Consider the following 57,671-nt stretch of genomic DNA (forward strand, 5'->3'; position numbering starts at 1 on the left):
GTGATTTAGTGATTTAGTGATTTAGTGATTTAGTGATTTAGTGATTTAGTGATTTAGTGATTTAGTGATTTAGTGATTTAGTGATTTAGTGATTTAGTGATTTAGTGATTTAGTGATTTGAAAGCCCATTCATGCTAAATGAGTTCCCCAAAAATCATTTTATTTTAACTTTTTCGAAAAAAAATCACTCAATCACTCAATCACAACTAAAATAAATCACTAAATCACAACTCACTCATTCACAATTAAATCTACCCCACTCTCGGGCAACGTTTAAATTCTTTTGTTCTGTCAAACAGGTAACGGTAAGTAATATATTCTTTATCTCTCGTTGTTCCTAGTTGTGAAACAAAACGATTCATTTTAGGATTAAAATCTCCTACCCAATTCATATCAATCGTTTCATACTGATAATGTGGGTTATCTCTACCAGCCTGACGGAAACGCAAAGCAATGGCAGACTCAACTCCTTTGCCTTGATAGTCTGGCACTACGCCAAAAATTACGCCACATGTACGAGTAATGACTCCACGCATTAGCAAAAGCATAAATTTCGCTTTTTCCCATACGCCAAATTTCCCGTTCAGGTGTTTTACAATCTGGTTAATATCTGGAATCACGATAAAAAAAGCAATCGGGCGTTCGCCAGCATAAGCAAACCACGTTAGCTCCTCGTCGATGATAGGCTTCATTTGTTTTACAAGGTTGCTCGCTTGCTCTTCCGTCATGGCTTTTACACCCGGGAATTTTGCCCAGCCTTCATTAAAGATTGTCCTGAAATCTTCTCCGTATTTTGCTAATTTACTCTTTTCGATATGACGGAAAGTATAATCAGGGTTCTCATAAATACGCCTAGCTTTTTCCTCTACCGTTGGAGCAACCGTAGCCGCACGAATCGGCGTGACATATACATATTGTTGGAAATAGTCTTTAAAACCATATTTTTCAAAAAACTGAATATAATAGGCCTTTGTCCAAGGCATTTTATAAGTAGGCTCAAATTGCCATCCTTTGGTCATCAATCCCCAAAAAGAATCTCTTTCTCCAAAATTAATTGGGCCATCCATTGCCTCCATGCCTTTGCCAGCCAACCAATTTTTACATGTATCAAACAACAAAAAAGCGGCAGATTCATCCTCAATACATTCAAAAAAGCCCATTCCTCCTGTCGGTTGTTCTTCCTTATTAGCAGTCTCCTGATTAATAAAAGCGGCTACTCTACCGATGGTTTTACCTGAGGTATCCTGCAAAATCCATCTGATGGCTTCACCATGCTTAAAGTATTTATTTTTTTCAGGATTAAAGGTATTTTCAATATCTTGGTCGAGCGGACGAATCCAATTTTTATCATACTCATACAAGCGAACGGGTAATAAAAGAAATTCTTGTTGGAGATGTTTATGATTAGCTACTTCTAAAATGGTCATTGTTGTTCGGTTGAATTATTTTTTTTCAAAGATAGAGGATTTTGTTATGAGATTTGCGTTATGAAATAAGACGCTCTATTAGCTTTCAAAAATATTAAGTACGAAATGGGAATTCCTTCATTACTATTTTTGACCTATAGTAGTTTACAAGGAAGACTTTTATTGATATTGAACTCTTGATGAAATTCTTTACTTTTACAACAAAAAACATCATTCCTAATGTCAAAATTTAATTATCCAGTTAGCGATCCTTTCGAAGCAAGAGCCGTAACTGAGCCTACTTTTGAGGAAAATATTTTTGAAAGCAACCTGTATGTAAATCTTGATCAGGTGCGAGGAAATGAATATCTTAATGATATAAAGTTTGACTTAGGTATTGGCGATGATGGTTCTTTTCATTTGACAAAAGAATATGTTAAACTGATTTTTTCTGGTCATATTGGTTCTGGTAAAACCATTGAGCTTAAACGTTTGCACCATGAGCTTAATCAACCAAGCCAGTATTTTTCAGTCTTTATAAGCATAGAAGAAGAATTAGAGATTTCAAGGTTTGAACCTGAAGACTTTTACGTTTTACTCATTACAAAACTGATTACACAACTTCAAGAAAATGGAATTAGTCGAAATACGGAATCGCTCAAAGAGTTAGCGAAAATGTTTTTTAGTGATACAGAAGTTAAAAAAGAAATTAGTGAAAGTATCAAAGATGAAATTGGCGTAAATGTAGAAGCAAGCATCGGCTTTCTTGATTTTTTTAAAATTGGTGGTTCATTAAAAAACCTTTTGGCAGGAGAGACTAAAACAGCTAAGGTAGTCCGTGAAGTAACTCGCAAAAACTTATTGCATTTGACTCAGCTACTTAACGATTATCTTTCAGATATTAGAACAGATATACAAAATAAAGACTTAGGACAAGATATCTTATTTATTATAGATGGTACTGAAAAAATCATGTTTGAGAAATATGAAACCCTTTTTGTACGAGATGCTAACGTGCTAATAGGTATTAATGCAAACATGATTGTAACTGTACGAATAGATGGTTTTTATCAAGTAGAAAAATCGCCTACTCAGTTTACTAATCGTTATGTGGTACCTATGATTCGTACTGATACCCCTGAAAATGGCAAAGCTCTTTGTAAAATCATTGAAAAACGAATTAATACTAATATCTTTTTTGAAGACACACAAGCACTTGATAAATGCATTTACTATTCTGGCGGATGTATTAGGCAATTATTCAGAATAGTTAGTGCTGCGATTCGTAGAACCAGAGGCAATAGTAAAATAAATATAGCCATCGTGGAAAGTGTAGTTGACGAAATTGGTAATACAATGCGTGAGGGTATTGATAAAAGCTATATAAAAATACTACAAGATGGTGATTTTGAACCCGCAGAAATAAAGGTAAAAGCAATGCTATATAGTACGCTATTATTGAAATACAATGGAAAAAGCTCTATTAAAATAAATCCTATCCTTGAAAAATACCTGAGAAATGCCAACGAACTTTCAGCTTGAGAAAGCCTATAATGATAATTTACTTGAAGAAATACAGTTTACATTACAAGACCGTAAAGAACCGACCATTGTAATGATAAGCGTACCAGATTATGATTTACAAGCAAGGATTTCATCAAGCCTCAAAGAAAGACTTTCTCAATACCAATTTTATGATATAGACCTTACTCCCTTTCACGTTATCTCTTTACATCAAATTCTTCAAGAAAAATTGCCCAAATCTATTATTGATTCTGAACGCATAAGTTATTGCGTCAATGTTTTTGGTTTAGAAAATAGCCGACTAAGCTCTAAAGATGGACAAATCGTTGATTCAGGTATGATTGCTCAACTGAATTTTGAAAGAGAAATTATTTTCCGAAAGCCCAACTATCTTACCATTCTGTGGGGTGACCATGATTTTTTTATCCAACTACAACGCAAAGCTCCAGACCTTTGGAGCTGGGTAACTAATTTCTTCGTCTTTAAACAAGACGAAGCATATCAAGAAAAAGCCCTTAGTCCTACCCCCAATAATATCCCTGCTAAACTACCCATCCGTGAAGAATATATCAAAAGTTTAAAAGATAAATTAGAGCACTTACCTCTTAATGACTCTGATAAGGGAAGAGCCATGCGAGAAAGACTGAATCTTTATAGTCTTTTAGCTAATGAATATGCTAAATATTTTGACTACGAAAATGCTAAAAAATATTATGAAAATGCAATTGGAATTGCGGAGAAGTTGAAGATTAATGGCTATCAACTTTTCAGGCTACTTTATAATTATGCTACCTTAAATTTGGATTTTAGAAGATTTGAATTGGCGCTAACATTTTATAAAAAAGGGATAAAAAAAGCTATTCAGACGAATGATTTAAATAATGTAGAAGGTAGCTATCATCAAATTGGGATAGTTTATCAAAGACAAAGGATTTGGGATAAAGCTTTAGAGAATTTTCAAAAAGTTATTGATTTACAAAAAAAAAATGTACCTAATAAACAATTAGGAAATACATATCATCAAATTGGAAGAGTATATGAAGAACAAAGGATTTGGGATAAAGCTTTAAGTAATTTTCAAAAAGCTATTGATTTACAGAAAAAAAATGGACAACAACATCAATTAGGAAGTACTTATCATCAAATAGGAAGAATTTATCAAGAGCAAAAAAATTGGGAAAAAGCCTTAGAAAACTATCAAAATACTATTGATTTACACCAAAAACAAGAACATTTATTAGGGGGTACTTATCTTCAAATTGGGATAGTTTATCAAGAACAAAAAATTTGGGATAAAGCTTTAGAAAATTATCTAAAAGCTATCTATTGGGATGAAAGAACTGGACAAGAACATCTATTAGGGATGACTTATCATATAATTGGAATATTCCATGAAGAGCAAAAAAACTGGAAAGACGCATTAGAAAATTTTTACAACGCTATCAATTGGAAAGAAAAAACTGGACAAAACTATCAATTAGGGATTACTTATCATCAAATAGGAAGAGTTTATGAAAATCAAGGCAATGATAACTTAGCTTTAAAAGAATATGAAAAAGCATTATCACTCACCCCTGAATATTTTGAAGAAGAAAAAGAAATCATAAAAGAATCTATCGAAAGAGCTAAAAATAAGTTGTCAGAGAAGTCTTAATGCATTTTGAACTCAAAAGCCTCTCAATCCATTATACTTTTATTAGTTTTGTAAAAGAAATCAATTTAGTCCACAAGAATAATCAAACTGAATGCAACCCCTAAAGATATACAATACCCTCAGCAGAGAAAAAGAACTTTTTACGCCCATCAACGCTCCACATGTGGGAATGTATGTTTGTGGACCAACTGTTTATAATTACGTTCACCTAGGAAATGTTCGTACGTTCTTAACTTTCGATATTCTCAATCGTTATCTAACTCATATTGGCTATAAAGTACGTTATGTAAGAAACATTACGGACGTTGGTCACTTAGTGGGCGATGGTGACGAAGGTGAAGACAAAATTGGTAAAATGGCGAAGCTCGAAAAGCTTGAGCCGATGGAAATTGTACAACGCTATACCAACGATTTCCATAAGGTATTGCTACAATTCAACTTATTACCACCTAGTATCGAGCCATCTGCCACGGGGCATATCGTAGAACAAATAGAAACTACTAAATCTTTAATCGACAAAGGTTTGGCTTATGAATCGCAAGGTTCCGTATATTTCGATATTGCTCGCTACAATGCTGAAGGTGGAAATTACGGTAAACTTTCGGGAAGGGTATTAGATGATTTATTAACGGAAACGCGTGATTTAGATGGCGTTGGCGAAAAGCGTAATCCACTGGATTTTGCCCTTTGGAAAAAAGCAGCACCAGAGCATTTAATGCGTTGGACTTCTCCTTGGGGCGATGGTTTCCCAGGTTGGCACTTAGAATGTACTTGTATGAGTACTAAATATTTAGGGGATACGTTCGATATTCATGGGGGTGGAATGGATTTAAAATTCCCACACCACGAATGCGAAATTGCCCAAGCCAAAGGAGTTAATGGCGTTGAACCTGTTCGCTATTGGATGCACGCTAATATGCTTACGGTGAACGGACAAAAAATGTCTAAATCACTTGGCAATTCATTTTTACCTAGTGAATTGGTTACAGGTTCGCATCCATTATTAGACCAAGCCTATAGCCCAATGACAGTCCGTTTCTTTATGTTGCAGTCGCAATATAGAAGCACGCTTGATTTTTCAAACGAAGCCCTAAAGGCTGCTCAGAAAGGCTACAAGCGTTTAATTAATGGTTTAAGAATTATAAAAAATATCGAATATTTAGCTGATGATTCAATCGCAGTTGATGAAAAACACGTATTAGAAGTAGAGAAAGGTATTCAGGCTTGTTACGATGGGTTGAATGACGATTTAAATACAGCAGTTGCCATTGCAGGTTTATTTAATTTGGTAAAGAAAATAAACCAAATTTACATGGGGCAACTACAAACTGCACAGTTAGGAGAACAAGTGTTTACATCCTTAAAAGAAAGTTTTATCGCCATTATTGAAAACGTATTGGGTCTTATTGAAGAGCCTAACGAAAACATTGAGGCTTTTGCCAAAGGAATGCTTTCGTTATATCGTGAATACAAAGAGGCTAAACAATACGATAAGGTAGATGAAATAAGAGGTTACTTTAAAGCTAATGGGCTCGTTATCAAGGACATGAAAACTAAAATTGATTGGGCATACGAAGAATAGTCGTAAACTTAATTTCGCTTAATCTATAAACAATAAAAATGAGAACTCCGGGTTTAACGCCTATTGTTAGGGCATTGATGGCTATCAATATCATCGTATTTGGTGTTGAATATTTTGGTCATAAAGAGATGATTGTGTCGGTAATGGGGCTTCATTACTTTACTTCTGAGAAGTTTTTACCCTTTCAGTTTTTAACATCTATTTTTGTTCATGCCGACCTTCGACATCTTTTCAACAATATGCTCGGATTGTTTTTCTTAGGGCCAATGTTGGAAATGTATTGGGGAGAAAAACGTTTTTTAACGTTCTTTTTAATAACAGGAATGGGGTCTGGCTTGTTATATATGGGATTGAAATATTATGATTATTCAACACTTGAAGCAGCCACAAGGGCATACATTGAACATCCAGATTTAAATCAGTTCAGTAAATTTCTGTATCAGTATTTTCCAGACGGAATACCTCATAATGCTTATGCACTAATTGAAGGGAATCCAAACAATATTACCGTACAGAATTCTGTTCTAATTGCACAGGAATGTTTGAGGTCTGTGTTGGATACTCCACTAATCGGAGCCTCTGGAGCAGTGTTTGGGGTGATGGCTGGCTTTGCTTTGCTTTTCCCTAATACAGAACTTATGCTTTTTTTACTTCCAATCCCAATAAAAGCAAAATATTTTGTAGCTTTATTGGGTCTATACGAGCTATATGTTGGTATGAACAAAATGCCTGGCGATAATGTAGCACATTTTGCCCATATCGGTGGAATGATTTTTGCCTTTATACTAATTAAAATCTGGGGCAAAAATAGAAACTCCTTCTATTAAAAATAATAACATTTTGTTTTTCAATCTGTTATATTGAAACATTGATAATTTTTGAGTAATATTAAAGTTTATAAAGGAATATAAAAATGAGTGGGATTTTAGATGACTTTAAAGATGCTTTTTCCAAGCGAAATAATGGTTTAATTCAGCTGATATGGTTGAATGTAGCTGTATATGTGGTGATGTTGCTGGTATTGATAAGTCTTACAATTTTCTTCAAAAAAGCTGAATTGTTCGACAATGCTTTGTCATACCTAAGCCTCACGCCGTCGTTAGGTACTTTTTTGTACCGCCCGTGGACGATTCTGACTTACTCATTTTTCCACTCTGTCAATCCCATTGCCCATCTATTACCTAATATGCTAATGCTCTATTGGTTTGGAGCAATCATTCAGGAATTTTTGGGAAGCCGCAGGCTAATCAATCTATACATTCTGGGGGCAATCTTCGGAGGTATCTTTGCATTACTTACGTTTAACTTTATTCCTTATTACCAAACAGGCATCAATACTACTATCATTGGGGCTTCTGGCAGTGTAATGGCAATTATGTTTGCCGCCGCTACTCTTGCACCCGATTATACGTTCTTCCTGTTTTTAATTGGCCCTGTTAAAATAAAATATATTGCCTTCTTCTTCTTTTTGATTTCATTGGCAGGTGCTATTGGTATCAACGCTGGCGGAGGTATTGTGCATTTGGGTGGAGCTTTGCTAGGTTATTTATATGTAAAACAATTGCAGGCAGGCAACGATTGGGGAACACCTATAGATGCTACGGTAGATTTTTTCAAAAGAATTGTGAATCGTACCGAAAAACCTAAAATCAAAGTGGCTTATCGCCAAAAAGAAACATCTTATAATAGCTCAAGTGTAGGTGTGGGCGTGGGCTATCCAGATGAAGACGAGGTAGATGCTATTCTAGATAAAATCTCACGTTCTGGCTACGAAAGTCTGACAAAAGAAGAAAAACAAAAGCTTTTTAAAGCTTCACAGAAGTAAAAATATAACCATTTTCATTAAAAAGGTCAAGTAGAAAATCTGCTTGACTTTTTTAATTAATACTAAGCTTAAAATATTTCCGTAAATTTGTTAGCTTGTTGCTAAGTTTCACCTTAGATTCTTTCTATATTTAACTTTCAGTCAAACATTTTAAGGATAAACAGGGTTATCTACTTACAATTTTCACTCGAAAAAACCCATGCAAATTATACCCGGAAAAATATTAGCCCAAATTAACACTCCTGAAGATTTGAGGAGGCGTAATCGCTCAGAATTGTTACAAATTTGTGACGAACTACGTCAGTACATTATTGATGATGTATCGGTGTATGGCGGACATTTTGGGGCTTCACTTGGTGTGGTTGAGTTATCAGTAGCACTTCACTATGTCTTTAATACCCCTAACGACCAGTTAATATGGGATGTAGGGCATCAGGCTTATGGGCATAAAATTCTGACGGGTCGTAGAGATAAATTCCATACTAATCGTCTTTATGGTGGTATTTCGGGTTTTCCGAAACGCAAAGAAAGTAAATATGATGCCTTCGGCGTAGGGCACTCTTCTACTTCTATTTCGGCAGCCTTGGGGATGTCTGTAGCTTCTAATTACAAAGGAGAAACAGACCGCCAGCACATTGCCGTAATTGGTGATGGTTCAATGACAGGAGGAATGGCTTTTGAAGCGATGAACCATGCGGGAGATATTCCAAATAATATGATTATCATTCTGAATGATAATTGCATGGCTATTGACCCTAACGTAGGGGCTTTGAAAGAATATCTTACAGATATTACTACTTCGCATACTTATAACAGAGTAAAAGATGAAGTGTGGAACCTGTTAGGCAAGATGTCAAAATTTGGCAAATCTGCTCAAGATATTGTTTCTAAAATAGAGAACGGACTGAAAGCTACTTTGCTGAAACAAAGCAATTTATTTGAGTCTTTGAATTTACGATATTTCGGTCCTATTGATGGGCATGATGTAGAATATATGGTAACGGTGCTGAATGATTTGAAAAACATTCCTGGACCAAAAATATTACACTGTATTACCACAAAAGGCAAAGGCTATGCCTTGGCTGAAAAAGACCAAACCCTATGGCATGCCCCTGGTAAGTTTGATAAGATTACGGGCGAAATCAAAAAGAAGTATTATTCTACGCCCCAGCCTCCTAAATATCAGGATGTTTTTGGGCATACCATTGTAGAATTAGCAGAGAAAAATCCGAAAATTATGGGTGTAACACCTGCAATGCCTTCGGGAAGCTCGCTGAATTTGATGATGAAGGTAATGCCAAACCGTGCGTTTGATGTAGGAATTGCCGAACAACATGCCGTTACTTTCTCGGCAGGAATGGCATCTCAAGGTCTTACTGTTTTCTGTAATATCTATTCAACGTTTATGCAGCGTGCTTACGACCAAGTAATTCACGATGTAGCCATTCAGGAATTACCCGTTATTTTCTGTTTAGACCGTGCTGGTTTTGCTGGTGCCGACGGCCCAACGCATCATGGTGCTTATGATATTGCCTATATGCGTTGTATTCCGAACATGATAGTGTTTGCTCCGATGAATGAAAAAGAATTGAGAGACATTATGTTTACCGTTTCTGATGATGAGTTTAAACAACTGAAAAGCTGTATTTCTATCCGTTACCCGCGTGGCGAAGGGATGATGCCAGTGTGGAGAACTGACTTTGAAAAAATTGAAATCGGTAAAGGACGAAAAATAAAAGATGGAGAAAAAGTAGCGATTCTTACGCTAGGTCATATTGGTAACTATGCAGTACAAGCTTGTGAAGTATTAGAAAAAGAAGGACTCAATCCAGCACATTATGATATGCGTTTTGTAAAACCTCTGGATGAAGAGATGCTCCACGAGATTTTCCAACATTTCGACAAAGTAATCACGGTTGAAGATGGTTGTATTCAAGGTGGCTTTGGTACAGCAGTTGCTGAATTTATGTTGGATAATAACTATTCAGCACAAATTAAGCGATTGGGTATTCCAGACAGAGTAGTTGAGCATGGTGAACAAATAGAGTTGCATCATGAATGTGGCTTTGACCCTGATGGAATTGCTGAAGCTGTTAGAAGTATTCTTGGTACAGAAAAGAACTATCAGAAAACAGATAATATTAAGGTAATTTTAAATTAGAACATTATAAGGAATAAACCAAAGGCGAATTAATTTTTCGCCTTTTTTATTTTCGCATTATTGACTACATTTGCTCAATGAAACAATTTACAGCCATATTGCTAAGTTTTGTCATCTTTGTAGGGAGTTTGTTCCCCAAAGCTGATGCTTTGCAGTTAGCCAAAGTTGGAGAATTAGTAAAACATTACAATCAACACAAAAACAGTTGGAATGAAAATATTAGCTTTCTAGAGTTTTTGGCAATGCACTATTCTGCTACGTCTAAACACTTCAAAACAGCTAAACATTCTCATTCAAATTTACCAAACCTGAATTCACATAACACTACAACGCTATGTGAACCTACGTTTGATAAAAAAATTGTCCTCCCCTTTGTTGCTATCTTCAAAGTTTTTTCTGAACCAAACTTCGTTTGGAAAAATTTCTATCGTTTCTCTATAGTGCAGACACTATTCAACCCTCCTCGATTCTAATTTCCTTAAGCAAAATCCGCTTTGCTATTTCTTATCATTCTTTCCTCACGAAGTTTCCTTCGTGAAAATACCTTTATTTACAATAATGAGCTTTTCCCTTAACGGGATTACAAATTTTGATGTCTTAAAATTTGGGCTCTTCTTCTTGACATACATACAATGATAGATTCAATCATTCGATTCAGCATATACAATAAGCTGACAATCGGCTTATTGGTATTGGCATTGGTGACGTGGGGTGGGATTTCCTTAACCCAGTTGACCATTGATGCCCTACCAGATATTACTTCAAATCAGGTACAAGTAATCACTCAATCGCCTGCTTTACCCGCATCAGAAGTAGAAAAATTCATTACTTATCCACTAGAAATCTCGTTAAGAACCGTTCCGAATACCAAAGAAATTCGTTCTATATCAAGAATGGGCTTATCGGTCATCACAGTCGTTTTTGATGATGATGTGCCTACTGAAAAAGCCAGACAACAAGTTTCTGAAAAACTCAGAGAAGCCGAACCAAATTTAATTCCTGGGGCTGGTCGCCCAGAGATGGCTCCTATTACAACAGGTCTTGGCGAATTTTATCAATACACCTTAGTGGTTGACCCCAAATTTAAAGATAAGTATTCGTTAGCCGACTTACGAACGCTTCAAGATTGGGTAGTTAAAAGACAGCTATTGGGCATAAAAGGAGTAGTTGAGGTAAGTTCTTTCGGCGGACATTTAAAGCAATACGAAGTCGCCATTAATCCAGAAAGGCTACGAGCAATGAACCTCAGTATTGCAGAAGTATTTCAGGCCTTACAAGATAACAATGCCAACTCGGGCGGTAGTTATATCGAAAAAGGAACAGATGCATACTTTATTCGTTCGGAAGGGCGAGTAAATAGCTTACAAGACATCGAAAATGTTGTGATTACTACCCGTGCAGGTATTCCCGTATTGATTAGTGATGTTGCCAAAGTTCAATTCGGTCATGCTGTTCGTTATGGAGCGATGACTCGTAATGGCGAAGGCGAAGCGGTTGGAGCCGTTGTCCTATTACTAAAAGGAGAATCTGCTGAAAAAGTGGTTGTTAGTGTTAAAAAACGAGTTGAAGAAATTCAAAAGTCTTTACCAGAAGGCGTAAAAGTAGTATCATTTATTGATAGAAGTAAGCTTATCGACAAGTCTATTGGTACTGTACAGAAAAATTTGATTGAAGGAGGTTTAATTGTAGTATTCATTTTGGTTTTACTCTTAGGCAACCTTAGGGCAGGTTTAGTGGTAGCATCGGTAATTCCTCTCTGCTTGCTATTTTCTTTCGCACTTATGAACCTGTTTGGCGTTTCAGCCAATTTGATGTCGTTGGGTGCTATTGACTTTGGGTTGATTGTAGATGGGGCGGTTATCATTGTAGAAGCCGTTGTACATAGATTACATACACGCACAATTCCAGAAAATCATAATGGAGAAGCATACGTACTCACCCAGAACGAGATGAATGAGTCAGTGTATGACTCAGCAGTAACCATCCGAAAATCTGCTGCCTTTGGTGAAATCATCATCTTAATTGTTTATTTTCCAATTCTTGCTCTCACGGGTATTGAAGGTAAAATGTTTAGACCAATGGCCGAAACTGTAAGTTTTGCTATTGTCGGAGCATTGATTTTATCGTTGACGTATGTGCCTATGATGTCGTCATTGTGTTTAAGCAAAAAGATTGACCATTCTGAAACGATTGCTGACAAAATTATCAACTTTTTGTACAGATTCTATCAACCAATCATCACTTGGGCATTAAATAAGAAAACGATTATTTTAAGTACTTCGCTGGCATTTTTTGTAGCAAGTTTATTCCTATTTGGTACTTTGGGAGGTGAATTTATTCCAGAATTAAACGAAGGTGATTTTGCAGTAGAAACAATACTGCATAGCAATGCTTCCTTAACACAGAGTGTGAATTCGAATACCGAAGCACAAAAACTTCTACTTCGTGAATTTCCCGACGAAATCGAGCAAGTAGTATCCAGAATTGGGTCATCGGAAATTCCTACAGATCCAATGGGTATTAATGCCTGCGACTTAATTATCGATTTGAAAGACGCTAAAGTGTGGAAAAAGGCTGAAACGATGGAAGAGCTTGCTCAGAAAATGGATGATGCTTTGAAAGATATTCCGGGTGTAACTTTTGAATTTACACAGCCCATCCAAATGCGTTTCAATGAATTGATTGCAGGAACAAAATCGGATGTGGCGATTAAAGTTTTTGGAGAAGACCTTGATATTTTGTTCCAGAAAGCGCAAGAAATTGCCCAAAAGGTACATCAAGTACAAGGTATTGCAGATTTAAAGGTACAACAAATAGATGGCGTACCACAGATGGTAGTGACTTACGACCGCCAGAAAATTGCCCAGTACGGTTTAAAAATCAGTACCCTGAATACGCTACTGAAATCAGCTTTTGCTGGTGAAGAAGCGGGCGTTGTTTATGAAGGCGAAAAACGCTTTAGCTTAGTTATCCGTTTGGATTCATCGTATCGCAAAGACATCCAAAACATCAGAGATTTATATTTGGATTTACCCAACGGTGGAAAAGTTCCATTCGCGGAAGTAGCCAAAATTGATTATAAAGATGCCCCCTCTGAAATTACTAGAGACAATGCGCGTCGTAGAATTTCAATAGGGATTAACGTTCGTAACCGTGATGTAGAAAGTTTGGTGAAAGAGGTGCAAAGCATTATAGACAAAAAAGTAAAACTGCCCGTTGGATATACTATAGAATATGGAGGTGCTTTCGAAAACCTACAAGCAGCTAAAAGTCGCTTGTTTATAGCTGTGCCTGTGGCACTTTTCTTGATTTTTGCACTTTTATACTTCACTTTCAATTCTTTTGTAGAAGCCCTGATTGTATTTGTAGCCATTCCACTTTCAGCAATTGGTGGTATTTTATCACTTTGGCTTCGTGATATGCCTTTCTCGGTTTCAGCAGGCATTGGTTTTATAGCACTTTTTGGGGTAGCAGTTTTAAACGGTATCGTACTGATTTCATACTTCAAAATTTTAGAAAAAGAAGGCATAAAAGACATCAACAAAAGGATTTTAGAAGGAACCAAAACTCGTTTTAGACCAGTCATGATGACAGCAGCAGTAGCTTCTATGGGCTTTTTACCAATGGCGCTGAGCCATTCGCCCGGTGCGGAAGTACAAAGACCTTTGGCAACTGTAGTAATTGGTGGTTTGATTACAGCTACTATTCTGACTTTAGTAGTACTCCCTGTGATTTATAGTCTGGTTTTTAATAGAATACCTAAAACGCCCAAAGGCATAGCCACTGTTATTGTGCTATTATTGATAAGTACTACCACTTTTGCACAAAACAATACGCCACAATCATTACAAATGTGTATTGATAAGGCTATTCAGCAGAACCAAAACTTAAAGATTTCTACCCTAGAAATCAAAGGAAATCAGACATTGGTAAAAACTGCTCGGGAATTACCTAAAACAAGTTTTGATGCGCAGTACGGTCGTACACAAGTGTTTGATGGCAATGATGTCACCTTTTCAGTAGGACAAGCTTTCGCTTTGCCTAGTTTATATAAAGCCCAAGAAAACCTGTTAAAAGGTAATGTTTTAACGGCTGAAAAGCGTGCTAGATTAACTAAAACACAATTGATTGGTGAGGTTAAAAGCATTTACTTTCAGATTCTATATACTAATCAATTCATCAAATTGCTTCAGCAACAAGACAGCCTTTATCAAAGTGCATTCAAAGCAGCCTCTGTACGTTATAAAACTGGTGAAACGGATTTGTTGGAGAAAGTATCTTCAGAAACACGATTAAGAGAAATACAAAATCGTATTCAGCAGGTACAAGCTGATGAGAAAAATCTGTATCAAACCTTACAATTTTTGATGAATACTCGTGAAAACTTCGTGATTGATTATAGCATTGATACGCAAAAAACGCTTTTGTTGAGTAATGCGCAGTTGGCTTCAAATCCTTTCTTAGAAATCATCAAACAGCAAAGCGAAGTAAGCAAATTACAAACCAATTTGGAACAACAACGGTTGAAGCCAGATGTAAGAGTAGCATTGACCAACCAAAGTATTGAAAAACATTTCAATCAAAATTATGTACAAGTGGGCATCAATGTACCGATATTCACGAAGGCTCAGCAAGCAAGAATCAGTGCTTCTAAAATCAACGAAGAGGTAATAAATCAGCAATATCAGTATGCTGAAAATCAACTACAAAGTCAGCTAAATTCCTTGAAAATTCAGTTCGAAAAAGCGGATAAGTCTTTGAATTATTATAAAAATTCAGCGATTCCACAAGCCGATTTAATAGCCAAAACGGCCGCTAAAAGCTATCAGGCTGGTGAGATAGAATATGTAGAATTTGTGCAGAATATCACACAAGCTTGGCAAATCAAAGAAAAGCATCTAGCTGAATTGCAAAATTTCAACCAAATTATTATCAACATCGAAACATTAATCGGAAATGAATAATTCTCAAAAATATTATATCAATACACTTCAAAAGTGTGTTGTGATTGCCTTTATTTTTTTAATAAATGTATCTTGTTCTAAACCAAAAGAAGAAGAACAGGAGAATAGTGATCAAAAAACAGACATCTTAACATTATCTGCTGAACAGGTAAAAAATGCTCATTTAGTGTTGGGAGCTTTTGATAAAACCACTATTTCAGATGAAGTAAAAGCCAATGGTATAGTAGATGTACCACCTATGAATATGGCATCGGTAAGTATTCCTATTAGTGGTTATGTAAAAAGCACCAATACTCTTCCGGGATCTCCTATTAAAAAAGGAGGAGTTTTAGCCACTATTTACAGCATGGATTATATCCAATTGCAACAAGATTATTTACAGGCTGTAAGTCGCCTAAAATTCTTAGAACAGGAATTAGAGCGCCAGAATGTTCTGAGTAAGGAAGATATTGGTGCTAAAAAGAAATTGCAACAAGCTGATTCAGAGGTGTCTTCTATGAAAGCTCAGACCAAAGCTTTGGAGTTAAAGCTTGAATTGATAGGTTGTTCGATAGAAAAACTAAAAAAAGGGCAACTTTCGTCTTCTATCAATATTACTTCACCCATCGAAGGTTATATCAAAACAGCCAATGTATCTATTGGTAAAAATGTTGCTCCTACTGATGTATTATTTGAAATCGTAGGAAATACGCATAAGCACATAGAGCTAAAAGTTTTTGAAAATGACATCAATAAAATAAAAATAGGACAAAAAATAGTAATCGAACATCCTACTTTTTCTGAAAAGCCTATGATGGCTACTGTATTTCTGGTAGGTAAGAACGTAGAAGCCGACAGCAAAACCATTAATATTCACGGGCATATTGATGATGAAGTAATGGAAAGCAAACTTACTGTGGGGCAATATGTAAATACTAAAATTTTTACAGGAAAGCGAATTGTGAATACATTACCCGAAACTGCCGTTGTAATTCATAATAATGATGGCTTTATTTTTATACAAACCAAAGAAAATACTTTTCAACAAATTCCTGTCAAAATTGGAACTACTGAAAAAGGAAATATTGAAATATTTACTAAAAGGAATATTGATAATCAACAAATTGTAAAACAAGGTGCTTCTATTTTACAAGCGATGTTAGCTAGTTCAGAATAAAGTAAAAATTAATTAATTCTATTGGACGCAACCATTTAGAACGAAGTCCTGTATATCTCAATATATGATAAAAATCATTTAAACATTCTTATTAAGATTATATATTTAACAGATTCTAATCGTTGTACCAAAGTGAACTTTTTCAATTAATTATTACAAATTATGAATACAATAGAAGAAAAAATGAATCGCCTTACTTTTCTAAAACAATTAGGTTTAACAGGAGCAAGCTTAATGGCCGTTTACTGCGGAGTAACCATGACTTCCTGTACTAATGAAGGAGATATAGCAGGGCCACTACCTACTGGCGGAATAACCTTTGATTTATCGACAACTGCTAATGCAGCTTTGCGTACAAAGGGAGGATACGTTGTGGATAGAACCAATAATATCGTTGTGGCTTATACTAATGTAGGTACTTACGTTGCTGTAACCCTTATTTGTAGCCATGAAGGACAAAAGAAAATTACCTATGCAACTGATAAATTCTACTGTACTGAACACGGAGCAACTTTCGATAACAGCGGCAAAGGCACAAATAGCAATGGTAGTGGTGGCTTAAAAACTTATACTGTCACTCAAAGCGGGACAATTTTAACGGTAAGCTAGAGACCCTACTACCAAAAATTACGTATGTCTTTAATGACAGTAAACTACGAAATGGCTTCATGATGTATTGAAAGCCATTTCGTTTAAAAAAATCAGCATTATGAAAAAATATCTATTAGTATTCAGTTTCTTATTGAGTTTCCAAAGCTTTTGCCAAGACGACCTTATGGATATGCTTAACAAGCAAAATGAAACAAAAACTGAATATACTACCGCAACTTTTAAAGCTACGCGCTTAATCAATGGACAGACTATTGAAACTGTTAATAAGAAACACCTTAATTTCTGGATTTCTCATAGATTTGGAGCAGTCAATTCAGGATTTATTGATAATTTCTTTGGACTAGACGAAGCAAAAATCAGACTAGGCTTAGAATATGGTTTGACCGATAACCTAACGGTTGGTGTGGGTAGAAGTTCGCAAGAAAAAACTTACGACTATTACTTAAAATACAAAGCTATTCGCCAGTCAACTAATGTACCTGTTACTGTTACGGGGTATGTGAGCGGAGCAGCCAATACGATGATTACAGGTTATACCCTTGAATCAGGCTCAACATTGAAGTTTAATGATAACCTTGAGCGTCAAACTTATTGCGCACAAATCTTGATTGCTCGTAAATTCAGTGAGAAACTGTCGTTACAAGTCATGCCCACCATTATTCATTTCAATAAAACAGAGGTTGCAGATATGAAAAGCGAAGTGTTGTCATTAGGTTTTGGGGGAAGATACAAACTTTCTAAAAGACTGAGCTTAAATGCCGAATATTACCTCACCGACCATGGTACTAGCAGTGTTTCTAGCAAATATCACAATTCTTTAGCCATCGGTTTTGACATTGAAACAGGCGGACACGTATTCCAGTTGCATTTCACGAATTCAAAAGGAATGATTGAGCGTCATTTTATTGCACAAACCCTAGGACAGTGGAGTAATGCTGATATTTTTTATGGATTCAATATCTCCAGAACATTTAGTTTTGATGGAAAATCAAACAAAAAAAAGAATTAATATGAAAAACTACTTCCTTACTTTTATTGGTACTTTGTTGATAAGTCAAGCGAGTTACGCACAGTTATTTTATACACAAACAGGCAAAACTAGCTTTTTTTCTAAAACGCCTTTAGAGGATATTTCAGCAGTAAACGGTGCGGTTTCATCTATTTTGAACACGACTACCAACGATATTGCTGTCAGAATGAACATTAATCAATTCAAATTTCCGAACAGATTGATGGAAGAACACTTTAATGAAAACTATTTAGAATCTGAAAAGTATCCAGCAGCCACCTTTAAAGGTAAAATCGCCGAGAAGATAGATTTCACCAAAGAGGGCAGCTATGACGTATCGGTAAAGGGCTTCATGATGATTCATGGAGTAACCAAAGAAAAAACCATTACTGGAAAACTAACAGTTGGAAAAGAAGGTATTACTGTAGATTCAAATTTTGAAATTGCTTTAGTTGATTACAAAATAGACGTTCCTAAATTAGTATGGGAAAAAATTGCGGAGAAAATAGCAGTGAAAAACAATTTTAGCTTGATAAAAAAGTAAGATATTTCATAAAATGAAGCTTTTGAATCAGCTTTTGAGTTAAGAATAACACCATGTTCTTAATTCAAAAGCTGATTTTTTTTATTGTTAAAAAACATCGCATATCATTTTCACTAAATACCGCTAACCGCTATTGATTAATTAAGCTAATCCTTCTTGTTTTTAAAGCTATATTATCCTTCTTATCCTTTGTTCATTTCCGAACAAAAAGTGTATCATTTTCGAACACTTTTTAATAAAAACACAAAACAACATGCTCATTATCAATAATTTACATATTTGGCATTATCTTCTCAATAAATTGTTCAAACAGAATGATTAAATGATGAAACACATCTAATCTTATTAATTAATTTCAATACAATGGATAGAGTAATCGAAAAAAACAAATGGTCGGCAAAACGCATTCTTCCTTGGGTAGGGGGTGTGGCAATAGTTGGCCTGATTGCAGCAAGTTATTTCAATACCACAGGTAAAAGTAAATTGAATGTGGATGAAGGCAAAATTATGATTTCGGAAGTAAGCAAAGGAAGCTTCCAAGAGATTATTCCTATCAATGGTATTGTTTTACCTATTCAAACTATCTATTTGGATGCTAGTGAAGGCGGTAGAGTAGAAGAACTTTTTGTGGAAGATGGTGCTATCGTGAAAAAAGACCAGCCTTTATTAAAATTATCTAACACCGACCTTGAGCTAGACCTTGCCAATCGTGAAACTTCTGTTTTTCAGTTGATTACTCAAATGCAGTACACTCAAAATTTGGCTCGTGAAAACACCATTCGTCAGCAAGCTAATTTAGCCGATATTGATAATGCATTGTTAGAAGCCAAAAGAGTATATGATTTGAACAACCGTTTACATAAAGAGAAAGTAATTTCTGAACAAGATTATAAATCATCTCTAAACCTATATAACTATAATGTTCGCCGTAAAGCTTTGATTGAAAAAACGTTGAAGCAAGATTCAATCACAACGGCAACTCAGCTAACACAAATGAAAGAGACGGTGGCTCGTACACAAGAAACATTGAAGTTAATGCGTAAAAAAGCTTCTGATTTAGTAGTAAAAGCTCCTGTGGCTGGTCAGCTTACTTCAAGAAATGCGGAGGTTGGGGAAAATAAAGTACGTGGTGTAAGGTTAGGACAAATCGATGTGTTAAGTGGCTTTAAAGTGCGTGCTGATATTGACGAACACTATATTTCAAGAGTATTCATTGGTTTAACAGGCGAGTTTACCATTTCAGACAAAACGTATAAGCTACGCGTTAAGAAAGTTTATTCACAAGTAACCAATGGACGTTTTCAAGTGGATATGGAATTTATAGGAACACCACCAAGCGATATACGTCGTGGACAAACTTTACAAGTACGTTTATCTTTAAGTGACCAAACGCAGGCTGTGTTATTAGCAAAAGGTGGGTTCTATCAACAAACTGGCGGAAACTGGATTTTCAAAGTGGGTGAAAACGGAGAAAAAGCGTATAAAGTAGATATCCAATTAGGTCGTCAAAACCCTGAATATTATGAAGTTCTGGAAGGCTTAAAACCAGGTGATAAAGTAGTAACGTCTAGTTATGAAAACTATGGGGATATGCAGGAATTGGTTATAAAGAAGGAGAGTAAGCAGTAAGTTTTGAGCTATAAGCTGTGAGCTATATAGATTTTAGAGTTTCATATAAATTCTTATTTATCAAATTCTCAAGGCTGAAAGCTAATAACATAAATACATTAAAAACTAAATAGTACGCTAAAACTCATTGCTCAAAGCTCAAGGCTGAAAGCTAATTGAAATCAAAAACTAAAAGTACATAGCTAAAACTCACTGCTTAAAGCTCAAGGCTCATGGCTCACAGCTCAAAGCTAAAAATCTAAAACCATGTTAAAAATTACAGACTTAGAAAAGATTTACCGTACTGAAGACATCGAAACGGTTGCTTTAAATAAACTTTCATTAGAAGTAAAGAAAGGTGAATTTGTAGCCATCATGGGCCCTTCGGGTTGTGGTAAATCCACTTTATTAAATATCATTGGTATGTTGGACGATGCCGAGAAAGGTAGCTTTATGTTCAATGGCGAAGAAATCATTCATTTCAACGAGCGCCGCCGTGCAGACCTCCGCAAACGTAATATTGGTTTCGTGTTCCAGTCCTTCAACTTGATTGACGAACTAACAGTGTATGAAAATGTAGAATTACCGCTTTTATACTTGGGTGTGGATGCCGCCGAACGCAAACAAAAAGTAGAAGCAGTATTAGAGAAAGTACAAATTATGCACCGTAGAAACCACTTTCCACAACAATTATCGGGTGGTCAGCAACAGCGTTGTGCTGTAGCACGTGCCGTGGTAAATACGCCTAAATTAATCTTAGCCGATGAACCTACAGGTAACTTGGACTCTACGAATGGTAATGAAGTGATGCAGTTATTAACTGAACTAAACGAAGCTGGTACAACTGTCATCATGGTGACTCACTCTGAACACGATGCTCGTTATGCGCACCGTATCATACGTTTGTTAGATGGTAAAGTTGTAATGGAGAATATTTTGGGGTAACATCATTAAGTGATTTAGTGAATTGTGAATGAGTGATTTTACCATCATTTAATCACTAATTCACTCATTTACAATTCACTAAATATTAATTGCAAAAAACCTTTAAAACCATGCTAAAGAATTATATAAAAATAGCTTTTCGCAATCTTTTGAGAAACAAAAGTTATGCTTTTATCAACATTGCGGGTTTGTCTTTAGGACTTACTTGTGCAATGTTGATTTTCGCCTTAGTTCGCTACCATTTCAGTATTGATAAACATCACAGCAAATATGAAAATACTTACAGAATCGTAAGTGAATTTGTTTCGAGAGAGGGGGGTGAGAACTTCCATTCTCCGGGTGTTCCTTATCCATTAGGAAAAGCCGTTTTAACAGATTTTCCTGACATAGAAAACCTTTCAATGACAGAACTACAAGAAAATTTTTTTGTAGCTATTTCATCTAAAAATGGCGAAGACAAAAAATTTAAAGAAACAGGCGAAGGTGCTTTTGTTGAACCTTCTTTCTTTAAAATTTTTGATTATGAATGGATTCAGGGTGGTTTTGAAGAGCTAAAAAATCCTAATACGGTTGTTATCAGCGAAAAAAATGCTTTGAAATACTTCGGCTCAACGGATGTTATTGGCAAAATCATCAAACACAATGGTCGTTTGAGCCTTAAAATCGTTGGCGTTTTCAAAGATTATAAAGACAATACCGATTTTGCCTACGAAGTAATGCCCTCTTATGCAAGTTTGAAAGAATATTATGGTTCTATCAACGATAATTTTGGAAGTACAAATAGCAGTACTCGTTGTGTCGTTTCATTAAATGAAAAATTTACAAAAGCCAATTGGGATAAACAAATGCCTGCTTTTGTGAAAAAATATAATCCTTACGAAGTAAAATACACTCACTATGTAATGCAACCTTTGAAAGAAATTCACTTTTCAGAAGACTATGGTGGCATCAACAAAAACCTTATTTTATCACTCTTTGCGATTGGTATTTTCTTGATTATCACTGCAAGTATCAACTTCGTCAATTTAGCAACGGCTCAAGCTTTGAAACGTTCTAAAGAAGTAGGTGTACGCAAAGTTTTGGGAAGTTCAAAGGCACAATTGTTTTGGCAATTTATGGCAGAAACAGCCATGATTACGATTGCCTCTGTGTTGATTTCAATTGTATTATTTCAATTTGGAGAGAAAATCGCTCGTGAGTACTTAGATGGAGCATTCAAATTCACTTTCTACTTCGATGCCTCTGTTATCCTGTATGTTACGCTTATTATTCTTGCCGTTATTGTACTTTCTGGAGCGTACCCAGCTTTGGTATTGGCAGGTTTTCAGCCCGTAATGGCTTTGAAAGGTAAAATTTCAACGCAACAAGTAGGTGGTTTTTCTGTAAGAAGAAGTTTGGTAGTAGTTCAGTTTGCCATTTCTCAAATGCTAATTATTGGCATGGCAGTAGTGACAAGCCAATTATCGTATTTCCAAAATAAAGATATAGGTTTCAAAAAAGAATCTATTCTAACTATTAGTCTTCCTTTTATGCCGAAGCAAGATGTTGTCAAAATGAATACCTTCAAGAATTTGGTTTCGGCTGTTCCTGATGTAGAAAAAATCAGTTTTTCAATGTCGGGGGCTCCACAATCTGGTTGGGTAAATAGTACAAGTTTAAGATTTGATAATCGTGGAGAAGACGAAAAATGGAGTACTCATGTCAAAAGCATTGACGCTAATTATTTAGATTTATACGGTATAAAATTAGTAGCTGGGCGTAACCTTTACCCTTCTGATTCTATCAGAGAAGTAGTAGTAAATGAAGCTTTTGCGAAAAAGCTTAACTTCAAAGACCCAGCAAAAATTATCGGTAAAAAAATAGAAGCAAGAGGGCGAAATGTAGAAATCGTGGGCGTAGTAAAAGACTTTCACCAACAGTCGCTCGCCCAAACGATTGAACCTTTATACATGACTACCTTGGCTACCAATTACTATTTTGTTAATGTTAAATTGCGTTCGGCTAATTTTCAAAAAGCAATAAAATCTTTAGAAAAAACCTTTAATCAAGTATATCCAGAAAGTTACTTCAATCATCAATTTGTAGATGAAGCCATTCAAAGAGCCTATCAGGAAGAAGAAACCATGGGCAAACTGATTAATTTCTTTGCTTTAGTGGCTATCCTAATTGGTTGTTTAGGGCTTTATGGATTGGTATCGTTCATGGCTACTCAGAAAACCAAAGAAATCGGTATCAGAAAAGTGTTAGGCGCAAGTGTTGGAAATATCTTGGCACTATTCGGAAAAGAATTTGCACAGTTAATCATCATCGCATTTGTCATCGCCGCTCCTGCTGCTTGGTGGATAATGAATGGTTGGTTACAGAACTACGAATACAGAATTAGCATAGGCGCAGGTATATTCTTGCTTTCAATAGGCACTACTATCCTAATCGCCAGTATTACAGTCGGTTATCGCTCTATTCGTGCATCGTTGGCAAACCCTGTAAAAAGTTTAAGAACGGAATAGTTTTGAATTTGGCGTTTTGAATGCGACGTGAAGCGTATTTCTTTACCGAAATTCAAACCCCAAATCCTTTAGTCCTTTAGTCATTAATCCCTAAAACTATGTTACAAAATTATTTAAAAATAGCTTTAAGAACTTTGCTGAGAAACAAAGCATATTCTGCCATTAATATCATTGGGCTTTCTGTAGGGATGGCCGTAGCGATGTTGATTGGTCTGTGGATTTATGATGAGATTTCTTTTAATAAATACCACGAAAAATACGATCGCCTAGCACAGGTAATGCAAAACCAAACTTGGAACGGTGTGACGGGTTCGCAAACGGCTATGCCTTTGCCATTAGCTCCTGAATTAAGAGCCAAATATGCTGGCGATTTCAAAAATGTGGTATTGTCATCTTGGACTTTTGAGCACGTTATTGCTGTTGGTGATAAGAAATTCACCAAAACAGGGAATTTTGTAGAACCAAAATTCCCTGAAATGTTTACCTTGAAAATGTTGAAAGGTACACAGCAGGGATTGAAAGACCCATATAATATTCTTATTTCTGAATCAGTAGCTACTGCTTTGTTTGGTAGTACTGACCCTATCAACAAAGTAGTGAAGATTGATAACAAGACTGATGTAAAAGTAACGGGGGTTTATGAAGACTTACCACATAATACTAGCTTAAATGATGTTACTTTCTTATTACCTTGGAGTTTATACTTGGCTACTACCGACTGGGTAAGAAACTCGCAAGACCAATGGAATAACAACTCATTCCAAACATTTGCAGAGTTAAATCCAAAAGCTGATTTCGATAAAGTTTCTGCTAAAATAAAATATGTAAAGTTCAATCACGACAAGCAAGATGCGGCTAAGCCAATGGTTTTCTTACACCCATTAAGTAAATGGCACTTATATTCAGAATTCAAAGATGGTAAAATTGTAGGTGGACGTATTCAGTTTGTATGGTTATTTGGTATTATTGGTGTGTTTGTACTTTTATTGGCTTGTATCAATTTCATGAATTTGAGTACCGCTCGTTCAGAAAAACGTGCTAAAGAAGTTGGGGTGCGTAAAGCTATTGGGTCTATGCGCTCACAATTAATTACTCAGTTCTTGAGTGAATCATTATTGATTGTTGTTTTTGCTTTTCTTCTTACTATTATTTTAGTACAACTTACGCTTCCTTGGTTCAATGAGTTATCGGATAAAAAGATGAATATATTATGGGGAAATCCATATTTCTGGATACTCAGTATTTCATTTTCACTGATTACAGGATTGGTTTCGGGCAGTTACCCAGCATTTTATCTATCATCTTTTGACCCTATTCATGTATTAAAAGGAACATTTCGTGTTGGTCGTTTTGCGGCTATTCCTCGTAAAGTATTGGTTGTTATTCAGTTTACAGTTTCCGTTACTTTAATCATCGGAACCATTATTGTCTATCGCCAAATTCAACATGCTAAAAATCGCCCAGTTGGTTATAGTCGCGATGGGCTTATTGCTATCAATATTAATACCCCTGAATTAGTAGGACATTATGATGCTTTAAGGAACGATTTATTAAAAACAGGTGCTGTTTACGAAATGGCTCAATCGTCTAGTCCGACCACTGGCGTATATTCTAATCAGATAGGTTTTGACTGGGAGAAAAAAGACCCTAATCTTCAAGCACTTTTTGGAGTGATTGCTGTCTCTCACGACTATGGTAAAACAGTAGGCTGGCAATTTGTAGATGGAAGAGATTTTTCAAGAAATTTCGCTACAGACACCTCTGCAATGGTTTTGAATGAAGCAGCAGCGAAATTCATTGGTTTTAAAGAACCTGTTGGGAAAAATATCAAATGGAACGGTAAAAATTATAGAATAACAGGTGTTATAAAAGATATGGTAATGGAATCACCTTACGAGCCTATTAAACCAACCATATTCTTTGTCAATTACGAGTGGGCTATTTTTTTCAATGTCAAGCTAAACCCTAAAATGAGTGCTACAGCATCATTAGACAAGGTAGGTGATGTATTCAGAAGATATAATCCGGGTAGTCCGTTTGATTACAAATTTGCCGACGAACAATATGCAAAGAAATTCAGTAGCGAGGAACGCATTGGTAAATTAGCGACTTTCTTTGCTTGTTTAGCCATCTTTATCAGTTGTTTAGGCATATTCGGACTAGCTTCATTTACAGCAGAACAACGTACTAAGGAGATTGGCGTACGAAAAGTATTGGGTGCTTCGATATTCAATTTATGGCAATTGCTTTCTAAAGACTTCGTGATTTTGGTGATGATTTCTTTCTTAATAGCTACCCCAATTGCTTATTATTTCATGGATGGATGGTTGAAAAACTATGAATACCGTTCAGATATTTCATGGTGGATTTTCGGAATTTCAGGTTTAGGTGCTTTGGTGATTACGCTATTAACCGTAAGTTATCAAGCTGTAAAAGCCGCTTCGGCTAATCCTGTTAAGAGTTTGAGAACAGAGTAGAATAATACTGATTTTTGAGTTTTACCCGCTGATATTACAGATTAATATCGCTGATTTTCGCTGACAAATAGTATCTGTGAAAATCTGCGAAAAAAATCTCTGAAAATCTGCGGGTAAAAACGCTATTTCTAAATCTTAAAACTTTCAGCATCTTTCAATGATATTACCAACCTAAAACTTTGAAAATCATGTTCAGAAATTATCTAACAATAGCCTTCCGAAACCTTACTCGCAACAAGGTTTATTCGTTCATTAATATTGGTGGACTAGCAGTTGGTATGGCAGTAGCTATGCTAATTGGGCTTTGGATATGGGATGAACTAAGCTTTAATCAATACCATAAAAACCATGACCGCATTGCTAAGGTGATGCAACACATCAGCAATAATGGGGAAGTACAAACCAGAGAGAGCGTACCATATCCTTTAGCAGAAGAGCTTAGGAAAAACTATGGAAGCGACTTTAAGCATGTTCTCCTCACGATGAACGATGTATGGAATGTATTAAGCTATAGCAATAACAAATTTTTAAAAATAGGTTCATATATAGAACCTGAAGGCATAGAAATGCTAGGGGTGAATATGTTAAAAGGTTCTCGTGAGTGCCTGAATGACCCTTATTCTGTCATTTTATCCGCTTCGGTAGCTCGTGCACTTTTTGGTAATACAGACCCACTAGAGAAAGTCATTAAAATGGACAACAAGTATGCTGTAAAAGTTACGGGCGTTTATGAAGACTTCCCTATCAATTCTACTTTCCATACAGTTTCTTTTATAGCTCCTTATAAATTATTTAGTACTCGTTACGAATGGGTCAGAACAATGGGCGACCCTTGGCGAGCAAACGCATTCCAAGTGTATGTTCAACTTTCAGAAAATGCCGATTTCGATAAAGTATCCTTTAAAATAAAGGATGCAAAGTTGAAAAAGGTTAATGCAGAATTGGCTAAATTAAAACCTACGCTATTTCTACAACCGATGAGTAAATGGCATTTATATTCTGAGTTTAAAGACGGTTTTAACATCGGCGGACGGATTCAATACGTTTGGCTTTTCGGTATCATCGGCATATTTGTATTGCTTTTGGCGTGTATCAATTTTATGAATTTAAGTACTGCGAGAAGTGAGAAAAGAGCTAAAGAAGTAGGCGTTCGCAAAGCTATTGGGTCGGCTCGTAGCCAATTAATTTCACAGTTTTTTAGTGAATCTTTTTTAGTAGTTACCTTAGCATTTATTCTATGTTTGTTTTTAGTACAATTATGCTTGCCATTCTTCAATGAATTGGCTGATAAAAATATCAATATCCTCTGGTCAAATCCTTTGTTTTGGCTAGTAGGTATAAGTTTTAGCTTATTTACAGGACTAATAGCGGGTACTTATCCAGCCTTTTATTTATCATCATTTCAGCCCGTTAAAGTACTGAAAGGTTCTTTCAGAGTAGGTCGTTTTGCATCCATGCCCCGCAAAGTTTTGGTGGTAATGCAGTTTACGGTATCCATCACGTTGATTATTGGTACAATTGTCGTTTTTCGTCAAATTCAGTATGCCAAAAACAGACCTATTGGTTATGAAACAAACGGATTAGTGTCATTACCACAAGCCATCAATGAAATTCATAAACATATTGATATTGTAAAAGATGAGTTATTAAAATCAGGAGCAGTTGTGAGTGTTTGTGAAACATCTGCACCGACTACCGAAAGTTGGTCATCTAGTACCGAGTTCAACTGGCCTGGTAAAGACCCTAATTTACTAGCAGAAGTGCCTATTATTGGCATTTCGTACGATTATGGTAAAACGATAGGCTGGCAAATGAAAGAAGGTCGTGACTTTTCTAAAAACTTTGCCTCAGATTCTACCGCCGTGATTTTGAATGAGTCGGCGGTGAAATTAATGGGCTTAAAACAGCCAATCGGGAAAGCAATATCATGGTTTCAGCAACCATATACAGTAATTGGCGTAGTACAAGATGTAATCATGCAATCGCCTTATGAACAAGTAAAACCTACGGTATATAATTTTACAAAAGACGATGTATCTTATATTCTCGCTAAAGTAAACCCTGAAATAAGTGCAACGATAGCCTTGAGTAAAATTGAAACAATCTTTAAAAAGTATAATCCTTCACAACCCTTTGACTATAATTTCGTAGATGAAGAATATGCCAAAAAATTCGATAATGAAGAACGTATCAGTAAACTAGCTACCTTCTTTGCTATTCTTGCCATATTTATTTCATGTTTGGGACTTTTTGGTTTGGCCTCATTTGTAGCTGAACAGCGTACCAAAGAAATCGGTATTAGAAAAGTGTTGGGAGCTACTGTCTTTAATTTATGGCAATTGTTATCAAAAGATTTTGTGGTATTAGTATTACTTGCCTTTTTGATTGCCACACCTCTCTCCTATTATTTTATGAATAATTGGATTCAAAATTATGCTTACCACACAGACATTTCTTGGTGGATTTTTGCGTTGACTGGTCTTGGAGCATTACTAATCACTTTGTTGACCGTCAGTTTTCAATCGATTAAATCTGCCTTGATGAATCCAGTAAAAAGCTTAAGAACAGAATAAATTGAGTTTGGAATGCAGAGTGAGGAGTATTTTTTTCACCGAAATCCAAAATCCTTTAGTCCTAAAGTCTAAAAACCCTAAAGTCACAAACCTTAAAGTCTCAAAAATCATGTTCAATAATTATCTAAAAATCGCATTCCGTAATTTGCTGAGAAACAAGGTTTTTTCAGTGATTAATATTCTTGGATTAGCCCTTGGCATGACTTGTAGCCTAATGATTATGCTTTGGGTTCAGGATGAACGAAGTGTTGATGCATTTCATGCTAATAAAAACCAATTGTATAGAATTTACATGAAGGAATTTTTTAGTGGAAAAACGCAAGGAGTAATCTGGACACCCGGACCATTAGCAGAAGAATTAAAAAGAGTAGTTCCTGAAATACAAATGTCAACCGCTTTTTCTTGGCCTAGTAGCCAAACATTTATGGTGGGCAACAAAGTAAATAAACAAGAAACCAACGTAGCTGGAGCAGATTTTTTTAAAATGTTTAGCTTCAAACTATTACAAGGGAGTCCAGCGTCTGCATTAAAAGACCTTAATAGCCTTGCTATTTCGAGAAAAATGGCTGAAATCTTTTTTGGTAGTCCAGAAGCAGCTATTGGCAAAACAATCCGCTATGATAATCGCAACGATTTAGTTGTTACTGCTGTTTTTGAAAACATTTCACAAAATAGCACCTTGAAATTTGATTGTTTACGTAGCTGGGATGCTTACGTTATCGATAATGAATGGGCCAAAGATTGGGGCAGTACAGACCCATTGACCTTTTTTATGATTCGACCAGATGCTAACCCTACGCTAGTAGCTAACAAGATTAAGCATGTATTGGATAAATACAGAAAAGGCTTAGATAAAACCGAATTGGCTATGCAGCCCTTTCATGAATACTATTTGAATAGTAATTTCAAAAATGCTGAAATGGAAGGCGGACGCATTGAATACGTTCGTTTATTTAGCATTGTAGCAGTTTTCATTCTATTAATTGCCTGTATCAATTTCATGAACTTGGCAACGGCACGTTCGGCAAAAAGAGCCAAAGAAGTGGGCGTTCGTAAAGTAGTTGGGGCTGTTCGTATGGCACTAATCAAGCAATTTATCGGCGAGGCTATGTTGCTTACTATTTTTGCGATTACTATTTCTGTCCTACTGGTTACACTATTGTTACCTTCTTTCAATAGTCTTACAGGCAAAGCAATCGTTTTACCTTTCGATGAAATTTCATTCTGGAGTTTGTTAATAGCCCTGACTTTTATAACGGGTATTGTCGCAGGTAGTTATCCAGCATTCTTTCTGTCGTCCCTCAATCCTATTAAAGTATTAAAAGGTACGTTAAAATTCGACTCAGCATCTACTTGGTTAAGACAAGGCTTGGTTGTTTTTCAATTCTCACTTTCTATCATTTTGGTGATAGGCATGATTGTTATTTATCGCCAAATAGATTATATCCAACACAAAAACTTAGGGTTTAACCGTGAAAACTTGCTCTATTTTCCTGTAGAGGGCAATCTGAATAAGAAATATAATATTCTAAAAGAAGAAATCTCCCACCTATCTAGCATCAAATATATGTCACATATGACTGCCAATCCCGCAGGTATTGGGGATGGTACCGAGGCCATCAGTTGGCCAGGCAGTAATCCTAATGATAAAATAAGGTTTACGCCAGTGGGTGTTGGCTACGATTTTGCCAAAACGATGAATCTTCAAGTGATAGCAGGGAGAGAATACTCAAAAGATTTTGCATCAGATTCATTAGGCTTTATCATCAACGAAACGGCGCAAAAAGCAATGGGTTTTAAAAACCCTGTTGGCGAGTCCGTTACTTGGGGTAGAGCAAAAGGTAGAATCATTGGAGTAGTGAAAGATTTTCACTTTCAATCTTTACATACGCCTATCAGACCCATGATTACTTACCTGAGCGATAGATATAAACAAGGCAACATCATTGTGCGTGTAGAAGCGGGTAAAACATCAGAAGCCATTGCACAATTGGAAGCGTTATGTAAAAAACTAAATCCAGAATATCCATTTACTTATTATTTCACCGACGAAGAATACGCCAAACAATACAGAAGCGAGCAAGTAGTAAGTACTTTATCTAGTCTGTTTGCTTTCTTGGCTATCTTTATTTCAAGCCTTGGACTTTTTGGGTTAGCGGCTTTTATAGCTGAACAACGCACCAAGGAAATCGGCATCAGAAAAGTATTGGGAGCATCTGTACTGAGCCTTGTAAATCTTCTCTCAAAAGACTTTTTAAAACTGGTATTATTAGCGTTTCTAATCTCCGCTCCGCTTGCTTGGTATGTATCCAGCAACTGGTTGCAAGGCTTTGCTTACAGAACTGAAATCTCTTGGTGGATTTTTGCTGTAGCTGGTGCATTAGCTTTGTTGGTTGCCATATTAACAGTAAGTATTCAAGCGATTAAGGCGGCTTTGATGAATCCTGTAAAGAGTTTAAAGACAGAATGATTTTGAGTTTCGAGTGTGGAGTTTTGAGCAGTGTAGAGTTTTTTACCCGCAGATATAGCAGATGAATACCGCAGATTTAAGCTGATAAAATTCCAACCCCAAAATGACATATTTAACACTGAATCTATTTAAAATATTTTAATCGCCTCGAAAAACTAAATTTTGAAAATCATGCTAAAAAATTATCTAAAAATCGCATTAAGAACTTTGCTTAGACACAAGGTTTATTCTTTTATCAACATAGCAGGTTTGGCTACAGGGATGGCCGTTGCCATGCTCATTGGGCTTTGGATTTGGGACGAACTTTCTTATGATAAATATCATCAGCATTACGACCGTATCGCTCAAGTAATGCAACATAATATTTATAATGGCGAAAAAGCTACTCAGGAATCTAACCCTGCGGTGATGGCTGAAGAGATTCGTAGCCATTATGGGAGCGATTTTAAATATGTGTTACAGTCGTCATGGACGTCAGACCATATCTTGACTTTTGGAGAAAAGAAGCTCACTAAAAGTGGCAATTACTTTGAACCTAAAGTAACAGAAATGCTTACGCTGAAAATGCTAAAAGGTACCAGAGAAGGATTGAAAGAACCCTATTCAATATTGCTGTCTGAGTCTGTCGCAAAAGCCTATTTTGGCGACGCTGACCCAATGGAAAAATTGATGAAGATTGATAATAAAACAAGTGTAAAAGTGACTGGGGTGTATGAAGACTTGCCTTATAATTCAAGCTTTAGAGAGATGAGTTATATTTTACCTTGGAAACTATACTTGATTACCAACGATTGGATTAAAAAGATGGATAATCCTTGGGGAAGTAATTTTACACAGACGTTTGCTGAATTGGCAGATAATACAGATTTCGATAAGGTTTCAAAGAAAATCATCAATGTGAAATTCAATAACCTTGGTAAAGAAGAAAAACGATACAAACCTGAGGTTTTTCTTCAACCAATGAGCAACTGGCATTTGTATTCAGACTTTAAAAATGGTGTAAATATTGGTGGAAGAATACAGTTTGTTTGGTTATTTGGTATTATAGGCGTATTTGTGCTGTTGTTGGCATGTATCAATTTCATGAATTTGAGTACAGCTCGTTCAGAAAAAAGAGCCAAAGAAGTAGGAGTCCGTAAGGCTATTGGGTCAGCTCGTGCACAGTTGATTGCACAATTTCTTAGCGAATCATTATTAGTAGTAGCTTTTGCATTTGGGTTATCGATACTTTTGGTACAGCTATTTTTGCCGTTCTTTAACGAAGTGGCCGACAAAAAGATGAATATTTTGTGGACTAACCCTTTTTTCTGGTTGATAGGTATCTTCTTTACTTTAATCACAGGCTTGATAGCAGGCAGTTATCCAGCCCTTTATTTATCTTCTTTCCAACCTGTAAAAGTATTAAAAGGAACTTTCAAGGTAGGTCGCTATGCTACCATTCCTCGTAAAGTATTAGTAGTTATTCAGTTTACTGTTTCTGTTACTTTAATTATCGGAACCATCATCGTATTTCGACAAATAGAACATGCTAAAAGCCGCCCAATAGGTTATAATCGCGACGGTCTAATTATCATGAATATGGCAACGCCTGATGTTCATAACCATTTTGAGACTGTCCGTAGTGAACTAAAAAGTTCGGGAGCTATTGTTGAAATGACAGAATCTGGAAGCCCTACTACTGAAGTATGGAACACCAATGGTGGTTTTGAATGGGAAGGGAAAGACCCAAATCTAGCCGTTGATTTCCCTAATAATGGCGTAACCTACGAATATGGTAAAACGATTGGATGGCAATTTGTGGATGGTAGAGATTTCTCAAGAGAATATGCTACTGACTCGTTGGCATTTGTACTAAACCAAGCTGCTGTAAAATTTATAGGCTTGAAAAATCCAATTGGCGCAACGCTTAAATGGAATGGCAAACCATTTAAAATAGTGGGCGTCATTAAAGATATGGTGGTTCAGTCTCCTTATCAGCCTGTTAGACCATCGTTATTCCATATCTCAAAAGATCAGGAAAATGTAGTCATTCTGAAAATTAATCCCAACTCAAGTTCAAGAGAAGCATTGAGTAAAATAGAAACGGTGTTCAGAAAATATAATCCTGCGGCACCTTTTGAATACAAATTTGTAGATGACCAATATGCTAGAAAATTCGGTAATGAAGAACGCATTGGAAAGTTGGCTACCTTCTTTGCTATTCTTGCTATTTTTATTAGTTGCTTAGGGATTTTTGGCTTGGCATCTTTCACCGCAGAACAACGGACGAAAGAAATTGGTGTCAGAAAAGTATTAGGAGCGTCAGTATTTAATTTATGGCAATTGTTATCTAAAGACTTTGTGGTTTTGGTGATGATTTCCATCTTGATAGCCAGCCCTATTTCATACTTTTTCATGAACAACTGGATTGAGAAATATACTTATCGCACAGATATTTCATGGTGGATTTTCGGTCTATCTGGTTTAGGAGCCTTGGTGATAACATTAGCGACAGTAAGTTACCAAGCCATTAAAGCAGCCTCTGCCAATCCAGTTAAAAGTCTGAGAACAGAATAAAGGGAGTGTAGAGTTTTGAGTTAGGAATGCTGAGTTAGGAATGAGGAGTATTTTTTACCGAACCCCAAATTTTTTTAGTCTTTTAGTCCTAAAGTCATTAATCTTAAAACCTCAAAAGTCATGCTAAAGAATCATCTTAAAATAGCCATCAGGACATTGCTAAGACATAAAAATTACACCCTAATTAATGTCGTGGGATTATCGCTTGGTTTAACAGGAGGTTTATTGATTTTTGTGTTTGTAAAATTCAATTTAAGTGTTGATGGGTACCATAAAAACTTTGATAATATTTATAGGGTAGTAAGTGATTTACAATTTAGTAAAGACCATCTCGAACACGATAATGGTAGCCCCTACCCAATGGTAAAAGCCATTCAAAATGATATACCAGAAGTACAAAAGGCATCATATATCGCCAAAAATATGTCTTATACCGTTGGTATTCCTAAAAGTACAACCAATGTAGATCGTTACTTAGAAAAAACGGGGATTGCCTATACCGATAAAAATTGGTTTGATATTTTCGATTACCAATGGATTGCTGGTAACCCAACAGTAATGAATGAACCCAATACCGTTGTTTTGACGAAAAAACTAGCGAAAAAATACTTTGGGAATGAAAACCCAATGGGTAAAACCGTTCAGGTTAATAATAAATTCATCCTGAAAGTAGCGGGTGTTTTAAACGATTATCCAGAAAATACGGATAATAAAATGGATATGTTTATTTCTATGGAGTCATTTAAAACCATAGAACCAAAGCAACATATTGAAGATTGGGGGTGGATAGACTCAAATAAAGAAGTATTTGTTTTGTTAAAAGACAATGTTGCTTCCGCTGATTTTGACCGTAAAATGATAGCGTTTTCCAAAAAATATCATGGCGCAGATGCCAACGTTTTTAAGCACCATCTTCAACACTTGAGTGATATTCACTTTAATCCGTTATACAGAGGCATTATCAGAATAGAAACTATCTGGGTTTTAGTCATAATTGGTGTGTTTTTAGTCATAACAGCCTGTATCAACTTTGTAAATTTGGCCACAGCCCAAGCCTTAAAAAGAAATAAGGAAGTAGGTATCCGAAAACTACTAGGCAGTAAACGTAGCCATCTCTTTTGGTTATTCATTGCCGAAGTCACCTTGATTGTTGGCTCATCTTTGGTTTTAGCTCTTGCCCTTACACAACAATTTTTGCCCGTTTTAAGTGACTGGACACATACAAACCTAACACTTATCATTGACTATCAATTAGTTAGTTTTTTGGTTATACTTTTTGCGTTAGTTATTTTATTATCTGGCTTTTATCCAGCCTTTGTATTATCAGGTTTTAATGTTACCAAGGCTTTGAAGGGTAACAATACCAATCAACAAATTGCAGGTTTTCCCATAAGGAGAAGCTTGGTTGTCGTTCAATTTACCCTTTCACAATTATTAATTATTGGCACATTTGTGGTTTTTCAACAAATGGATTTTTTCAAGAATGCAGACCTAGGGTTCAACAAAGAAGCACTTTTAATTATTCCTGTTTTTGGAGAAAGACATAACCAAACCGATGTGTTATTGAATAAACTTCGCCAAGACCCTGATGTAAAAAATGTTAGTTTTTGCTTTCGTCCACCTGCTGATAATAGTGGATATGGAGGTTCAATAAGGTATGCAGGTAGAGATTGGGAAGGCTTCCCAGCTCGCTCTAAGCTAGCGGATACTAATTTTTTGGAAACATTTGGCATTAAACTTATTGCTGGTAGAAACATTGTGACAAGTGATAGCATTCGCGAATTTTTAATCAATGAAGAACTAGTAGCCCGACTTGGTATTAAAGATGTAAACGAAGTAATAGGGAAAGAAATAGAAGTGGGTGAATTTGGCATAAAAGCACCCATAGTAGGTGTTGTTAGGAGTTTTCATCAACGCTCGTTCCATGAGAAAATCGAACCCTTGGTTATTGGTATGCAAAAGAATAGTTTTCAGTTTGCAGGCATAAAACTAAGCGGACAAGTGACTAGTGATAAAATCGATAAAATCAAAGCTATTTGGCAAAGTGTTTATCCTGAAAATGTATTCGAGTTTTCATTCCTGGATGAAAGAATAGCTAAGTTTTACGAGCAAGAAACCATGATTTCTAAACTCCTGAATGTCTTTGCTTTGCTTGTTATTTTTATTGGTTGCTTGGGTTTATATGGCTTGGTAGCGTTTATGGCAGAAACTAAAACGAAGGAAATTGGTATCCGAAAAGTTTTAGGAGCCTCTGTTCCACAAATATTATGGCTATTCGGTAAAGAGTTTGCTAAACTGGTCATCATTGCCTTTTTGATAGCCTCGCCTGTTGCATGGCTTTCGGCGAATCAATGGTTACAGAATTTTGCTTATAGAATTAATATCAACCTTGACATTTTTGTGGTTTCATTCTTTGTTACACTACTTTTTGCAACAATAACGGTGAGTTACCAAGCCACAAAATCAGCCTTGATGAATCCCGTAAAAAGCCTGAGAACTGAATAAATGAAGTTTGGAATTTTGAATGCGGAGTGAGGGATATTTTTTTACCTAGCTCAAAACGCTTTAGTCTTTTAGTCCTAAAGTCATTAATCCTACATCTTGAAAATCGTAAATCCTAAAGCCTTTTGTCTTATTTCTAAAATCTTAAAGTCTAAAAAATTATGTTCAACAGTTACTTAAAAATCGCTTTGAGAATCTTGTTTAGAAACAAGCTCTATTCCTTAGTTAATATTCTGGGCTTAGCTATTGGCGTAAGTACGTGCTTGGTGATTTACCTGTTGGTAAGCTTTGAATTGAGTTTTGAAAATTTTCATCCCGACCGTGAACGGATTTACCGAATTACCTCTGGATTTAAAAATCAAGATGGCAAGTCCTTCTTTAATGCAGGTTTATCAGCCCCTATGCCTGAATCCATCTTACAGGAAATACCCGGTATTGAGTACCTTACTGCTTGTCATGTATGGGACTCTAAAGTAACAGTACCAAACGATAAAAACGACACTAAAAATTTGCCTAAAACATGGAAAAGCAATAATGCTGAAATATTAATTTGTCAGCCACAATACTTTAACATTTTTAATTACGAATGGCTAGAGGGTAATCAAAAAACAGCCCTTCAAACTCCTAATGAGGTAATATTAACAAAAAATGAAGCTGAAAAATATTTTGGCAAAATTCCTTTACAGCAAGTTTTAGGCAAGCAATTATACTTTAATGATTCTTTGGTTACAACCGTAACAGGAATTGTCAAAGAATTGCCTGATAATTCTGATTTTAAATTTAAAGTTTTTATTTCCTTTAAAAGCATCGAGGCAAAAAACTGGAGAAAAGAATTTCAATTGGACGAATGGACCAATACAAATTCTAGTTCAATGGCCTTTGTAAAACTTAGTCAGAACACCACAGCAGGAAATATCAATGCTAAGTTTCCAACTTTTCTAAAAAAGCATCTTGATCAAAAAGACGAATGGAATATTGGTCGTACCCTTAGTTTACAAGCTTTGTCGGATATACATTTCAATGCTGAATTCGGTGATAATTTTTCTCGTCAAGTACATTTACCAACACTTTATGCCTTACTAGGTATCGCAGTATTTTTATTATTGATTGCAGCTATCAATTTTGTCAATTTAGCCACAGCCCAATCTATCACACGTGTAAAAGAAATTGGAGTACGCAAAGTGTTGGGTAGCAATCGTAAAAGCTTGATTATACAGTTTCTATGCGAGACCCTCATCATCACTACCTTAGCGGTATTGTTGTCTGTTTTATTTGTAGAACCTATCCTTTGGATATTTGAAGATTTCGTTCCTAAAGAACTGCATTTTAATATTTTAGACCCAAACACTATTGCTTTTTTAATACTCATTACCATCGTAACCTGCGTTTTATCGGGCTTATACCCTGCTTGGATTATTTCATCCTATCAGCCTGTATCATCTTTAAAAAATCAGGTAGTGAATGGTCAAAGCAGTACGGCATTCCTCCGCAAAGCATTGATTACGTTTCAGTTTACGGCATCGCAAGTTTTTATTTTAGGCACAATCATCGTCGCTACGCAATCTAGGTTTATGCTTAATAAAGACTTAGGCTTTAAGAAAGATGCTATCATTAATTTTTATAGCGATTGGCACGATACAGAAAGTAACAAGAAGAATGTATTGATTCAAAAGCTAAAACAAATTCCTGAAGTAGAAATGGTTAGTCTCGGTGATAAACCAGCCAAAAATGGATACTCTACCAACAGGGTTACCTATAGAAATGGGAAAAAGGAAGTTAAGCTAGATGTTCACAGACGCTCTGTTGATGCCAATTATATCCCAATGTATGGCTTGAAAATCGTTGCAGGAAGAAATCTTACTACTAGCGATACCGCCAAAGAATTTGTGATTAACGAAAGCTATGCAAAAGCGTTGGGCTTCAATAATCCTGAACAAGCCATTGGTCAATTTTTAATTTATTCAGGAGGAAAGGGCGATATCAATTTACCAATCGTAGGAGTAGTTGCTGATTTTCATTTGCAACCCTTGCACAAGGCTATTCAGCCCTTATACATGATGTCGGAGAATAAATATGAAACGGCCTTCAACGTGAAAGTGCGTAGCAAAGGACAATCTTCTACTGATTTCAAGGCTGTATTAGCCAAAATACAAAAGGCTTATAAGGAAGTATATCCAAATAGCTATGAAGAATTTAGTCCTACTTTCTTTGATGAAAGCATTGCCAAATTTTATGAAAAAGAAGAACGCTTTGCGAAAATATTAAATACTGCTACAGGCATTGCTATCCTGATTTCATGCATGGGTTTATTCGGCTTAGTAGCCTTTACGACCCAACAACGCACGAAAGAAATCGGTATCAGAAAAGTATTAGGCGCATCAGTAAGCCAGATTGTGAAGTTATTATCAAAAGACTTCTTGAAGTTGGTCATCTTAGGCATTGTAATAGCCTCGCCAATTGCCTATTGGGCAATGAATAAATGGCTACAAGATTTTGCTTATCGAGTAGACATCAGTTGGTGGATTTTTGCTTTGGCAGCCATTGCTTCAATCATCATCGCCTTGATTTCGGTAAGCTACCAGTCTATCAAAGCAGCCTTGATGAATCCTGTAAAGAGTTTACGAGCAGAATGAATGGAGTGCGGAATTTGGAGTGAGGAGTAATTTTTCACCGAAATCCAAAATCTTTTAGTCCTAAATTCTAAAAATACTAAAGTCTAAAATCTAGTGTCTAAAATCTTAAAGTCATAACTCATGTTTAAAAATCATCTTAAAATAGCTTTGAGAGTCTTGTTCAGAAACAAGGTTTACTCATTCATTAATATTGCGGGGTTGGCTTTAGGAATTTCCGCCTTTTTGTTGATTTTAGAATATGTAAGCTTGGAAAGAAGCGTGAATCAATTTCATGCTAATTTACCCAATATGTATCGCCTACTGAACCAGAATAATAAAGGCGAAACATGGGCGCAAGTAGAACCAGGCTGGGCAACCAAAGCCAAAGAACGCCTTCCAGAAATAAAAGAATATTGCAGAGTAGCCGATGGAGTAGCACAAGGCATTGTAAAAAATGAATCAAAAAATGTTTCGTTTAGAGAGAAAAAAATGGGTTATGCCGAAGGCAATTTCTTTTCCTTTTTTAGCTTTCCTCTTCTCAAAGGTTCGGCTAGTGAATTGAACAAACCTGATGTAATTTTCATGGCTGAGTCGGCTGCTAAAAAGTATTTTGATAAAGCAGACCCTATCGGACAAACACTTACTTTATATAACCAATTTGGCAAAAAAGATTATGTCGTAAAAGGCGTCTTTGCTGACATGGGCGATAATTCGGATATAAAGTTAGATTTAGTACTTTCTTTAGAAACCCTAAAAAATCCAGCCAATTTAAATGGAAACGATTGGGCAAGTATTGATAATTTAGACTCACAATATATTGACACGTATTTTTTGCTCAATCAAAAAACTGATTATTTGGCACTTGAAGGTAAACTAAACACCCTTAGAAAAGAATTGAGTAAAGAAAACGATGCTACTAATTTCAGACTTCAACCCTTTTCTGAAATACATTTAGCCAGTAGTTTTTCAGACACTTATCAGCACTATGGTAATGTAAAATATGTATTTATCCTTAGTGGAATAGCGTTCCTTATTTTGGTGATAGCATGGTTCAACTATATCAACCTTAGCACAGCCAATGCCCTAAAAAGAGCTAACGAAGTAGGCGTACGAAAAGTAATCGGTGCTACTAGAAGTAACCTAGTACTCCAATTTTTAGGGGAATCGATGTTAGTTAATTTGTTTGCATTCGTGGGGGCTATCTTTTTAGTTACTTTATTACAACCATTTTTCAATCAGACAATTCAGAAAGACCTTTCTTTAACAACACTCCTCTCCTCCTCGCTTTGGGTAATAGGCTTAGGTTTGTTAGTGGTAGGGTCTATTGGTTCGGGTGTTTATACTGCCTTTGGTCTGGCCAATTTTAAATTGATAGAAACGCTCAAAGGCAAACTACACAAATCGACCAAGGGAATATTCTTGAGAAAATCATTGGTAGTGACACAATTTAGTATTTCCATTGCCCTAATCATTGTTACGATTATTGTTTTCAGTCAATTGAAACACATGCAAAACCAAGATTTAGGCATGAATATCAAGCAATTGTTAGTCATAAAAGGACCAGAAATTGGCAAAGATAGTACTTATAAAAGCCGAGTAAGTGCCTTTGAAACCGATATTGCCCAACAAAGCTTTGTGACAGACTATTGCACGAGCGGAAGCGTACCTAGTAACTGGTATAATTTTACGACAGTTGGTTTCACTTCGGCAAAATCAAAAGCAGGCGATGAACATAAGGCCTATTCGTTTGTCATCATTGGCAATAATTTTTTAAAAACCTATCAAATTCCTTTAAAGGCAGGACGCAATTTTACTGCTAAAGAATGTGAGGTTGACTGGAATGATAATAGCAAAGTACTTTTGAACGAAAAAGCCATCGTACAATTAGGCTTTAAGTCGGCGACAGAGGCTGTAAATGCCAAAATCAAATGGGACGAGCGTTACCTTGAAGTGATTGGAGTAGTGAAAGACTATCATCATAAAAGCTTACAAACAGCTATCGACCCGATGATTTTTTACCCTCAGAATAATTCTTCGTATTTAACAGTAAAATTATCCGGAGAAAATATGACCTCAAAGGTAGCTACTTTAGAAAACATATTCAAAAGTCATTTTTCGGGTAATCCATTTGAGTTTTTCTTTATGGATGACAATTTCAATAAGCAGTACGAAACCGAGAGCCAATACAGCACCTTATTCACAACGGCGTCTGTCTGGGCAATTTTCATTGCCTGCATGGGTCTTTTTGGGTTAGCTACTTTCACAGTAGAATCACGTACCAAAGAAATTGGTATCCGAAAAATTTTGGGCGCTTCCGTATTGAGTATTGTACAATTGTTATCAAAAGATTTTTTGATACTTGTATTTATCGCTATCGTCATTGCTTGCCCGATAGCCTATTATTTCATGCAACAATGGCTACAAGATTTTGCGAGTAGAATAACCATTGAATGGTGGTATTTTGTAGTAGCAGGTGCTTTGGCTTTGGGAATTGCCTTGCTAACTGTTGGATACCAAGCCATCAAATCAGCCTTAATGAATCCAGTAAAAAGTTTGAGAACAGAATAAATGAGTGAAGAGTTTAGAATGCGGAGTGAGGAGTATTTTTTACTGAAATCCAAAATCCTTTAGTCATTTAGTCCTAAAGTCATATAATCATGCTACAAAATTATTTAAAAATCGCTATTCGTAATTTGCTTAGAAACAAGACTTTCTCAGCAATTAATGTCGTAGGCTTGGCTTTAGGAATTGCTACTTGCCTTATCATCATGCTTTTTGTCTATGATGAATTAAGCTATGATCGATTTAATGAAAAAGCCGATAGGATTTATCGTGTTGTTTTTAAAGCCTCTATCAATGATGGAAAAATCAATGAGGCCAATGTGATGCCTCCAACAGCACAGGTATTGAAAAATGATTATCCAGAAGTACTAGATGCTACTCGTTTACGCACCAGTGGTTCGCCTGAAATCGTGTATCACGATAAGAAATTCAAAGAAAACTCTTTTGCTTCTGTAGATGCCAATTTCTTCCAAGTATTTACTTTACCTCTTCTGAAAGGTGATACTAAAACGGCTTTGGTTCAACCCAATACGGCTGTCATCACAAAGGAATTAGCTAAAAAATATTTCGGTAACGAAGACCCTATCGGCAAGGTACTATTTATCAAAAGTTGGAATGAGAATTATAAAATAACTGGGCTTATCGACAAAGTACCACATAATTCGCACTTCCATTTTGATATTTTTGGTTCAATGTCCAGTGTAAAAGATGCAAAGAGTGATTCATGGATGACCTCAGGATTCTTCACGTATTTGGTGCTACCAGAAGGGTATGATTATAAAAAACTAGAAGCCAAATTGCCCCAAGTCATTAAAAAATACATGGGCCCGCAAATCCAAGTAGCCATGGGTATGAGCCTTTCTCAGTTTTTACAGAAAGGTAATCAGCTTGGACTTTTCCTTCAACCCTTAACCAGTATTCACTTAGACGCTGGTTATACTGGTAGCATGGAAGCCAGCGGAAACATTCAATATGTTTATATTTTCGGAGCAATTGCGATATTTATGATACTTATCGCTTGTATCAATTTCATGAATCTTTCAACAGCTGGAGCTTCCAAACGTGCCAAAGAAGTAGGCGTTCGTAAAGTATTGGGTTCTGTAAAACAAGATTTGATTACCCAGTTTTTATTTGAATCGGTACTTTTAAGCATCGTTGCACTTTTACTTTCTTTGATGTTGGTGCAATTAGCCTTGCCAATTTTCAATGATTTAGCCGAAAAAGATTTACAATTAGATTTCCTCAAAAACCCTCTCCTACTTCTTGCTTTTTTACTTTTTGGTTTATTGGTTGGCGTTTTGGCAGGCAGTTATCCAGCTTTTTTCCTTTCTTCTTTCAATCCTGTGGAAGTACTGAAAGGCAAATTCAAATTGGCAGGAAAAAGTATCAGTCTGAGAAGTGGTTTGGTAGTTTTTCAATTCTTTATTTCTATTGCTCTAATCATCGGTACAACGGTGGTATATCAGCAAATTAAGTTTATTCAAAGTAAAGATTTAGGCTATGCCAAAGACCAATTACTCATCATACGAAATACTTGGTCGATGGGGAAAAATGAAGAAGTATTTCGTCAGCAAATTTTACAAGACCCAAGAGTATTGAGCGTAACCAGTGCTGGTTATTTGCCAGCCGGACCGAGTGATTCAAATAATTCTCTGGGCTATCCCGACGGCGATGATTCGCAAATAATGCGAACGTTGGAGTACAAAATCGACGAGCAGTATATTCCAACGATGGGTATGAAAATCATTGCTGGACGGAATTTCTCTAAAGATTTTGCAACGGATTCTACCGCAATGATTATCAACGAAACAGCAGCAAAGGCTTTTGGTTGGGGTAAAAATGCCGTTGGACATACCATTACTCGCCTAAAAAATAACGAAGGCTTGAAAATTACGTATAGAATCATTGGCGTTGTGAAGGATTTTCACTTTAAATCGCTCCACGAAAGTATCACACCTTTGTTGATGGTTTCTGAAAAAACTTATGGTTTAACCATCAAAGTAAAAGGCAAAGATGTAGAAGGTTTGTTGGCTTTATTGAAAAACCAATGGCAAAAGTTTAATACAGAAGAGCCTTTTGCCTATTCTTTCATGGACGAGTTATTTGAAAAAACGTATCAGAGCGAACAGAAAGTAAGTATCATTTTAAGTATTTTCTCAGGACTCACCATTTTTGTGGCATGTTTAGGATTATTTGGCTTAGCTACTTTCACGGCTGAACAACGTACCAAAGAAATTGGGGTTCGCAAGGTGCTAGGTGCTTCGGTACAACAAATCGTAACCTTACTTTCTAAAGAGTTCCTCAAATTGGTATTAGTAGCCTGTTGTTTAGCTTTTCCGTTAGGGTATTGGCTCATGGACAAGTGGCTACAAGATTTTGCATATCGGATTGATATTAACGCATGGGTATTTGTATTGGCAGGAGTATTAGCTATCCTCATTGCTTTGTTGACTATTAGTTATCAAGCGATTAAAGCTGCCTTGGCTAATCCTGTGAAAAGTTTACGAACAGAATGATTTGAATTGGGAGTTTTGAATGCAGCGTGAGGAGTATTTTCATTAAAACTCAAAATCCCAAATCTGAAATCCTACAGTCATTTAGTCCTGAAATCTTTAAATCATAAATATCATGCTACAAAACTATCTAAAAATAGCTCTTAGGAATCTATGGCGTAATAAACTGTATTCAATCTTGAATATTGGTGGGCTAGCTACGGGTTTAGCCGCCGCAATGCTGATTTTACTTTTTGTTTCACATGAATTTAGCTACGACCAATTTCACGAAAAAGGTAATAGAATTTATAGAATATTATCGGTGAGTAAATACGGTGAACAAACTGTTCAGTTTACAGCGATGAATGCGAAGTTGGGGGAATTATTAAAAGAAGCTAACCCTGAAGTAGAAGAGTTTATTAGAATAAACAATGAAAGGAATATTACTTTCAAAAATGCACTTCATCCTGAAATCAAATTCAAAGAAGAATCGCTTTCATTCGTTGACCCTACTTTTTTCAAAGTGTTTACTTTTAAAACCTTACAAGGCAATGATAAATCATTCTTGAACAATCCTTTCAGTTTGGTCATCTCAGAGAATGTTGCTAAAAAATATTTTGGTAACGAAAACCCTATCGGAAAAACATTACTGTTAGAAGGCAAACAAGTATTCACGGTGACGGGTGTAATAGCACAAATGCCTTCCAATTCAACTTTTCAGTTTGAATTAATTACTCCTATATCTACTTTTCCCAAATTAGATGCCTCTAAGCTATCAATTTGGGAGCGTGCGGGTTCGTTTGAAACCTTTTTATTATTGAATAAACAGCAGTCTGTCTCTAAAGTAGAAAAGACGATTATTAAAGCTGGAAAGTTATCAGGTGGATTTGATGAAACAGCGACCTATTCACTTGAACAATTTGATAAACTTCATAACGGAAGCAATTTTTCGGATAAAACAAACACAAAATTTGCCTTGATTTTTTCGGGCATAGCAATATTAATTCTAGTACTAGCATTGTTCAACTACATGAGCCTGACAACCGCCAGAGCCACGATTAGAGCAAAGGAAGTAGGTATCAGAAAAGTAGTGGGTGCCGAACGCCTAGGATTAGTAAAGCAGTTTTATGTAGAAGCCTTTATCTATTGTTTATGTTCTTTTGTACTAGCCTTTTTGTTATTAGAAATACTACGTCAGCCTTTTTATGAGATTTTAGGCTTACAGGTAGATACGTCCTTTATGAAAAGCCCTCTTTTCATCGGAGTCTTGCTATCAGTATTTGCCTTGAGCATTCTACTATCTGGAAGTTACACTTCTCTTTTTCTCTCACGGTTTAGCCCAATAGAAGTGCTAAAAGGTAAATTTTCAAGCCAACAGAGTGGTGCAATCGTTCGAAAGGGATTTTTAATTTTCCAGTTCTCTGTTTCGGTAGTCCTTATCATCTGCACCTTGGTAGTACAACAACAACTAGATTATATGCGAAACATGGATTTGGGACTAACCAAAGACCAAGTTTTGGTATTGCCTATTGAAGAAAGTGCTGCCTCAAAAATCGCATTGTTCAACAATGAACTCAAGCAGATAAGTGGTGTAAAAAGTGTTTCAACCGTTTCTACACCCTTGTATAAAGGCGTAAATGCGTGGTTTACCAAATCATTGGTTTCTAAGAAGGAAGTTACATTATTTTCTATCAGTACCGACGAAAATTTCTTTAATACTGTTGATTTGAAATGGCTGAAAGCACCTATTGACAATAAAAACTTAACAGCAAAAGTCTATCTAAACGAAGTAGCTGTAAAACAAATGGAGTTGGGTGATAATCCTGTAGGAAAATCTGTGAACCTCGGAAGTGGTACAACCATAGTCGGTGGTATCATGAAAGATTTTCACTACAATGGTGTCAAATCAAAAATAGAAGCATTGATGATTTCAGTATCTGCCCCCAATCCTGCTGAAACATTATCTGGTTGTATCTATCTGCGGTTAGACTCAAAAACCGATGTGCAAGCAAAAGTGGCGCAAGTGCAAAACATCTACGAAAAATACCAAAGCGAGAAGCCCTTTGAATTTTATTTCCTAGATGAAGCATTTCAAAAGACATTCAGTGATGAAGTACGTATGTCAAAGATGTTTTTCAGCTTTACGAGTATCGCTATTCTGATAGCTTGTTTAGGTCTTTTCGGATTAATTACGTTTCTGGCAGAGCAAAAAGACAAAGAAATTGGTATCAGAAAAGTATTGGGAGCCAACATCAGGAACATTGTATTTCTACTTTCTAAAGACTTCTTAGGATTGGTTATCATTGCCAACTTCATCGCTATTCCATTGGCATGGTGGGCTATGCAAAAATGGTTGCAAGACTTTGTCTTTAGAATATCCCTGACTTGGGAAACCTTTCTGTTGGCAAGTTTAACCAGTATGGCGTTGGCCTTCATTACGGTCAGTTATCAAGCATTGAAATCAGCAGTGTCCAATCCCATTAAAAGCCTCCGCAACGAATAAAAAAACCTAAACATTAAAGCGATGTTACAAAACTATTTAAAAATAGCTATCCGAAACCTCCGACGCAATAAGGTGTTTTCGTTTATCAATATTGCGGGATTGAGCATTGGCTTGGCCTGTTGTATGTTAATCGTGCTTTATACCAAAGACGAAGTCAGCTACGACCGTTTCCATAAAAATGTCAATCAGATTTATAGAATCACCTCTACTGAAACTGCTCCAGATGGTAAAGTACAAAAATTTGGGATTACAGGCATGATGCCTGGCCCTAGTTTTAAAGAGCAATTGCCTGAAATTGAAAACTACGTCCGTATGCAAGGCGAAAGCTATAATATCAAAAAAGGTAATGATATTCTGGTGCAAGATGCCATGAAGGTGGATAGTTCATTCTTCACCATTTTCACTTTTGACTTTGCAGAAGGCTCAGCCAATACGGCTTTAAAAGACCCACAATCTGTCGTGATTTCGGAGGAAGTTGCCGAAAAGTATTTTGGAAAACAGTCCGCTTTAGGCAAAACATTGTCTATTAATTACGATGATACATTCCAAGATTTTACTGTAGGTGCTGTTACCAAAAAGACCCCACAGAATTCATCAATCAAGATTGATTTATTGATGCCCTATCACCGCGATAAAACGCATGATGACCAATGGATAAATTTTTATTTAAACACGATAGTAACCTTAAAACCATTTGCTAACCCAAAGGCCTTAGAAGCAAAATTTGCCAGTATTTATGCGCGTGAAGCAAAAGGGCAATTGATTGAAGCTAAAGAAAAATGGAATTACCAAAATACCATACAATATGGATTGCAACCCTTTTTAGATGTTCACCTTTCTACAGAGTTCAGAGCAGCTAATGGACTAAGAGACGAAAGTAATCCCATGTATTCGTATGTACTAATTGGGTTAGCTATTTTTCTATTGTTGATTGCTTGCATCAATTTCGTAAACCTAACAGTGGCTCGTTCGGTAAAAAGAAGTAAGGAAATCGGTATCAGAAAAGTAGTTGGTGGCGACCGTAAGGAACTTATCTGGCAATTCATGGGCGAATCTTTTGTCTTGAGCTTCATTGCCTTTCTGTTAGCCATCGTTTTGGTAGAATTAACGTTACCAGTCTTCAATGGCTTATCAAACAAAGCATTGTCATTGAAATACCTTTTTGATGTTCAACTGATTGCTGCTTATTTTTGCTTGTTCCTCCTCACAGGATTTTTGGCGGGTATTTATCCAGCCTTGGTATTATCAAGCTTTAGTCCTGTCGATACACTATATGGTCGTTTTAAGCTTTCGAAGGGTAGTTTCTTACAAAAAAGTCTTGTAGTTTTTCAGTTTTCGTTAGCAGCTTTTATGATGATGGCTACCTTGATTCTGTACGCTCAGTTTGATTTTTTAGTCAAACAGGATTTAGGGTATAAAGACGATAATATCGTAGAATTGTCAACTGGCAGAATGACCTATACCGAAACGCAGACCTTTAAACAAGAATTATTAAAAAATCCTGCTATCGAAAACGTAGCTCCTCGTCAAGGTGGTTTTTGGAATACTCTTGCCAAAGTGAACGGTAAAAAAGACATTGTTTTTGCCTTTGATATTGTTGATCAAGACTACCTCCCTACCTTACAAATACCGATGGTGCAAGGCAGAAATTTCTCAAAAGATTTTCCTTCGGATACCGCACAAGCCATTTTGGTCAATGAAGCTTTTGTAAAAGAAGCAGGATGGAAAAACCCAATCGGACAAACAGTTGATTTCTTCTCACGCAATAGAAAATTTCAGGTAGTGGGCGTAGTGAAAAACTATCATTTTTCGTCTTTATACGAAACCATTAAACCTCAACTATTTACTAGCAATCCAGAAATGGGTTCGTATGCTCAGTTAAATATCAAAATTAAGCCTAGCAATACGCCTGCTAGTTTAAAATACATCGAAAAGGTATTTAAAAAACTACGTCCTACGCAGCCGTATATCTATGAGTTTAAAGACCAAATCAACCAGAAACAATATGAAAAAGAGGCAAAATGGAAACAAATCATTAGCTTTTCGGCTATCTTAATCATGTTTATTTCTTGTATTGGTCTTTTTGGCTTGGCTACGCTTTCTGCCGAAAAACGCACCAAAGAAATAGGTATCAGAAAAGTGCTTGGAGCAACTGCTTTAGCCATCGTAGCCATGCTGACCAAAGATTTTTTGAAATTAGTATTTGTTTCCGTAGTACTTGCATTTCCATTAGCTTGGTGGTCTGCTAGTAAATTCTTAGAAAGTTATCCTTACCGTATCAACATTGGTGGCTGGATGTTCGCATTGGTGTTAGTCCTTTTAGTATGTATCACGATATTAACGATTAGCTACCAAGCCTTTAAATCTGCCTTGGCAAATCCTGTAAAGAGTTTAAGGTCTGAATAAGGCTAAACGTTCTCAATACAATCAAATATATTTGTTCAAAACCGCACAAGAAGTGTCCGAAAACGGACACTTCTTTTTTTGCAAAAATACATAATCTACTGAAAATCAAATAGATAATTTTTTGGTGATGTTTTTGAAAATATATGTTACATATCAACATCAAAATAACCTCCTCACGCTATGTTCAAAAATTACTTCAAAATAGCCTTCAGAAATCTTGTTAGGAATAAAGTTTATTCTTTTATCAACATCGGTGGATTAGCAGTTGGTATGGCTGTAGCAATGCTGATTGGTTTATGGATTCATGATGAATTGTCATTCAATAAATATCATACAAATTATGATAAAATAGGTGTTGCCCTACAACATCAAACAGAAAATGGCACAGTTTATACAGGCAATGCTATGCCTTTCCCGATAGGTCCTGAACTTAAAAACAAGTATGGCAATAACTTCAAATATTTAGCCATGGCTTCGTGGGAAGGGGACCATATATTATCTATAGGTGACAAGCAATTATCTAAAGGTGGGATTTATTTTGATACTGATGCCCCTAAGATGTTGTCACTGAAAATTTTGAAAGGAACAAATGAAGGACTGAAAACACCCAATTCTATTTTGCTTGCAGCATCAACGGCAAAGGCTTTTTTTGGTGAGGCCGACCCTATTAACCAAACCATGAAAATTGATAATAAACTGAATGTAAAAGTAACAGGCGTATATGAAGACCTACCTTTTAATGCTACCTTCAGAGATTTGAAATTCATTGCACCTTGGGATTTATACGTTTCTTCGGAAGAGTGGATAAAAAGAGCAAGAGATAATAATCAATGGGATAATAATTCATTTCAATTATATGCTCAAATAGCCGATAATACTGATTTTGAAACAGTGAATAAACGCATTCTTCGTTCAAAATTCAAGAATTTGGCCAAAGAAGAAAGACGATTTGATGCTAAAATTTTCCTTCAACCAATGGCTGACTGGCACTTGAAATCTAACTGGAAAAATGGTGTAAATACAGGTGGGTTGATAGAATACGTTTGGTTATTTGGTATTGTAGGTATTTTTGTATTGTTATTAGCGTGTATCAATTTCATGAATTTAAGCACTGCTCGTTCTGAAAAACGTGCTAAAGAAGTGGGCGTTCGTAAAGCGATAGGTTCTGTTCGTGGACAATTAATTGCACAATTCCTGAGTGAGTCTTTACTAGTAGTAGCCTTTTCATTTATATTTTCAATCATTATTGTAGAGCTTGCTCTACCCTTCTTCAATGAGGTTTCCGATAAAAAAATGACGATTCTATGGACAGACCCTTTGTTCTGGCTTCTTTCTCTTGGTTTTAGTTTAATCACAGGCTTGGTCGCTGGTAGTTATCCAGCTTTATATTTATCCTCTTTTCAGCCTGTAAAAGTACTAAAAGGCACTTTTAAGGCGGGTCGTTTTGCGGCCATTCCCCGCAAAGTATTAGTAATATTTCAGTTCACAGTTTCTGTAGCGTTAATTATTGGTACTATCATCATTTACAAACAAGTACAGTTTTCAAAAAACAGACCTATTGGCTATAATAGAGATGGCTTAATGATGATATTGATGAAAACACCAGATTTTTATGGAAAATTTGATTTGCTCCGTAATGAATTAAAAGCATCTGGAGCTATTGTTGAATTAGCAGAATCATCAAGTCCATTAACAGAAGTATGGTCAAACTCTGGTGGTTTTTCTTGGGAAGGCAAAGACCCTAATTTTGATACAGATTTTGCAAACATTAGAGTTACCCATGAATTTGGAAAAACTGTAGGTTGGAAGTTTAAAGAAGGAAGAGATTTTTCAAGAGATTTTTCTACTGATTCATTAGGGCTGGTTATCAATGAAGCAGCCGTAAAGTTTATGGGTATTAAAAATCCTGTTGGAAAAACTGTTACATGGGGGACTGGTAAAAACGCACAAAATTTTACCATTATTGGGGTAATTAAAGATATGCTGATGCAGTCGCCATACAAACCCGTAAAGCAATCTTTTTACTTCTTGAGTTCACATGATGTAAATTGGATAAACCTTAAATTGAATCCTAATAAAAGTACGAGCGAGTCTATTTCAAAGATTGAGGCTACCTTCAAAAAATATATTCCCTCCGCTCCTTTCGACTATAAATTTGCAGATGATGAATTTGCTAATAAATTCAAAACCGAAGAGCGTATTGGTAAATTAGCCTTGTTTTTTGCTGCCCTTGCTATCTTTATTTCATGCTTAGGTTTGTTCGGGCTGGCATCTTTTGTAGCTGAACAAAGAACCAAAGAAATTGGTATCAGAAAAGTATTAGGTGCTACGGTACTAAACCTATGGACTTTGCTTTCAAAAGATTTTTTATTGCTCGTTTTGGTATCACTCATTACAGCAACGCCTCTTGCCTATTACTTTATGCACAATTGGTTACAGAAATATGAATATAGAACAGATATTTCTTGGTGGATTTTCGCTTTTGCTGGACTAGGAGCCTTAGCTATTACATTATTAACGGTTAGTTTTCAAGCAGTAAAAGCAGCGCTGGCTAATCCTGTTAAGAGCCTAAGGACGGAATGATATGGAGTTAGGAGTTTTGAATGCAGCGTATTTTTCGTCAAAATCCCAAATCTAAAAACCTTTAGTCTTTTAGTCATCAATCTAAAGTCATATCATTATGTTTAGAAATTATTTCAAAATCGCCTTTCGTAATCTTGTTAAAAACAAGGGATATTCCCTAATTAACATTGGTGGATTAGCAGTTGGTATGGCAGTAGCAATACTGATTGGTTTGTGGATTCATGATGAATTGTCGTTCAATAAATATCATAAAAACTATGATAGAATTGTACAAGTGATGCAACATCAAACCTTTAATGGCGAAGTGGGTACGCAGACAGCTAATCCCTATTTACTAGGTGCTGAAATTCGTGAAAAATATGGAAGCGATTTCAAATTTGTACTAATGTCTTCTGGAAGAAGAAAGCATATCTTGAAGTTTGGTGATAAAAAACTTTCTATACGAGGCGAATACTTTGAAGCCGATGCACCAGAAATGCTTAGCTTAAAAATGCTGAAAGGAACAAATAATGGATTGAAAGACCCATCATCTATCTTAATTGATGAATCTACCGCAAAAGCATTTTTTGGTAATGAAAATCCTTTATTCAAATCGTTCAAAGTTGATAATAGATTTGATTTAAAAGTAACTGGCGTTTATGAAGATATTCCTTATAATTCCGATTTTCATGATTTAGCATTTATCGCTCCTTGGGACCTTTATATAAAAAATGAAAATTGGGATGAAAAACTAAGTAATCCTTGGCGAAGCAATGCCTTTCAAACCTATGCTCAGTTGGCTGATAATGCTGATGTGGATAAAGTTTCTGCAAAAATTAAAGATGTAAAACTCCTTAAGGTAGATAAAGCAGGTGCTTCTTTTAAACCCGAAGTATTTCTACATCCCATGAATAAATGGCATCTATATTCTGAGTTTAAAAATGGCATAAACACAGGTGGAAAAATCGAGTTTATTTGGCTATTTGGCATTATTGGAGTGTTTGTGTTGCTATTGGCTTGTATCAATTTTATGAACCTAAGTACGGCTCGTTCTGAAAAACGAGCTAAAGAAGTTGGCGTCAGAAAAGCCATTGGCTCAATGCGTAGCCAATTAATCATTCAGTTTCTTAGTGAATCTTTCCTTGTAGTATTTATCGCTTTTGTGCTATCCTTATTATTGGTAGAACTTAGTTTACCTGCTTTCAATGAAATAGCTGATAAAAAAATGGTTATCCTGTTCACGAGCCCAGTTTTTTGGCTTTTAGATTTAGTTTTTTGTTTAATAACAGGTTTTATTGCGGGAAGTTACCCAGCTTTGTATTTATCTTCTTTTCAACCTATTAAAGTGTTGAAAGGAACTTTCAGAATTGGGCATTTTGCCTCAATGCCTAGAAAAGTTTTAGTAGTCTTGCAGTTCACCGTTTCAATTACTTTAATCATTGGAACGATTATTATCTTTAACCAAATTCAATTTGCCAAAAATCGTCCAATAGGTTATAATAATTCAGGCTTATTAACAATGTTTGTCAACACGCCTGAATTATTACAGCACTATGATGCCATCAGAAATGATTTGATACAGACTGGAGCTGTATCAGAAATGTCTGAGTCTTCTAGTCCTACAACGGGTGTTTGGGCAATTAATAATGGTTATGATTGGAAGGGCAAAGACCCAAATGTTCAAGGCAATTTTGGCACAGTAGCAGTAACCCACGATTTTGGAAAAACTGTGGGTTGGCAATTTAAAGAAGGAAGAGATTTCTCAAGAGCATTTTCAACTGATTCTACAGGGGTTGTATTGAACGAGGCTGCAGTGAAATTTATGGGCATCAAACAAGTAGTTGGTGAAACCATGAAAATCGATGGCAAACCTTATAAGATACTAGGTGTAGTAAAAGATATGGTCATGAATTCTCCGTATGAACCTGCTTTACGTACTGTTTTTGTATTAGACTATAAATGGATAAATATCATTAATATCAAAATTAATCCTAAGGTAAGTTCCTCTGAAGCATTAGGAAAAATTGAGACTACTTTAAAAAAATATGCTCCTGATATGCCATTTGATTATTGGTTTGCTGATGATGAATATAATCTAAAATTTCTTAACGAAGTAAGAATTGGGAAACTGACTTCATTCTTTGCAGTATTGGCTATTTTTATTTCATGCTTAGGGTTGTTCGGACTAGCCTCTTTTGTAGCCGAACAAAGAACGAAGGAAATTGGTATCAGAAAAGTATTAGGAGCTACCGTTCTGAATCTATGGACATTACTTTCAAAAGAATTTGTATTGCTCGTACTGATTTCGCTTTTGACAGCCACTCCAATTGCCTATTATTATATGCACAATTGGTTACAAAGCTATGATTACAGAACAGATATTTCTTGGTGGATTTTCGCTTTTGCTGGTCTTGGTGCCTTAGTTATTACATTATTAACGGTTAGTTTTCAAGCAATAAAAGCAGCGCTGGCTAATCCTGTAAAGAGTTTGAGAACTGAGTAATTTCTATTGAAATGTTAAAAAAAGTTAAGCTAAATCAGAATATATATTAGTCTGACTATCTTCACTTTGAACTAATAAATTTCTGAAATTATGATACAAAACTACTTTAAAATAGCGTGGCGAAACCTGATGAAACGGAAGTTTTACTCATTGGTTTCGATATTAGGGTTGTCTGTTGGCATTACCTTTACATTACTGATTGGCACTTATATTTGGGGAGAACTACAAGTAAATGCTGATTTAAAGAATGTTGATAATCAGTACCTGATTCAAAGCAAATGGAAACAAGCTGATATGGGTTTAGAAATAACAACCCTTGCTCCGTTAGCAGAATCACTTAAACAAAATTACCCTAATCTGGTAGAAAACTTCTATCGCTTTGATGGGATTTCTTCTACGTTTTCAAACAGAGATAAAATTTTCAGAGAAGAGATACAACTTGGTGACTCTACTATTTTAAATATGTATGGGTTCAAGCTACTTCATGGCGATGCCACAACGGCTTTGAACCAGCCTTATACGATGGTTCTTACTGCCGAGCAGGCTATTAAGTATTTTGGACAATCGGATGTGGTAGGAAAGACCTTAACAGTAGAATCATTTTCGGGGAGTAAAAAAGATTTTATGATTACGGGCGTGTTAGATAAGCTAGCGACCAATTCCATTACAAATATGCTCAATAGCACAAAATCACCCGTGTTGATGTCCTTTGAAAGCAGTGATTATTTTGGTAGAGGTCAGTTTAATACTTGGAACAATCCTTATAATGTTGGTTATATCACGTTGAAAGAAGGTGTAAAGCCCGAAAGCTTAGCTAAGCCTATGGCAAAGTTAATTAAAGCTAATGCACCTGCCAATATTAGTGATAACCTGTTCCCGTATCTGACACCTGTAAAAGAGGTGTATAGAGAAGCAAACAATGGGATAGTAAAAAAGACAATCTTTACGCTAACCATGACGGCTCTGTTTATTTTACTAATGGCTATTGTCAATTTTATCAATATTTCAATTGGTAATTCTTTTACAAGGCTTAAAGAAATTGGCGTTCGTAAAATGCTTGGGAGCATGAAAGGACAAATTATTCGTCAGTTTTTAGCCGAATCTATTTTAATTGCTTTGGTAAGTTTACTGGTGGCATTGATATTATTTGAAATATTTCAACCCATTTTTGGACAAATATTGAATAAGACAATACCATCATTACTATCGATAACGCCTTACTTTTTTGTATTTGCTATCTTGCTAGCTTTATTGATTGGTTTGTTATCAGGTATGTATCCAGCTTTTGTTTTATCAAACATACCTTCAATAGATTCTTTAAAAGGGAAGTTAAAATCGATTAAAGAAAATATTTTTTTCAGGCGATTATTGATTGTTTCTCAGTTTTCAATTGCTCTTTTTGTTGGTGTCGGAGCCAGTGTCATTACCAAACAAGTAAATTACTTTTTTACCAAAGATTTGGGCTATCATAAAGAAGCCATTATTACAGCCAGAGTACCAAGGGATTGGTCACCGAAAGGGGTTGAAAAAATGGAGACTATCAGAAATGAAATGGTTAAACTAAAAGAGGTAAGTAATGCTACGTTATCTTTTGAAATTCCTGAGACTAATTCAAAAAATAGTATTGGTATTTACAAGATGGGGCAAGATTCTACCCAAGCTGTATATATTCCTAGTTTAACCAGTGATGATAAATACCTTGAAACATACCAAATCCCGATGGTAGCGGGGGTATTTTTTCAAGACAAAGCATCATCCTTTCAGGCAGGGAAAATGGTGTTGAATGAAGCGGGTATAAAGGCATTGGGATTTAAAAGTCCAGCACAAGCTATTGGGCAAATCGTTCGTTTACATTTTAGCCCTCAAAGCTATACGATAGTTGGCGTTACGAAAGATTTTCATTTAGGCTCAATGCATCAGGTTATTTCGCCTTTGGCTTTTATGAATGTCAAAGAAAATACTATTTTCAGGTATTTATCTTTCAAAATTCGCGAAGGCAATATTGCTGAATCATTATCAGCCATTCAACATAAATGGACTGAATTGATGCCAGGTTCGGTGTTTGAATATACTTTTATGGACGATACCCTCAAGAAACTATATCAGTCTGAATTACAGCTAAAAAAAGCCTCTGAATTAGCCACATTCTTATCAGTTATTATTGTAGTATTGGGTATTTTAGGAATGGTGTCAATGAGTATTGCTCGTAGAACCAAAGAACTAGGCATCAGAAAAGTATTGGGTGCATCAAGTATTAGTATCGTTATGCTTTTTTTGAAAGAATTTATCGTATTAATCTGTATCTCTATTGTTATTGCCTTTCCTTTAGCAGTAATTAGCATGAACAGTTGGTTAACAGGTTATGCTTATAGAATTGAGTTGAATTGGCAAATATTTACAGCCATAGCGATATTTTTTAGTTTGATGATTGCTTTTTTTGTTTTCTTACAAACATTTAAAGCTGCTTTAACTAACCCCATCAAAAGCCTTAAAACGGAGTAATAAATAGTGAGCCTGATTTTAAAGCTCAACAAAGAAATTTTCATAAAATTAAAAATATGTTAGCACTCAAAAACATTTTTCGTTGGTATAATTCAGGAGTAAATAGAGCATTCGTTTTACGTGATGTAAGCTTGACTATTGAGCAAGGTGAGTTTGTATCCATTATGGGGCCTTCGGGCTCAGGCAAATCTACGCTATTGCATATTATTGGTATGATGGACGAACCCAATGAAGGAGAGTATTCTTTTATGGGACACAGCGTGCTTAAAATCAAAGAAAAACAACGAGCAGAATTATACAAAAAACACATTGGCTTTGTCTTCCAAGCCTACCATTTGATTGATGAACTAACGGTGTATGAAAATATCGAAACGCCATTGTTGTATCATGGCATTGGGTCATCTGAAAGAAAATCTATGGTAGCTGATATTTTAGATAGATTCAATATTGTGGGTAAAAAAGACTTGTTCCCCAATCAGCTTTCGGGCGGACAGCAACAGTTGGTGGGTATTGCTCGGGCTATCATCACAAAACCCAATTTGATTTTGGCCGATGAGCCTACAGGCAACCTGAACTCAAAGCAAGGCCAAGAAATCATGGAATTATTTAAAACATTGAACGATGAAGGCGTAACCATTATTCAGGTAACTCACTCTGAAAAAAATGCTACTTATGGTAGCCGAGTAATTGAGTTATTGGATGGACGCATCGAAAGATAAAAATTTAGTTTTGGTTTAAGTGTTAGTCGCTTAGTAATATTTACTAAGCGACTTTTTTATATCAATCTTTTTAAATTAACCGTTGTAAAAATCACATTCGCCCCTCTTTTCACAACCAAATTAACGGGTTTACCTTCGCCTTTCTGAAATATCTTATAAATTTCAGAAATGGATACATCACGAGACGATCTGTTATTGATAAAAATCACCCTGTCGCCTTGTTGCAACCCTGCTAATTGAGCAGGTGAATTTTCAATAATTCTTTCAATCATAAATTCGTGGTAATCACTTCCACTTGCCAACAACTCCATGCCACTCATGTTGTGTTCAAATGGCTCTTTCATCCTTCTATTGATAGGCTTCAACACCACATATTTATCACGGTAATTAAAAGTAACTTTAAATCTTCTAAGAAATTCACATCCTACATTTCCCTGACGTTCAGAAAAATTAGTGGGCTTTAAATGAAATGAAGAACTATCAGGGAACGACGCCACAACATTGTTTAATTCAAATTTCCCAAACTTAATTTTGGGTAATCTCCCCAGATTTCCATTGATAATACCGCTCAATCCTCGTCCAAGTTGGGCTTTCACTACCTTAGGGGGCAATTGTATATTAAATTTCTTATTTACTTCAATAGAAATAGCATGTCCTGCTCCAGTATCCAGCAATACTTTGATAGGTACCTTTTCTTCCCCATTTACTAATTCTACCGTACCCAGATACGGCTTA

General features: G+C 35.9%; 31 protein-coding genes (1 of these 31 running past the window's edge). 29 read left to right on the plus strand and 2 right to left on the minus strand.

The features are described from left to right. Nucleotides 1-251 precede the first annotated feature (251 nt). Complete coding sequence (locus tag VB264_RS04090; protein WP_323247010.1) at nucleotides 252-1,427, minus strand: hypothetical protein; 1,176 nt, start codon at nucleotides 1,425-1,427, stop codon at nucleotides 252-254. A gap of 219 nt (nucleotides 1,428-1,646) precedes the next feature. Here VB264_RS04090 and VB264_RS04095 point away from each other — a divergent pair, with 219 nt between their 5' ends. From VB264_RS04095 to VB264_RS04235, 29 genes are all read left to right on the plus strand, one after another. Further along, entirely contained in the window at nucleotides 1,647-2,948 is a 1,302-nt protein-coding gene (locus VB264_RS04095; protein ID WP_323247012.1) for a hypothetical protein, read from the plus strand. Then, on the plus strand, nucleotides 2,926-4,584 hold the full coding sequence (locus tag VB264_RS04100) for a tetratricopeptide repeat protein (RefSeq protein ID WP_323247014.1): 1,659 nt from the start codon (nucleotides 2,926-2,928) through the stop codon (nucleotides 4,582-4,584). The genes VB264_RS04095 and VB264_RS04100 overlap by 23 nt, the downstream gene beginning before the upstream one ends. Before the next feature lie 91 nt (nucleotides 4,585-4,675). After that, the gene (cysS, locus tag VB264_RS04105) at nucleotides 4,676-6,166 is read left to right on the plus strand and encodes a cysteine--tRNA ligase (RefSeq protein ID WP_323247016.1); all 1,491 of its coding nucleotides are present in this window, start codon (nucleotides 4,676-4,678) and stop codon (nucleotides 6,164-6,166) included. A 38-nt stretch (nucleotides 6,167-6,204) separates the two neighbouring features. Next, nucleotides 6,205-6,993, plus strand: a complete 789-nt coding sequence (locus VB264_RS04110) for a rhomboid family intramembrane serine protease (protein WP_323247017.1) — start codon at nucleotides 6,205-6,207, stop codon at nucleotides 6,991-6,993. An 86-nt stretch (nucleotides 6,994-7,079) separates the two neighbouring features. Then, nucleotides 7,080-7,991, plus strand: a complete 912-nt coding sequence (locus tag VB264_RS04115) for a rhomboid family intramembrane serine protease (RefSeq protein ID WP_323247019.1) — start codon at nucleotides 7,080-7,082, stop codon at nucleotides 7,989-7,991. A 199-nt stretch (nucleotides 7,992-8,190) separates the two neighbouring features. Further along, nucleotides 8,191-10,152 carry a 1-deoxy-D-xylulose-5-phosphate synthase gene (dxs, locus tag VB264_RS04120; protein WP_323247020.1) on the plus strand — a complete coding sequence of 654 codons (1,962 nt, stop codon included), beginning with the start codon at nucleotides 8,191-8,193 and terminating at the stop codon, nucleotides 10,150-10,152. Nucleotides 10,153-10,229: 77 nt separating this feature from the next. Continuing rightward, nucleotides 10,230-10,625, plus strand: coding sequence for a hypothetical protein (locus VB264_RS04125; protein WP_323247022.1), 396 nt, complete (start codon nucleotides 10,230-10,232; stop codon nucleotides 10,623-10,625). A gap of 159 nt (nucleotides 10,626-10,784) precedes the next feature. Then, entirely contained in the window at nucleotides 10,785-15,116 is a 4,332-nt protein-coding gene (locus VB264_RS04130) for a CusA/CzcA family heavy metal efflux RND transporter (RefSeq protein ID WP_323247024.1), read from the plus strand. Further along, on the plus strand, nucleotides 15,109-16,272 hold the full coding sequence (locus tag VB264_RS04135; RefSeq protein WP_323247026.1) for an efflux RND transporter periplasmic adaptor subunit: 1,164 nt from the start codon (nucleotides 15,109-15,111) through the stop codon (nucleotides 16,270-16,272). The genes VB264_RS04130 and VB264_RS04135 overlap by 8 nt, the downstream gene beginning before the upstream one ends. A gap of 162 nt (nucleotides 16,273-16,434) precedes the next feature. Beyond that, complete coding sequence (locus VB264_RS04140) at nucleotides 16,435-16,881, plus strand: Rieske 2Fe-2S domain-containing protein (protein WP_323247028.1); 447 nt, start codon at nucleotides 16,435-16,437, stop codon at nucleotides 16,879-16,881. Between the two features lie 100 nt (nucleotides 16,882-16,981). Then, complete coding sequence (locus VB264_RS04145; RefSeq protein WP_323247030.1) at nucleotides 16,982-17,893, plus strand: DUF5777 family beta-barrel protein; 912 nt, start codon at nucleotides 16,982-16,984, stop codon at nucleotides 17,891-17,893. Nucleotide 17,894: 1 nt separating this feature from the next. Further along, entirely contained in the window at nucleotides 17,895-18,437 is a 543-nt protein-coding gene (locus VB264_RS04150; RefSeq protein ID WP_323247032.1) for a YceI family protein, read from the plus strand. A 363-nt stretch (nucleotides 18,438-18,800) separates the two neighbouring features. After that, nucleotides 18,801-20,066 carry an efflux RND transporter periplasmic adaptor subunit gene (locus VB264_RS04155; RefSeq protein ID WP_323247034.1) on the plus strand — a complete coding sequence of 422 codons (1,266 nt, stop codon included), beginning with the start codon at nucleotides 18,801-18,803 and terminating at the stop codon, nucleotides 20,064-20,066. A gap of 246 nt (nucleotides 20,067-20,312) precedes the next feature. Then, nucleotides 20,313-20,990, plus strand: a complete 678-nt coding sequence (locus VB264_RS04160; protein WP_309922375.1) for an ABC transporter ATP-binding protein — start codon at nucleotides 20,313-20,315, stop codon at nucleotides 20,988-20,990. 110 nt (nucleotides 20,991-21,100) lie between these two features. Continuing rightward, a complete protein-coding gene (locus VB264_RS04165; RefSeq protein WP_323247036.1) occupies nucleotides 21,101-23,497 on the plus strand; it encodes an ABC transporter permease in 2,397 nt (798 codons plus the stop codon). A 98-nt stretch (nucleotides 23,498-23,595) separates the two neighbouring features. Then, nucleotides 23,596-25,974: an ABC transporter permease gene (locus VB264_RS04170; RefSeq protein ID WP_323247038.1), complete on the plus strand. Its 2,379-nt coding sequence runs from the start codon at nucleotides 23,596-23,598 to the stop codon at nucleotides 25,972-25,974. Between the two features lie 188 nt (nucleotides 25,975-26,162). Continuing rightward, a complete protein-coding gene (locus tag VB264_RS04175; RefSeq protein WP_323247039.1) occupies nucleotides 26,163-28,547 on the plus strand; it encodes an ABC transporter permease in 2,385 nt (794 codons plus the stop codon). A gap of 109 nt (nucleotides 28,548-28,656) precedes the next feature. Next, a complete protein-coding gene (locus VB264_RS04180; RefSeq protein WP_323247041.1) occupies nucleotides 28,657-31,017 on the plus strand; it encodes an ABC transporter permease in 2,361 nt (786 codons plus the stop codon). A 171-nt stretch (nucleotides 31,018-31,188) separates the two neighbouring features. After that, the gene (locus VB264_RS04185; RefSeq protein WP_323247042.1) at nucleotides 31,189-33,573 is read left to right on the plus strand and encodes an ABC transporter permease; all 2,385 of its coding nucleotides are present in this window, start codon (nucleotides 31,189-31,191) and stop codon (nucleotides 33,571-33,573) included. Nucleotides 33,574-33,693: 120 nt separating this feature from the next. Beyond that, complete coding sequence (locus VB264_RS04190; protein ID WP_323247044.1) at nucleotides 33,694-36,078, plus strand: ABC transporter permease; 2,385 nt, start codon at nucleotides 33,694-33,696, stop codon at nucleotides 36,076-36,078. A gap of 158 nt (nucleotides 36,079-36,236) precedes the next feature. Continuing rightward, on the plus strand, nucleotides 36,237-38,708 hold the full coding sequence (locus tag VB264_RS04195; RefSeq protein WP_323247045.1) for an ABC transporter permease: 2,472 nt from the start codon (nucleotides 36,237-36,239) through the stop codon (nucleotides 38,706-38,708). A gap of 120 nt (nucleotides 38,709-38,828) precedes the next feature. Next, complete coding sequence (locus VB264_RS04200) at nucleotides 38,829-41,255, plus strand: ABC transporter permease (RefSeq protein ID WP_323247047.1); 2,427 nt, start codon at nucleotides 38,829-38,831, stop codon at nucleotides 41,253-41,255. Nucleotides 41,256-41,344: 89 nt separating this feature from the next. Next, entirely contained in the window at nucleotides 41,345-43,765 is a 2,421-nt protein-coding gene (locus VB264_RS04205; protein WP_323247048.1) for an ABC transporter permease, read from the plus strand. Nucleotides 43,766-43,877: 112 nt separating this feature from the next. Next, entirely contained in the window at nucleotides 43,878-46,244 is a 2,367-nt protein-coding gene (locus VB264_RS04210) for an ABC transporter permease (RefSeq protein ID WP_323247049.1), read from the plus strand. A 21-nt stretch (nucleotides 46,245-46,265) separates the two neighbouring features. Beyond that, nucleotides 46,266-48,650 carry an ABC transporter permease gene (locus VB264_RS04215; RefSeq protein WP_323247051.1) on the plus strand — a complete coding sequence of 795 codons (2,385 nt, stop codon included), beginning with the start codon at nucleotides 46,266-46,268 and terminating at the stop codon, nucleotides 48,648-48,650. 180 nt (nucleotides 48,651-48,830) lie between these two features. Beyond that, a complete protein-coding gene (locus tag VB264_RS04220) occupies nucleotides 48,831-51,233 on the plus strand; it encodes an ABC transporter permease (RefSeq protein WP_323247052.1) in 2,403 nt (800 codons plus the stop codon). Between the two features lie 97 nt (nucleotides 51,234-51,330). Further along, the gene (locus tag VB264_RS04225; protein WP_323247053.1) at nucleotides 51,331-53,715 is read left to right on the plus strand and encodes an ABC transporter permease; all 2,385 of its coding nucleotides are present in this window, start codon (nucleotides 51,331-51,333) and stop codon (nucleotides 53,713-53,715) included. A 90-nt stretch (nucleotides 53,716-53,805) separates the two neighbouring features. Beyond that, on the plus strand, nucleotides 53,806-56,217 hold the full coding sequence (locus VB264_RS04230; protein ID WP_323247055.1) for an ABC transporter permease: 2,412 nt from the start codon (nucleotides 53,806-53,808) through the stop codon (nucleotides 56,215-56,217). Nucleotides 56,218-56,273: 56 nt separating this feature from the next. Beyond that, nucleotides 56,274-56,936 carry an ABC transporter ATP-binding protein gene (locus tag VB264_RS04235; protein WP_323247056.1) on the plus strand — a complete coding sequence of 221 codons (663 nt, stop codon included), beginning with the start codon at nucleotides 56,274-56,276 and terminating at the stop codon, nucleotides 56,934-56,936. A 56-nt stretch (nucleotides 56,937-56,992) separates the two neighbouring features. Here VB264_RS04235 and VB264_RS04240 read toward each other — a convergent pair whose 3' ends face one another. Further along, on the minus strand, nucleotides 56,993-57,671 hold the 3' portion of the coding sequence (locus VB264_RS04240) for an aspartyl protease family protein (protein ID WP_323247057.1). 662 nt of this gene lie beyond the right edge of the window; only the last 679 of its 1,341 coding nucleotides appear in the window; its start codon lies off the right edge, out of view — the gene reads right to left on this strand; the stop codon is at nucleotides 56,993-56,995.

It is taken from the genome of Arcicella aquatica (assembly GCF_034928825.1).
Classification (GTDB): domain Bacteria; phylum Bacteroidota; class Bacteroidia; order Cytophagales; family Spirosomataceae; genus Arcicella; species Arcicella aquatica.

Coding starts and splice junctions, on each gene's coding strand:
- VB264_RS04090 (WP_323247010.1), bottom strand. CDS start 1,427: ATGACCATTTTAGAAGTAGCTAATCATAAACATCTCCAACAAGAATTT.
- VB264_RS04095 (WP_323247012.1), top strand. CDS start 1,647: ATGTCAAAATTTAATTATCCAGTTAGCGATCCTTTCGAAGCAAGAGCC.
- VB264_RS04100 (WP_323247014.1), top strand. CDS start 2,926: ATGCCAACGAACTTTCAGCTTGAGAAAGCCTATAATGATAATTTACTT.
- cysS (WP_323247016.1), top strand. CDS start 4,676: ATGCAACCCCTAAAGATATACAATACCCTCAGCAGAGAAAAAGAACTT.
- VB264_RS04110 (WP_323247017.1), top strand. CDS start 6,205: ATGAGAACTCCGGGTTTAACGCCTATTGTTAGGGCATTGATGGCTATC.
- VB264_RS04115 (WP_323247019.1), top strand. CDS start 7,080: ATGAGTGGGATTTTAGATGACTTTAAAGATGCTTTTTCCAAGCGAAAT.
- dxs (WP_323247020.1), top strand. CDS start 8,191: ATGCAAATTATACCCGGAAAAATATTAGCCCAAATTAACACTCCTGAA.
- VB264_RS04125 (WP_323247022.1), top strand. CDS start 10,230: ATGAAACAATTTACAGCCATATTGCTAAGTTTTGTCATCTTTGTAGGG.
- VB264_RS04130 (WP_323247024.1), top strand. CDS start 10,785: ATGATAGATTCAATCATTCGATTCAGCATATACAATAAGCTGACAATC.
- VB264_RS04135 (WP_323247026.1), top strand. CDS start 15,109: ATGAATAATTCTCAAAAATATTATATCAATACACTTCAAAAGTGTGTT.
- VB264_RS04140 (WP_323247028.1), top strand. CDS start 16,435: ATGAATACAATAGAAGAAAAAATGAATCGCCTTACTTTTCTAAAACAA.
- VB264_RS04145 (WP_323247030.1), top strand. CDS start 16,982: ATGAAAAAATATCTATTAGTATTCAGTTTCTTATTGAGTTTCCAAAGC.
- VB264_RS04150 (WP_323247032.1), top strand. CDS start 17,895: ATGAAAAACTACTTCCTTACTTTTATTGGTACTTTGTTGATAAGTCAA.
- VB264_RS04155 (WP_323247034.1), top strand. CDS start 18,801: ATGGATAGAGTAATCGAAAAAAACAAATGGTCGGCAAAACGCATTCTT.
- VB264_RS04160 (WP_309922375.1), top strand. CDS start 20,313: ATGTTAAAAATTACAGACTTAGAAAAGATTTACCGTACTGAAGACATC.
- VB264_RS04165 (WP_323247036.1), top strand. CDS start 21,101: ATGCTAAAGAATTATATAAAAATAGCTTTTCGCAATCTTTTGAGAAAC.
- VB264_RS04170 (WP_323247038.1), top strand. CDS start 23,596: ATGTTACAAAATTATTTAAAAATAGCTTTAAGAACTTTGCTGAGAAAC.
- VB264_RS04175 (WP_323247039.1), top strand. CDS start 26,163: ATGTTCAGAAATTATCTAACAATAGCCTTCCGAAACCTTACTCGCAAC.
- VB264_RS04180 (WP_323247041.1), top strand. CDS start 28,657: ATGTTCAATAATTATCTAAAAATCGCATTCCGTAATTTGCTGAGAAAC.
- VB264_RS04185 (WP_323247042.1), top strand. CDS start 31,189: ATGCTAAAAAATTATCTAAAAATCGCATTAAGAACTTTGCTTAGACAC.
- VB264_RS04190 (WP_323247044.1), top strand. CDS start 33,694: ATGCTAAAGAATCATCTTAAAATAGCCATCAGGACATTGCTAAGACAT.
- VB264_RS04195 (WP_323247045.1), top strand. CDS start 36,237: ATGTTCAACAGTTACTTAAAAATCGCTTTGAGAATCTTGTTTAGAAAC.
- VB264_RS04200 (WP_323247047.1), top strand. CDS start 38,829: ATGTTTAAAAATCATCTTAAAATAGCTTTGAGAGTCTTGTTCAGAAAC.
- VB264_RS04205 (WP_323247048.1), top strand. CDS start 41,345: ATGCTACAAAATTATTTAAAAATCGCTATTCGTAATTTGCTTAGAAAC.
- VB264_RS04210 (WP_323247049.1), top strand. CDS start 43,878: ATGCTACAAAACTATCTAAAAATAGCTCTTAGGAATCTATGGCGTAAT.
- VB264_RS04215 (WP_323247051.1), top strand. CDS start 46,266: ATGTTACAAAACTATTTAAAAATAGCTATCCGAAACCTCCGACGCAAT.
- VB264_RS04220 (WP_323247052.1), top strand. CDS start 48,831: ATGTTCAAAAATTACTTCAAAATAGCCTTCAGAAATCTTGTTAGGAAT.
- VB264_RS04225 (WP_323247053.1), top strand. CDS start 51,331: ATGTTTAGAAATTATTTCAAAATCGCCTTTCGTAATCTTGTTAAAAAC.
- VB264_RS04230 (WP_323247055.1), top strand. CDS start 53,806: ATGATACAAAACTACTTTAAAATAGCGTGGCGAAACCTGATGAAACGG.
- VB264_RS04235 (WP_323247056.1), top strand. CDS start 56,274: ATGTTAGCACTCAAAAACATTTTTCGTTGGTATAATTCAGGAGTAAAT.